At 73.8% G+C, this 57,671-nt stretch carries 45 protein-coding genes and 1 riboswitch (2 of these 46 cut by a window edge); of the genes, 28 read left to right on the top strand and 17 right to left on the bottom strand.

All coding sequences use genetic code 11. The features are described 5' to 3' along the window. Window positions 1-386: the start of an AAA family ATPase gene (locus tag Q0967_RS10780; RefSeq protein WP_298751412.1), read on the bottom strand. 1,681 nt of this gene lie to the left of the window's left edge; the window shows 386 of its 2,067 coding nt (coding positions 1-386); its start codon is at window positions 384-386; its stop codon lies beyond the left edge, outside the window. A gap of 179 nt (window positions 387-565) precedes the next feature. On the opposite strand from Q0967_RS10780, the gene Q0967_RS10775 reads away from it, so the two are divergent. Beyond that, window positions 566-871, top strand: a complete 306-nt coding sequence (locus Q0967_RS10775; protein ID WP_298751414.1) for an MTH1187 family thiamine-binding protein — start codon at window positions 566-568, stop codon at window positions 869-871. 115 nt (window positions 872-986) lie between these two features. Here Q0967_RS10775 and Q0967_RS10770 read toward each other — a convergent pair whose 3' ends face one another. The 3 genes from Q0967_RS10770 to Q0967_RS10760 all read right to left on the bottom strand — a co-directional run bounded on the left by Q0967_RS10770 (window position 987) and on the right by Q0967_RS10760 (window position 4,858). Beyond that, on the bottom strand, window positions 987-2,258 hold the full coding sequence (locus Q0967_RS10770) for an NRAMP family divalent metal transporter (protein ID WP_298751416.1): 1,272 nt from the start codon (window positions 2,256-2,258) through the stop codon (window positions 987-989). Window positions 2,259-2,423: 165 nt separating this feature from the next. Beyond that, window positions 2,424-3,620, bottom strand: a complete 1,197-nt coding sequence (locus Q0967_RS10765) for a glycosyltransferase family 1 protein (protein WP_298751420.1) — start codon at window positions 3,618-3,620, stop codon at window positions 2,424-2,426. Between the two features lie 20 nt (window positions 3,621-3,640). Next, window positions 3,641-4,858, bottom strand: a complete 1,218-nt coding sequence (locus Q0967_RS10760) for an NAD-dependent epimerase/dehydratase family protein (protein ID WP_298751422.1) — start codon at window positions 4,856-4,858, stop codon at window positions 3,641-3,643. A gap of 150 nt (window positions 4,859-5,008) precedes the next feature. Here Q0967_RS10760 and Q0967_RS10755 point away from each other — a divergent pair, with 150 nt between their 5' ends. Then, entirely contained in the window at window positions 5,009-6,712 is a 1,704-nt protein-coding gene (locus Q0967_RS10755) for an ABC-F family ATP-binding cassette domain-containing protein (RefSeq protein ID WP_298751423.1), read from the top strand. A 52-nt stretch (window positions 6,713-6,764) separates the two neighbouring features. Here the strand turns inward: Q0967_RS10755 and Q0967_RS10750 are convergent, their stop codons facing one another. From Q0967_RS10750 to Q0967_RS10735, 4 genes are all read right to left on the bottom strand, one after another. Next, a complete protein-coding gene (locus tag Q0967_RS10750) occupies window positions 6,765-8,132 on the bottom strand; it encodes a S1C family serine protease (protein ID WP_298751425.1) in 1,368 nt (455 codons plus the stop codon). Window positions 8,133-8,177: 45 nt separating this feature from the next. Further along, window positions 8,178-9,668, bottom strand: a complete 1,491-nt coding sequence (locus Q0967_RS10745) for a HAMP domain-containing sensor histidine kinase (protein ID WP_298751427.1) — start codon at window positions 9,666-9,668, stop codon at window positions 8,178-8,180. 17 nt (window positions 9,669-9,685) lie between these two features. Further along, complete coding sequence (locus Q0967_RS10740) at window positions 9,686-10,393, bottom strand: response regulator transcription factor (protein WP_058890526.1); 708 nt, start codon at window positions 10,391-10,393, stop codon at window positions 9,686-9,688. Window positions 10,394-10,792: 399 nt separating this feature from the next. Then, window positions 10,793-12,463, bottom strand: a complete 1,671-nt coding sequence (locus Q0967_RS10735) for a DNA repair helicase XPB (protein ID WP_298751430.1) — start codon at window positions 12,461-12,463, stop codon at window positions 10,793-10,795. A gap of 233 nt (window positions 12,464-12,696) precedes the next feature. Next, window positions 12,697-12,827, top strand: a riboswitch (FMN riboswitch). On the opposite strand from Q0967_RS10735, the gene ribD reads away from it, so the two are divergent. The 5 genes from ribD to Q0967_RS10710 all read left to right on the top strand — a co-directional run bounded on the left by ribD (window position 12,798) and on the right by Q0967_RS10710 (window position 17,460). Continuing rightward, window positions 12,798-14,033, top strand: coding sequence for a bifunctional diaminohydroxyphosphoribosylaminopyrimidine deaminase/5-amino-6-(5-phosphoribosylamino)uracil reductase RibD (ribD, locus tag Q0967_RS10730; RefSeq protein ID WP_367181620.1), 1,236 nt, complete (start codon window positions 12,798-12,800; stop codon window positions 14,031-14,033). (Overlaps the previous riboswitch by 30 nt.) Continuing rightward, window positions 14,033-14,632 (top strand): riboflavin synthase, encoded by a 600-nt coding sequence (locus Q0967_RS10725; protein ID WP_299449952.1) that lies wholly within the window; start codon window positions 14,033-14,035, stop codon window positions 14,630-14,632. The genes ribD and Q0967_RS10725 overlap by 1 nt, the downstream gene beginning before the upstream one ends. Beyond that, complete coding sequence (gene ribB, locus Q0967_RS10720) at window positions 14,629-15,948, top strand: 3,4-dihydroxy-2-butanone-4-phosphate synthase (protein WP_299449951.1); 1,320 nt, start codon at window positions 14,629-14,631, stop codon at window positions 15,946-15,948. Before Q0967_RS10725 ends, ribB begins: the two co-directional genes overlap by 4 nt. After that, window positions 15,945-16,406 (top strand): 6,7-dimethyl-8-ribityllumazine synthase, encoded by a 462-nt coding sequence (gene ribH, locus Q0967_RS10715; RefSeq protein WP_298751439.1) that lies wholly within the window; start codon window positions 15,945-15,947, stop codon window positions 16,404-16,406. The genes ribB and ribH overlap by 4 nt, the downstream gene beginning before the upstream one ends. A 115-nt stretch (window positions 16,407-16,521) precedes the next feature. Next, window positions 16,522-17,460, top strand: coding sequence for a hydroxymethylglutaryl-CoA lyase (locus Q0967_RS10710; protein ID WP_299449950.1), 939 nt, complete (start codon window positions 16,522-16,524; stop codon window positions 17,458-17,460). 55 nt (window positions 17,461-17,515) lie between these two features. Here the strand turns inward: Q0967_RS10710 and Q0967_RS10705 are convergent, their stop codons facing one another. Genes Q0967_RS10705 through Q0967_RS10695 form a run of 3 tightly spaced genes read right to left on the bottom strand, consistent with a single transcriptional unit; the run spans window position 17,516 to window position 19,997 of the window. Continuing rightward, entirely contained in the window at window positions 17,516-18,538 is a 1,023-nt protein-coding gene (locus Q0967_RS10705; RefSeq protein WP_299449949.1) for a hypothetical protein, read from the bottom strand. Then, window positions 18,511-19,110 (bottom strand): hypothetical protein, encoded by a 600-nt coding sequence (locus tag Q0967_RS10700; protein ID WP_299449947.1) that lies wholly within the window; start codon window positions 19,108-19,110, stop codon window positions 18,511-18,513. Before Q0967_RS10700 ends, Q0967_RS10705 begins: the two co-directional genes overlap by 28 nt. Further along, window positions 19,107-19,997: an ABC transporter ATP-binding protein gene (locus Q0967_RS10695; protein ID WP_299449945.1), complete on the bottom strand. Its 891-nt coding sequence runs from the start codon at window positions 19,995-19,997 to the stop codon at window positions 19,107-19,109. The genes Q0967_RS10700 and Q0967_RS10695 overlap by 4 nt, the downstream gene beginning before the upstream one ends. A gap of 93 nt (window positions 19,998-20,090) precedes the next feature. Between Q0967_RS10695 and Q0967_RS10690 the strand changes: the two genes are divergently transcribed. Together Q0967_RS10690 and Q0967_RS10685 are read left to right on the top strand one after the other, a co-directional pair. Beyond that, a complete protein-coding gene (locus tag Q0967_RS10690; RefSeq protein ID WP_298751448.1) occupies window positions 20,091-20,555 on the top strand; it encodes an NUDIX domain-containing protein in 465 nt (154 codons plus the stop codon). A gap of 641 nt (window positions 20,556-21,196) precedes the next feature. Beyond that, window positions 21,197-23,179 carry a M13 family metallopeptidase gene (locus Q0967_RS10685; RefSeq protein WP_298751451.1) on the top strand — a complete coding sequence of 661 codons (1,983 nt, stop codon included), beginning with the start codon at window positions 21,197-21,199 and terminating at the stop codon, window positions 23,177-23,179. Here the strand turns inward: Q0967_RS10685 and Q0967_RS10680 are convergent. Genes Q0967_RS10680 through Q0967_RS10670 form a run of 3 tightly spaced genes read right to left on the bottom strand, consistent with a single transcriptional unit; the run spans window position 23,176 to window position 29,067 of the window. Continuing rightward, entirely contained in the window at window positions 23,176-25,323 is a 2,148-nt protein-coding gene (locus Q0967_RS10680; RefSeq protein WP_299449943.1) for an acyltransferase family protein, read from the bottom strand. The genes Q0967_RS10685 and Q0967_RS10680 overlap by 4 nt on opposite strands. Further along, window positions 25,320-27,575: a helicase-associated domain-containing protein gene (locus Q0967_RS10675; protein ID WP_299449941.1), complete on the bottom strand. Its 2,256-nt coding sequence runs from the start codon at window positions 27,573-27,575 to the stop codon at window positions 25,320-25,322. Before Q0967_RS10675 ends, Q0967_RS10680 begins: the two co-directional genes overlap by 4 nt. Then, window positions 27,568-29,067 (bottom strand): gluconokinase, encoded by a 1,500-nt coding sequence (locus tag Q0967_RS10670; RefSeq protein WP_299449939.1) that lies wholly within the window; start codon window positions 29,065-29,067, stop codon window positions 27,568-27,570. The genes Q0967_RS10675 and Q0967_RS10670 overlap by 8 nt, the downstream gene beginning before the upstream one ends. 77 nt (window positions 29,068-29,144) lie before the next feature. Between Q0967_RS10670 and menD the strand changes: the two genes are divergently transcribed. Continuing rightward, window positions 29,145-30,878: a 2-succinyl-5-enolpyruvyl-6-hydroxy-3-cyclohexene-1-carboxylic-acid synthase gene (gene menD / locus Q0967_RS10665; RefSeq protein ID WP_299449937.1), complete on the top strand. Its 1,734-nt coding sequence runs from the start codon at window positions 29,145-29,147 to the stop codon at window positions 30,876-30,878. Window positions 30,879-30,960: 82 nt separating this feature from the next. On the opposite strand, the gene Q0967_RS10660 is transcribed toward menD, so the two are convergent. Beyond that, a complete protein-coding gene (locus tag Q0967_RS10660; RefSeq protein WP_299449935.1) occupies window positions 30,961-32,274 on the bottom strand; it encodes a GNAT family N-acetyltransferase in 1,314 nt (437 codons plus the stop codon). A 70-nt stretch (window positions 32,275-32,344) separates the two neighbouring features. On the opposite strand from Q0967_RS10660, the gene Q0967_RS10655 reads away from it, so the two are divergent. Both Q0967_RS10655 and Q0967_RS10650 read left to right on the top strand, forming a co-directional pair. Next, a complete protein-coding gene (locus Q0967_RS10655; protein WP_299449933.1) occupies window positions 32,345-33,601 on the top strand; it encodes an MFS transporter in 1,257 nt (418 codons plus the stop codon). Further along, complete coding sequence (locus tag Q0967_RS10650) at window positions 33,601-34,101, top strand: GNAT family N-acetyltransferase (protein WP_299449931.1); 501 nt, start codon at window positions 33,601-33,603, stop codon at window positions 34,099-34,101. The genes Q0967_RS10655 and Q0967_RS10650 overlap by 1 nt, the downstream gene beginning before the upstream one ends. Before the next feature lie 70 nt (window positions 34,102-34,171). Here the strand turns inward: Q0967_RS10650 and Q0967_RS10645 are convergent, their stop codons facing one another. Together Q0967_RS10645 and Q0967_RS10640 are read right to left on the bottom strand one after the other, a co-directional pair. Beyond that, window positions 34,172-35,512, bottom strand: coding sequence for an isochorismate synthase MenF (locus Q0967_RS10645; protein ID WP_299449929.1), 1,341 nt, complete (start codon window positions 35,510-35,512; stop codon window positions 34,172-34,174). 194 nt (window positions 35,513-35,706) lie between these two features. After that, window positions 35,707-39,450 carry a tetratricopeptide repeat protein gene (locus Q0967_RS10640; protein ID WP_299449927.1) on the bottom strand — a complete coding sequence of 1,248 codons (3,744 nt, stop codon included), beginning with the start codon at window positions 39,448-39,450 and terminating at the stop codon, window positions 35,707-35,709. A gap of 115 nt (window positions 39,451-39,565) precedes the next feature. Here Q0967_RS10640 and Q0967_RS10635 point away from each other — a divergent pair, with 115 nt between their 5' ends. The 16 genes from Q0967_RS10635 to nuoL form a co-directional block, all read left to right on the top strand. After that, window positions 39,566-40,294: a demethylmenaquinone methyltransferase gene (locus Q0967_RS10635; RefSeq protein WP_299449925.1), complete on the top strand. Its 729-nt coding sequence runs from the start codon at window positions 39,566-39,568 to the stop codon at window positions 40,292-40,294. Between the two features lie 15 nt (window positions 40,295-40,309). Then, window positions 40,310-42,157, top strand: coding sequence for a DUF294 nucleotidyltransferase-like domain-containing protein (locus Q0967_RS10630; RefSeq protein WP_299449923.1), 1,848 nt, complete (start codon window positions 40,310-40,312; stop codon window positions 42,155-42,157). After that, window positions 42,157-42,876, top strand: coding sequence for an exonuclease domain-containing protein (locus tag Q0967_RS10625; RefSeq protein WP_299449921.1), 720 nt, complete (start codon window positions 42,157-42,159; stop codon window positions 42,874-42,876). Before Q0967_RS10630 ends, Q0967_RS10625 begins: the two co-directional genes overlap by 1 nt. A gap of 133 nt (window positions 42,877-43,009) precedes the next feature. Then, on the top strand, window positions 43,010-44,314 hold the full coding sequence (locus tag Q0967_RS10620; RefSeq protein ID WP_299449919.1) for a geranylgeranyl reductase family protein: 1,305 nt from the start codon (window positions 43,010-43,012) through the stop codon (window positions 44,312-44,314). Between the two features lie 85 nt (window positions 44,315-44,399). After that, window positions 44,400-44,765 carry an NADH-quinone oxidoreductase subunit A gene (locus Q0967_RS10615; protein WP_010146291.1) on the top strand — a complete coding sequence of 122 codons (366 nt, stop codon included), beginning with the start codon at window positions 44,400-44,402 and terminating at the stop codon, window positions 44,763-44,765. A gap of 23 nt (window positions 44,766-44,788) precedes the next feature. Further along, window positions 44,789-45,343: an NADH-quinone oxidoreductase subunit B gene (locus Q0967_RS10610; protein ID WP_058890547.1), complete on the top strand. Its 555-nt coding sequence runs from the start codon at window positions 44,789-44,791 to the stop codon at window positions 45,341-45,343. Then, entirely contained in the window at window positions 45,340-46,170 is an 831-nt protein-coding gene (locus Q0967_RS10605; protein WP_299449916.1) for an NADH-quinone oxidoreductase subunit C, read from the top strand. Before Q0967_RS10610 ends, Q0967_RS10605 begins: the two co-directional genes overlap by 4 nt. Continuing rightward, window positions 46,170-47,588 carry an NADH-quinone oxidoreductase subunit D gene (locus Q0967_RS10600; protein ID WP_298751490.1) on the top strand — a complete coding sequence of 473 codons (1,419 nt, stop codon included), beginning with the start codon at window positions 46,170-46,172 and terminating at the stop codon, window positions 47,586-47,588. Before Q0967_RS10605 ends, Q0967_RS10600 begins: the two co-directional genes overlap by 1 nt. After that, window positions 47,585-48,532, top strand: coding sequence for an NADH-quinone oxidoreductase subunit NuoE (gene nuoE, locus Q0967_RS10595; protein WP_298751492.1), 948 nt, complete (start codon window positions 47,585-47,587; stop codon window positions 48,530-48,532). The genes Q0967_RS10600 and nuoE overlap by 4 nt, the downstream gene beginning before the upstream one ends. After that, window positions 48,529-49,842 (top strand): NADH-quinone oxidoreductase subunit NuoF, encoded by a 1,314-nt coding sequence (gene nuoF, locus Q0967_RS10590; RefSeq protein ID WP_298751494.1) that lies wholly within the window; start codon window positions 48,529-48,531, stop codon window positions 49,840-49,842. The genes nuoE and nuoF overlap by 4 nt, the downstream gene beginning before the upstream one ends. Beyond that, on the top strand, window positions 49,839-52,382 hold the full coding sequence (locus tag Q0967_RS10585; protein WP_299449913.1) for an NADH-quinone oxidoreductase subunit G: 2,544 nt from the start codon (window positions 49,839-49,841) through the stop codon (window positions 52,380-52,382). The genes nuoF and Q0967_RS10585 overlap by 4 nt, the downstream gene beginning before the upstream one ends. Beyond that, window positions 52,379-53,809 carry an NADH-quinone oxidoreductase subunit NuoH gene (gene nuoH / locus Q0967_RS10580; protein WP_299449911.1) on the top strand — a complete coding sequence of 477 codons (1,431 nt, stop codon included), beginning with the start codon at window positions 52,379-52,381 and terminating at the stop codon, window positions 53,807-53,809. The genes Q0967_RS10585 and nuoH overlap by 4 nt, the downstream gene beginning before the upstream one ends. Window positions 53,810-53,912: 103 nt before the next feature. Next, window positions 53,913-54,512, top strand: coding sequence for an NADH-quinone oxidoreductase subunit NuoI (nuoI, locus tag Q0967_RS10575; protein ID WP_298751795.1), 600 nt, complete (start codon window positions 53,913-53,915; stop codon window positions 54,510-54,512). Beyond that, complete coding sequence (locus tag Q0967_RS10570) at window positions 54,509-55,381, top strand: NADH-quinone oxidoreductase subunit J (protein ID WP_298751500.1); 873 nt, start codon at window positions 54,509-54,511, stop codon at window positions 55,379-55,381. Before nuoI ends, Q0967_RS10570 begins: the two co-directional genes overlap by 4 nt. Next, window positions 55,381-55,680, top strand: coding sequence for an NADH-quinone oxidoreductase subunit NuoK (gene nuoK / locus Q0967_RS10565; protein ID WP_058890552.1), 300 nt, complete (start codon window positions 55,381-55,383; stop codon window positions 55,678-55,680). The genes Q0967_RS10570 and nuoK overlap by 1 nt, the downstream gene beginning before the upstream one ends. A 15-nt stretch (window positions 55,681-55,695) precedes the next feature. Then, window positions 55,696-57,671, top strand: partial view of an NADH-quinone oxidoreductase subunit L gene (gene nuoL, locus Q0967_RS10560; protein WP_298751797.1) — the 5' portion only. Its footprint extends 1 nt past the window's final position; 1,976 of the gene's 1,977 nt are visible here — the first part of the coding sequence; the start codon lies at window positions 55,696-55,698; only part of the stop codon is in view: it crosses the right edge, with 2 bases visible at window positions 57,670-57,671.

Below are 57,671 nucleotides of genomic sequence, written 5' to 3'. Positions count from 1 at the left end.
CGGCGCAGCCGCAGGCCCATCGGGTCGTGGGTGCCGGCGCGGTAGAACGGCGTCGACACCCCCGCCCGCCAGTCGATGACGACGGGGTCGCCGTGGCCGTCGGAGACGTGGCGGCGCCCGATGTAGAGCCGCTCCTCCGTGCCGTCGCCGGGCTCGGCGGCGCGGTCGATGCGGCCGAAGAACAGCGTCGTCCCCGGGTCGTCCTGGAGGGCCTTGGCCCGCAACCACAGGGTCTGCGCGAGCGCCTCGCCGGCGATGGCGTCACCGCCGTCGGCGGTCAGCGACAGCGTGTGCTCGCGCATCCGCGCCAGCTCGGTCCGGGCGCGCTCGAGGTGCGCCTGCTCGGCGGCGAGCTCGGCGCGCGGGTCGGTCGGGGGAGCGGGCATCGCGGCATACCTCGCGGAGGGTGGTGAGGAGGGGGGAGCAGCACGATACCCCCACCGGGCGTCGCGAATGGTTGCCCTGACGCCCACCGGGCGTCGCGAATGGTTGCCCTGACGCCCACCGGGCGTCGCGAATGGTTGCCGGTCACGCCGGCCTGCCGTCCGCGGGCTAGCGTGGTGGCATGCTCTTCGCCTTCTCCGTCGCCCCCACCCAGTCCGCCGACGAGTCCGGCTCGGTCAGCGCGGCCGTGGCCGACGCGATCCGGGTGGTCCGCGACTCCGACCTCCCCTACGAGCTCACCTCGATGTTCACCACCATCGAGGGGGAGTGGGACGAGGTGATGCCGGTCATCAAGGCGGCCTGCGACGCCGTGGTGCAGCACTCGCCGCGCGTCTCGCTCGTGGTCAAGGCCGACCTGCGCCCGGGGTATGCCGGTCAGCTCACCGAGAAGGTCGACCGGGTCAACGCCCACCTCTCCGACGACTGAGCCCGCGTCCGGTGGTGCGCGACTGCACCGGATATGTCGCCCGCCGGGGCGCTTCCACGACATACCCGGTGCAGTCGCGCACCCCCCTGGCCGGCGGGGACGGCCACGCTCCTGGTCAGGCCAGCAGCCCGGTCTGGGAGGCGAGGAAGAGCAGCGTGAAGCCGACGAGGAAGACCAGGCCCGCGTAGGACAGGATCCGCATGCTCGTCGACAGCTGACGCTCGCCGCGGATGATGGAGAAGTTCAGCCACGCGAAGACCGGCGCGGTGAGGAAGGCGCTGACCATCGCGAAGCGCAGCATGTCGGCCAGCGAGGCGCTCATCCACACCACGATCGCCAGCGCGATGACCGAGATGCCGGTGATCCACAGGTCCTTGGAGCGGCGGCTCATCGACTCCTGGCCGCGGATGAGCCGCAGCGACTCGGCGGCCGCGCGGCCATACCCGTCGACGACCGAGATGACGGTGCCGAACATGCAGGCGAAGGCGATGAGCGCCATGAGCGGCACCGCCCACTGGCCGATCGCCGCGCCGTACATGCTCATGAGCTGGGGGATGTAGGCGCCGCCGGCCATCTCCATCTCCTGGCCGCTGCCGTACTGCACGAAGACGCCCAGGCCGATGAAGAACACGGCGAGCACGGTGGACACGACGTAGCCGAGGTTGAAGTCGAAGAGGACGTCGCGCACGGCGAGCCGGCGGTCGGCACCCTTGGCCTTGACCCACAGCGAGTTCAGGGCGCTGATCTCGATCGGGGCCGGCATCCAGCCGATGACCGCGACGAGGAAGGGCAGCGTCGCCAGCGTCCACGGCGAGGGGTCCTCGAAGGCCGGCTGGCGCACCGGCCCCTGGGAGGCGGCCATGACCACGGCCACGACGGTGGACAGGGCGAGCAGGACCATGATGATCTTGGTGACGCCGTCCAGGGCCTTGTAGTGGCCGCCGACGAGCAGCATCCAGGTCACCGCGAGCAGCCCCGCCGCGAGCACGGGGACGCCGAGCCCCCACGACGCCGGCAGCAGGTAGGCCAGGATCACCGTGCACAGCAGCGCCACGCCGGCCGTCGAGATGACCGACGACACGGCGGCGAGCACGAAGAACACCCAGAGGTATGCCTTCCCGCGCCGCGCGTAGCCCTCGACGAGGCTGCGGCCGGTCTCGGCGGCGTACTGCGGGCCGAAGCGGAAGAACGGGTACTTGAGCACGTTGGCGAGGACGATGAGCCACACCAGCTGCCAGCCGAAGAGCGCCCCCGCCTGGGTGGAGGAGATGAGGTGCGAGGCCCCGATCGCCGCCGACGCGGCGAGCAGCCCCGGCCCCACCGCCCCCCAGCGGCTGCGCCACGTCGAGCGCTCGCTCGCGGTCCTGGTCTCGCCCTCGATCACCATGGGCGGCACGCTAGCACCGGCATACCCATCGCCGCGGCGGCCACGACGCGCCACCATCAGCGGCGCCCGGTGTGGTGTGGGCAAACCATTCGCGGCGCTCGGTGGGATGTGGGGCAACCATCCGCGGCGCTCGGTGGGTCGGGGGCGGGTCAGGGGGAGGAGGCCCTACTCGGGCGGGGGCAGGTCGCGGTGGGTGCGGGCGCGCAGCGGCTTGGGCACCGGGGGGCGGCCGACGTGCCGCTCGATCGCCAGCTCGTAGGAGCTCACCAGCGACTCGGTCGAGGCCCGCCAGGAGTGGGTCTGCGCATCCGCCCGGGCGGCCTGCCCCATCCGGTCCTTGAGCCCCGGCTCGAGGAGGAGCCGGCGCAGGCGGTCGGCATACCCCGCCGTGTCGCCCGGCTCGACGAGGAAGCCGGTGACGCCGTCCTCGATGACGAAGGGGATGCCCCCGGCCCGGGCGCCGACCACCGGCACCCCGCTGGCCATGGACTCCAGGGCGACCAGCCCGAGCGTCTCGGTGGTGGACGGGAAGGCGAAGGCGTCGGCGCTGGCGTAGGCCGCGGCCAGCTCCTCCCCGGCGAGGTAGCCGGTGAACACGGTCGGGGTGCCGGCGAACAGCTCCTCGAGCTCCCGGCGGGCCGGCCCCGACCCCACGAAGGCCAGCCGCGCCCCCTCACCGGCGAGCTGACGGATCGGGTCGAGCAGCTGGTCGAGGTCCTTCTCCCGGGAGAGCCGCCCCACGTAGAGGACGAGCGGCGCCTCCGGGTGCCCCCCGGTGAGCCGCTCGCGCATCTGCGTGCTGCGTCGGGACGGGTGGTAGCCCTCGGTGTCGACCGCCTTGGGCCACAGGTCGACCTCCCGGATCCCCACCTCGCGCGCCCGCTGCACCATCTGCGCGGACGTGCACAGGTTGACCTCGGCCAGGTTGTGCATCCCGGTGATCCACGCCTCGCTCGGGGCGCGCAGCAGGTGGAGCCCGTTGCCGAGCCGCGTCGTGTAGGACGGCACGTCGGTGTGGAAGCTGGCGAGCAGCGGCAGGTTGCGCCGGCGCGCCGAGATGACGCCGTAGGCCGCGAGCCACACCGGGTTGACGGCGTGCACGATGTCGGGGTGGAAGGCCTGCATGCCCCGCGCGATCCGGGCGGTGGGCAGGCCCACCATGATCTCGGGGTACCACGGCTGGAAGGACACCGACCGGACCTTGACGACCCGGTGCGGGCCGTAGCGGGCCGGCGGCTCCCCGGGCGCGAAGACGAGCGCCTCGTGCCCGAGGTCGGCGAGCTGGTCGAGGGTGCGGGTGACGCGGGTGACGACCCCGTCGACCTTGGGCAGGAAGACCTCGGTGAAGAGGGCGATGCGCATCCGGTATGCCGTCGCCGGGCTCAGGCCGTGCGTTCCACGGTGGCCCCGCGCGAGGCCGGCACGCCCGCCTGCTGCCGGGAGGTCCACACCGAGGTGCAGGGGATCTTGTCGAGGTCCGCGCGGTCGGCGTAGCGCCGGGCGACGTCCTCGACCTCCATGAGCAGGCCCTCCTCGAGCAGCGTCGGCTGCAGGCCGAGGTCGAGGAAGGTCTCGTTGTGCACGTGCAGCTCGTTCTCGGCCGCCTCGTGGCGCGGGTTGGGGACGAGCTCGACCTCGGCGTCGCTGATCCGGGCGACCAGCTCGGCCAGGTCGCGCACCCGGTGGGTCTCGGTCATCTGGTTGAAGATCTTGACGCGGTCGCCCGCGGCGGGCGGGTTCTCCAGCGCGATCTGCACGCACCGCACCATGTCCCGGATGTGGATGAAGGCCCGGGTCTGGCCGCCGGTGCCGTGCACCGTCAGCGGGTAGCCGACGGCGGCCTGCATGAGGAAGCGGTTGAGCACCGTGCCGTAGTCGCCGTCGTAGTCGAAGCGGTTGACGAGGCGCTCGTCGCGCAGCGTCTGCTCGGTGTGGGTGCCCCAGATGATGCCCTGGTGCAGGTCGGTGATACGCAGCGCGTCGTTCTTGGCGTAGTAGGCGAAGAGCTGCTGGTCCAGGCACTTCGTCATGTGGTAGATCGAGCCCGGGTTGGTGGGGTAGAGGATCTCCTGCCCCACCCGCGTGCCGTCCTCGGCGGCGATCTCGACGTCCAGGTAGCCCTCGGGGATCGCCATGCCGGCCGTGCCGTAGCCGTAGACACCCATGGTCCCCAGGTGCACCAGGTGCGCGTCCAGGCCCGTCTCGACCATGGCGCAGAGCAGGTTGTGGGTGGCGTTGGTGTTGTTGTCGACGGTGAAGCGCTTGTGCCTCGCCGACTTCATCGAGTAGGGGGCCGAGCGCTGCTCGGCGAAATGGACGACGGCGTCCGGGCGCCGCTCCTCGAGGAGGGCGACCAGGCCCTCGTAGTCCTGCGCGAGGTCGAGCTCGACGAGCTCCATGGGCCGTCCGCCGACCTGCTCCCACGCGGCCAGCCGCTCCTGCGGGCTCGCGATGGGGGTGAGCGAGGAGGCCCCGAGCTCCTCGTCGATGCGCCGGCGGACGAGGTTGTCGACGATGACGACGTCGTGGCCGAGGTCGGACAGGTGCAGCGCCGCGGGCCAGCCGCAGAAGCCGTCACCGCCGAGGACAGCGATCTTCACGGGTGACTCCTTGACGTCGGGGGCGGGCCACGGGCCGCGCGCGTGCTCGGGTCAAGGTATCAATGCCGCCGGGGAGGCCGGGTGTCGCCGGACCGGGCCGGGCCGGAAAACGGGTGGGGCGGACCGGTCGACGGCGGGCAGGATGGGCCCATGGGACACGTCGACGTCGCCGCTGTCGGCTACACCCTGCCCGACGGCCGCCCGCTGCTGCGCGACATCGGTCTGCGCGTGGGCGACGGCGCGCGGGTCGCCCTGGTCGGGCCGAACGGCAGCGGCAAGACCACCCTGCTGCGCATCGTCGCCGACAAGCTGCGCCCGCACGAGGGCTCGCTGTCCCGCAGCGGCGGGCTCGGCGTCATGCCGCAGCTCATCGGCACGATGGGCCGCGAGGTGGGCGCGGGCGACGAGCCGCCGACGGTCCGCGACCTGCTCGTCTCGGTGGCCCCTGCGGGGATCCGGGCGGCCGCCCGGGCGCTGGACGCCGCCGAGCTGGCGATCATGACCGTCGACGACGAGCCGGCCCAGCTCGCCTACGCTCAGGCGCTGGCCGACTGGGCCGACGTCGGCGGCTACGAGCAGGAGACGCTCTGGGACGTCTGCACGGTCGCGGCCCTCGGCATACCCTTCGAGCAGGCGCAGTGGCGGGGGACCGACACCCTGTCCGGCGGGGAGCAGAAGCGGCTGGCGCTGGAGGCGCTGCTGAGGGGACCCGAAGAGGTGCTGCTCCTGGACGAGCCGGACAACTACCTGGACGTCCCCGGCAAGCGGTGGCTCGAGGAGCAGCTGCGGGCCAGCCCCAAGACCGTCCTGCTCGTCAGCCACGACCGGGAGCTGCTGGCCCGCGCCGCGACCCGGGTGGCCACGCTCGAGCCCGGGGCCGCCGGGAGCACGCTGTGGGTGCACCCGGGCAGCTTCGCCACCTGGCACGAGGCGCGGGCCGAGCGCAACGCGCGGCTCGAGGAGGCCCGGCGGCGGTGGGACGAGGAGCACGCCACGCTGCGCGCGCTCATGCTGCGCTACAAGGCCAAGGCCGCCTACAACGCCGACATGGCCAGCCAGTACCAGTCGGCGCAGACCCGGCTGCGGCGTTTCGAGGAGGCGGGGCCGCCGGAGGTGGTGAGCCAGGAGCAGCGGGTCCGGATGCGGCTGCGCGGCGGGCGGACCGCCAAGCGCGCCGTGGTCTGCGAGGGTCTGGAGCTCACCGGGCTCATGCGCCCCTTCGACCTGGAGGTCTGGTACGGCGACCGGGTCGCCGTCCTCGGCTCCAACGGGTCGGGCAAGTCGCACCTGCTGCGGCTGCTCGCGGCCGGGGGCAGCGACCCCGAGCCCGGGCAGCGCCCGGTGGGCGACATCGTCCCGGCGCCGGTCCGGCACACCGGGGTGGCGCGCCTCGGCGCGCGGGTGCGTCCCGGCTGGTTCGCCCAGACGCACGACCACCCGGCCCTGCGCGGGCGCACCCTGCTGGAGATCCTGCACCGGGGGGACGAGCACCGGCGGGGTATGCCGCGCGACGAGGCCGCGCGGGCGCTCGACCGGTACGAGCTCGCGCGGGCCGGGGAGCAGCGCTTCGAGTCGCTCTCCGGGGGCCAGCAGGCGCGGCTGCAGATCCTGCTGCTGGAGCTGTCCGGGGCGACCCTGCTGCTGCTCGACGAGCCCACCGACAACCTCGACCTGCACTCCGCCGAGGCGCTGCAGGAAGGGCTGGACGCCTTCGACGGGACGGTGCTCGCGGTCACGCACGACCGGTGGTTCGCCGCGTCCTTCGACCGGTTCCTCGTCCTCGCCGCGGACGGCCGCGTGCGCGAGACCGACGGACCGGTCTGGGACGAGGGGCGCGTGGCGCGGGCCCGGTGAGGGCCGGGTGGCGCGGGACCCGTGAGGGGCCCGCGCCGCGGCGGCCGGCCGCTCAGCCCTCGTCCGGACGGGCGGCCAGGGTCACCGTGACCTCGGCCTGCTCGCCGTCGCGGATGTAGGCCACCCGCGCCTCGTCGCCGGCACCGCGCTCACGGACCTGGCCCACGAGGGCGGTCGCGCTGGTGACCGGCTCGTCGTCGATGCCCACGATGAGGTCACCGGACCGCATACCGGCCCCCTCGGCGGGGGAGCCCGGCTCCACCTGGGTGACGGCGGCACCGGTGAGCGTGGCGCCGTCCACCTCGGCCTGGGCGTTGTCGAGGCCGACGCCGAGGAAGGCGTGGGTCGCCGTGCCCGAGTCGATGAGCTGCTCGACGATGAGCTGCACCTTGCCGGAGGGGATGGCGAAGCCGATGCCGATCGAGCCGCTCTGCCCGGTGCCCCCGGTCGGGAGCGAGGCGATGGAGGAGTTGATCCCCACCAGCTCACCGGCCGCGTTGACCAGGGCGCCGCCGGAGTTGCCGGGGTTGATGGCGGCGGAGGTCTGGATGGCGTTCGTGACCACCGCGGCGCCCGGGTCGGCGGGGTCCGAGGAGGAGCCCTGCGTGGTCACCGGGCGGTCCAGGGCGCTGACGATGCCGGTCGTCACGGTCCCCGACAGCCCCAGCGGGTTGCCGACGGCCATCACCGGGTCGCCGACCCCGAGCGCGCCGTCGTCACCGAGGGCGATGGGCTGCAGGTCGTCCGGCACGGTGCCGAGCTGGAGGGTCGCGAGGTCGCTCGAGGGGTCGGTGCCGATGACCTCGGCCGGGTAGGACCGGCCGCCCGGCAGCGTCACCTGCACCTGCTGCGCGCCGGCGACGACGTGGGCGTTGGTGACGATGTGACCCTCGGTGTCCCACACGACACCCGACCCGGAGCCCTCGCCGGCCGCGCCGGCGACCGCGATGGACACCGTGCTGGGGGTGACGGCCTCGGCGATGGAGGCCCAGTCCTGCTCGCCGGAGAGGGAGACCGTCGTGCCGCGGGCGTCGCCGCTGGCCGCGCCGTCGCCGGACGCGGTGCTCTGCGCCGACCTGGGGGAGTCACCGGCCAGCTCGACGGCCGCGAAGGTGCCGCCCGAGGCCAGCAGGGCCGCGAGGACGCTCGCCACCGCGATGTCGCCGTAGCGGCGACGCTGACGGGGCGGGGTCGGGGTGGGCTGCTGCCAGGTGGACGTCGCGGCGCCCTGGTGAGCGTCGGCATACCCCTGGGGCGGGGTGGTGTCCGGGTGCGGGGTGGTCGGCACGGGGGCGGTGGCGTCGCCGGCGTCCTGCCCGTACGCCGGGCCCTGGTGCGCCGTGGTGGGCACGGGGGCGGTGGCGTCGTCGGAGCGCTGCCCGTCGAACGGGCCCTGCGGGTCGTGCTGTGGGGTGGTCATGAGACCCATGAGACCACCCGCAGGTCGGTGCTGCCTGGGTGTCGACTAGGAATCTGCTGGACGTCGGTCCGCGGGCAGCTCGACCCGGAAGGTCGCGCCCCCGCCGGGGGTGGGATGGTGCCGCACCGACCCCTGGTGGCGCGCCACGATGGCGGCCACGATGGCCAGGCCGAGGCCGGTCCCCCCGGAGGCCCGGCTGCGCGACTTGTCGGCGCGGTAGAACCGCTCGAAGACGCGCTCGGCGGTGCCCTCGTCCAGGCCGGTGCCGTGGTCGCGCACCTCGACCGCGACGGTGCCGTCGACCCGCCCGACCGCGACCTCGACCGCCGTGCCCGCCGGCGTGTGCGCGAGGGCGTTGGCCACGAGGTTGGTGAGCACCTGCCGCAGCGCGCCGTCCTCCCCGACGACCACGGGCGGGACGTCCGGCAGGCTGCCGGCCAGGGGCACGAGGCGCACGGTCCGGTCCGGGGCCCGCACCCGGGCGTCCTGCACGACGTCGGAGGCGAGCACGGTCAGGTCCACCCGGGTCGGCGCCATCTGCGGCTGGGAGTCCCAGCGGGTCAGCGTGAGCAGGTCCTCCACGAGCCGGGTCATCCGGGTGGCCTCGTCCTCGATCCGGCGCATCGCCCCGGCGACGTCCTCGGGCTCGGACATCGCCCCGAAGCGGTGCAGCTCGGCATACCCCTTGACCGTCGCCAGCGGCGTCCGGAGCTCGTGCGAGGCGTCGGCGACGAAGTCGCGCATCCGCTGCTCGGACGCCTCGCGGACGGCGAAGGAGTGCTCGATGCGGGCGAGCATGCGGTTGAGCGAGTCCGACAGCGAGCCGACCTCGTCGCGGGCGCCGTGCGGCGGGATGCGCCGGGCGAGGTCGCCCCCCGCGATGGCGGCGGCGGTGTCCTCGATGCGGGTGAGCGGGCGGAAGGCGCGGCGCACCGCGAACCAGCCCAGCACCCCGACCACCACCATGGTGGTGAGGCCGATGACGATGGTGAGGAAGGCGAGCTGCCGGGTGGTGCTGTCGACCTCGTCCAGGGGGAGGGCGACCGCGATCGTCCCGGAGACGCGGCCCTGGTCGTTCTCCAGCGGCAGCGCGAGCACCCGCCAGGTCCCCGCGCCCTTGTCGCTGCCGACGCTGAAGGGCTCCCCGAGGCGGCCGTCGTCGATGGCCACCCGGGAGAGGTCCGGGGTGTCGTCCATGCCGCGGGAGGCGAGTGAGACCGGGGGGGCCGCGTCGTCCAGGGGGGTGAGCAGGATGTAGTAGGAGTTGGGCGGCAGCCACAGCTCGGCGCTGGTGTCCTGCCGGCCGGTGGCGTCCTCGAGCAGCTGGGCCGACACCCGCTCGGCGAGCGGGGTGATGTAGGTCTCCAGGTCCGTGTCCACGCGGTCGACGAGGTAGCCGCGCAGCATGGTGATGGTCACCGACGTCGTGAGGAGGTAGGCGGCGAGGACGAGCAGGACCAGCACCGTCACCAGGCGGCGGGTGAGGGAGAGTCCGTGGAGCTTGGTGTAGGCGGCGCGGCGCAGGTGCTGCAGCACGGGAGCGGTATGCCGCCTCAGCGCGGCTCGCGCAGCACGTAGCCCACGCCGCGCTTGGTGTGGATGAGGGGTTCGCCGACGACGTCGATCTTGCGCCTCAGGTAGGAGATGTAGGACTCGACGATGTTCATCTCGCCGCGGAAGTCGTAGTCCCATACGTGGTCGAGGATCTGGCTCTTGGAGAGCACCCGCCCGGGGTTGAGCATGAGGTAGCGCAGCAGCTTGAACTCGGTGGGGGAGACCTCGATGACCTTGCCGGCGCGACGCACCTCGTGGCTGTCCTCGTCGAGCTCGAGGTCGGCCACCCGCAGCGCGTGGTCGTCGCCCTCGTCGGCCACCCGGGTGCGGCGCAGCACGGCCCGGATGCGCGCCACGACCTCCTCGAGGCTGAACGGCTTGGTGACGTAGTCGTCACCGCCGACGGTCAGGCCCTTGATCTTGTCGTCGAGGGAGTCCTTGGCGGTGAGGAAGACGATGGGCAGGTCCAGCCCGCGCTCGCGCAGCGTGCGGGTGACGGTGAAGCCGTCCATGTCGGGGAGCATGATGTCGAGCACGGCCAGGTCGAAGTCGTGCTCGCCGGAGAGCTGGAGCGCGCTGCGCCCGTCCGGCGCGGCGTGCACGGAGAAGCCGGCGAACCGCAGGCTCGTCGTGAGCAGCTCGCGGATGTTCGTCTCGTCCTCGACGACGAGGAGCGTGGCCTCCGGCTCGGTCTGGCTCGCGGTCATACACCCATGGTGCGCGCGCAGCCTGGAACTTTCCTGGGAATCCCCTGCGCGCCCCGCCCTGCGCCGGACGCGTGCTCAGGCTCCACCGGACGCCTGTTCCGACTCCACAGGACGCGTGCTCAGGCTCCACCGGACGTCTGTTCCGACTCCACCGGACACGCGCTTGGTGAGCTCCGGACTCGCGATGGGTGCGCCAGAGACCCGACCGTGCGCTCGGTGTATGCCGACCACGCGTCCGGTGCGTGCTGACCACGCGTCCGGTGCGTGCTGACCACGCGTCCGGTGTATGCCTACGACGCGTCTGGTGCGTGCTGACGACGCGCTCGGTGTATGCCGACCACGCGTCCGGTGCGTGCTGACGACGCGTCCGGTGCAGGAGGGGGCCGGGGTGAGGCGGGGTCAGGCGGATCCGGGGGTGGCGGCGTCGAGGTCGTCGGCGTCGACGATGCGGTAGGCGTAGCCCTGCTCGGCGAGGAAGCGCTGCCGGTGGGCGGCGAACTCGGCGTCGACCGTGTCGCGGGCGACGAGGGTGTAGAAGTGGGCCGTCCGGCCGTCGCCCTTGGGCCGCAGGACGCGACCCAGCCGCTGGGCCTCCTCCTGGCGGGACCCGAAGGTGCCCGACACCTGGATCGCCACGCTCGCCTCGGGCAGGTCGATGGAGAAGTTCGCGACCTTGCTCACGACGAGCAGGCTGATCTCGCCCTCACGGAACTGCCGGAACAGCTCCTGCCGCTGCGCCACGGTCGTCTCGCCGGTGATGAGCGGCGCGTCGAGGCGGCCGGAGAGCTGCTCGAGCTGGTCGAGGTACTGGCCGATGACCAGCGTCGGCTGCCCCTCGTGGCGGCCGACCAGCTGCTCGACCACCGCATCCTTGGCGGGGGCGCAGGCGGCGAACCGGTACCGCTCGTCCGGCTCGGCCACGGCATACGCCATCCGCATGGAGTCGGACAGGCTCACCCGGACCTCCACGCAGTCGGCGGGAGCGATGTAGCCCTGCGCCTCGATGTCCTTCCAGGGGGCGTCGAAGCGCTTGGGCCCGATGAGCGAGAACACGTCGGACTCGCGCCCGTCCTCACGCACCAGCGTGGCGGTCAGCCCGAGGCGGCGGCGGGCCTGCAGGTCGGCGGTCATCCGGAAGATCGGTGCCGGCAGCAGGTGCACCTCGTCGTAGAGGATGAGGCCCCAGTCGCGCGCGTCGAGCAGGTCGAGGTGCGGGTAGACGCCCTTCCGCTTGAGGGTCAGCACCTGGTAGGTCGCAATCGTCACCGGCCGGATCTCCTTGCGGGACCCGGAGTACTCGCCGATCTCGTCCTCGGTGAGCGTCGTGCGCCGCAGCAGCTCCTCGCGCCACTGCCGGGCGCTGACGGTGTTGGTGACGAGGATGAGCGTGGTCGTCGACGACCGGGCCATGGCCCCGGCGCCGACCAGCGTCTTGCCCGCCCCGCAGGGCAGCACGACGACGCCCGAGCCGCCGTCCCAGAAGCCGTCGACGGCCTGCTGCTGGTAGGGCCGCAGCGACCAGTCCGCCTCGTCGAGCCCGATGGGGTGCGCCTCACCGTCGACGTAGCCCGCCAGGTCCTCGGCGGGCCAGCCCACCTTGAGGAGCTCCTGCTTGAGGTGGCCGCGCTCGGAGGCGTGGACCCGCACCGTGTCGTCGTCGACGCGGTCCCCGACCAGCGGCTGGATCTTCTTGTGCCGCAGCACCTCCGCGAGCACGGCCCGGTCGGTGGTGCGCAGCAGCAGGACGGGCTCGTCCTCGTCGGCGACGACCTCCTTGGTGAGCGTCAGCCGGCCGTACCGCGCCATGGTCTCGGCGACGTCCACCAGCAGCGACTGCGGGACGGGGTAGCGGCTGTGCTCGAGGAGCGCGTGCACGACCTGCTCGGCGTCGTGGCCGGCGGCGCGCGCGTTCCACAGGCCGAGCGGCGTCACCCGGTAGGTGTGCACGTGCTCCGGCGCGCGTTCGAGCTCGGCGAAGGGCGCGATGTCGCGCCGCGCCGCCTCGGCACGGTCGTGGTCGACCTCGAGGAGGAGGGTCTTGTCGGACTGGACGATCAGGGGGCCGTTCATCGTGGGCTCAACGGTATGCCGCCCCTCCCGCATTCCGCGCGGGCGCCGCGGGCCTGTTGCCCGGCGGGGCGGTGGCAACCATGTGGGGCGCCCGGTGGGGGTGGTGGCAACCATTCGCGGCGCCCGGTGGGAGCGGTGGCAACCATTCGCGGCGCCCGGTGGGAGCGGTGGCCACCATTCGCGGCGCTCGGTGGGAGCGGTCCGGACGCGGGTCTACACTGGTGGCGAACGACATACGCGCTCCGGGGTCGGTGCAACTCCGAGCCGGCGGTGACAGTCCGCGACCCGACCGCAGCCAGCGGCCGGTTGACCTGGTGCAACTCCAGGACCGACGGTGAAAGTCCGGAAGGGAGGCAGCGCGGGTCGGCGGGTCCTCCCGTCGCCGTCTCGTCGGGCCGACGGCCCGACCTCGGCGACGACCCGCCCCGACCTCGTCCTCCCCACGCCCCCGGGCATCGACCGGGAAGGACGTGAGGTGACCGCCACCCAGCAGTCGACGATCGCCGACGCCGCCCTGCAGCCAGCCCTGGACCGCGCCGTCGACCTGGCCCGCCGCGGCCCCGCCCGAGACCCCAACCCCCGCGTCGGCTGCGTCCTCCTCGCGCCGGACGGCTCCCTCGTCGCCGAGGGGGCCCACCGCGGCGCCGGCACCCCGCACGCCGAGACCGCCGCCCTGGCCGCCGCCGGTGACGCCGCCCGCGGGGCGACCGCCGTCGTGACCCTCGAGCCCTGCACGCATCACGGTCGCACCCCGCCGTGCGCCACCGCGCTCGTCGAGGCCGGTGTCGCCGCCGTGGTGTATGCCGTGCCCGACGTCACCGCCGCGGGCGGCGGTGCCCAGGTGCTCGCCGCCGGCGGGGTGGACGTGCGGCGGGAGCCGCACCCCGGGGCCGAGGACCTCGTCGCCGACTGGGCCCGCGCCGCCCGCCTGGGCCGCCCGCACGTCACCTGGAAGGTCGCCAGCACCCTGGACGGCCGGGTGGCGGCCGCCGACGGCTCCAGCCGGTGGATCACCTCCCCGCAGGCCCGGGAGGCCGCCCACGCCCTGCGCTCGCGGGTCGGCGCCGTGCTCGTCGGGACCGGCACCGCCCTCGTCGACGACCCGGGCCTCACCGCCCGGGACGGGACCGGTGCGCTGCTGCCCGAGCAGCCGCTGCGCGTGGTCGTCGGGACGCGGGACCTGCATCCCGGCTCCCGGCTCGCGACGGCTGTCGCGGACGGCGCCGGCCGCGAGTCCGTCGACGCGGACGACCCCCGCCCCGGCGAGGTCGTCCACCTGCGCACCCACGACCCGGCCGAGGTCCTCGCCGACCTGCGCGGCCGGGGGGTGCACGGCGTGCTGCTCGAGGGTGGTCCGACGCTCGGCGGCGCCTTCTGGCGGGCCGGGCTCGTGGACGAGCTGCTCGTCCACCTCGCCCCCGCCCTGCTCGGCGCCGGCCCGCACGCCGTCCCCGACCTCGGCATTGGCACCATCGCCGACGCCGCCCGCCTCGAGCTGGTCGAGGTCACGACGCTCGGCCCCGACCTGCAGCTGCGGCTGCGCCCCACCACACCCGCCCAGGAGGACTGATGTTCACCGGCATCGTCGAGGAGCTCGGCACGCTGCTCACCCGGACCGACGGCCCGGACGCCAGCGTCGTCGAGATCCGCGGCCCCCAGGTGGTCGCCGACGCCACGCACGGCGCCTCGATCAGCGTCAACGGGGTCTGCCTGACGGTGACCCGGCACACCGAGGAGGGCTTCGAGGCCGACGTCATGGCCGAGACGCTGGCCGTCACCACCCTCGGTGCCCTCGCCCCGGGCGACCCGGTCAACCTGGAGCGCTCGCTGCCGGTCACCGGGAGGCTCGGTGGCCACATCGTCCAGGGCCACGTCGACGGCACCACGACCGTGCTCTCCCGCACCCCGGGGGAGAGGTGGGAGGTCGTGCGGCTGGCGCTGCCACCGCGCCTGGCCCGCTACGTCGCCCACAAGGGCTCGGTCGCCCTCGACGGGGTGTCCCTCACCGTGTCGGCCGTGGGGCCGGACTGGTTCGAGGTCTCGCTCATCCCCACCACGCTGGAACTCACGACGCTGGGCCGTCGTCAGCCCGGTGACGCGCTCAACGTCGAGGTCGACGTGCTCGCGAAGTATGCCGAGCGGCTGCTCGACCCGGAGCTGGCCCGATGAGCGCCGGGGGAGTGCAGCAGGCGCTGGCCGCGCTGCGTGCGGGACGCCCGGTGCTCGTGCTCGACGACGAGGACCGGGAGAACGAGGGTGACGTCGTGCTCTCGGCGCAGACGCTGACCCCGGCGTGGACGGGGTGGGCGGTCCGGCATACCTCGGGCTTCCTGTGCGCGCCGATGCCGGCCGAGGTCGCCGACCGCCTCGACCTGCCGGTCATGGTGCGCGACAACGAGGACGACCTGCGGACGGCCTACACCGTCACCGTGGACGCGGCGGTCGGCGTCACCACCGGCATCAGCGCCGGGGACCGCTGCCGCACCGCGCGGGTGCTCGCCGACCCGGGCAGCGGCCCCGCCGACCTGCGCCGGCCCGGACACCTCATCCCGCTGCGCGCCCGCGCGGGCGGGGTGCTGACCCGGCCCGGGCACACCGAGGCGACCGTCGACCTGTGCCGGCTCGCCGGGCTCGCGCCGGTCGGGGTCATCGGCGAGCTCGTCGACGACGAGGGGGAGATGCTGCGCGGTCCCCAGGTCCACGCCCTGGCCGCCGAGCACGACCTGCCCGTCATCACCATCGCCGAGCTCGTCACCTACCGGCAGCGCCACGACCGGGTCGAGCGCGTCGCCAGCTCGGTCCTGCCGACCGAGCACGGCGAGCTGGTAGTCCACGGCTACCGCGACCTCGTCACCGGCATCGAGCACCTCGCGCTGCTGGGGCAGCCGGACCCCGGCCCGCGACCGCTGGTGCGCGTGCACTCCGAGTGCCTCACGGGGGAGGCCCTGGGGTCCCGCCGCTGCGACTGCGGCCCGCAGCTGCAGGACGCCCTGGCCCGGGTCGCCCGCGAGGGCGGCGCCGTGGTCTACCTGCGCGGTCACGAGGGTCGTGGCGTCGGCATCATCGACAAGCTGCGCGCCTACGCCGAGCAGGACCACGGCCTCGACACCGTCGCCGCGCAGGAGGCGCTGGGGCTGCCGGTGGACGCCCGCGACCACACCCCCGCCGCCGCGATCCTCGAGGACCTCGGTCTGGCCGGTCGGCCGCTGCGCCTGCTGACGCACAACCCGGACAAGGTGGCGGCGCTCACCGGGCTGGGCCTCACCGTCGCCGAGACCGTGCCCTCCGGGCGGCCCGCGCCGGCCGAGGCGGCGGCATACCTGCGCACCAAGGTGGAGCGGCTGGGGCACCTGCCCCACCTGTCCGTCGAGGCGCATCCCCCGACCGTGCCTTCTGGACATCGGTTCCTGGGCGAGGGGTCCCAGGAACCGATGTCCAGAACCGACGACCCCCGCCAGACCCACGAGAGCAGGAGCACAGCATGAGCGGCCACGGAGCCCCCACCATCAGCGTCGACGGACGCGGCCTGCGGGTTGCCGTGGTCGCGGCGTCCTGGCACACCACGGTCATGGACGGCCTGCTGGACGGGTCGCGTCGAGGGCTGCAGGAGGCCGGGGTCGAGGACGTGCGCGAGGTGCGGGTGCCGGGCAGCTTCGAGCTGCCGGTGGCCGCCGCGCGCCTGGCCCGGGAGGGGTATGACGCGGTCGTCGCCCTCGGCGTCGTCATCCGCGGGGGCACGCCGCACTTCGACTACGTGTGCCAGGCGGCGACCTCCGGGCTCACCCAGGTGAGCGTCGAGACCGGCGTGCCCGTGGGGTTCGGCGTCCTGACCTGCGACGACGAGGCCCAGGCGCTGGACCGGGCGGGCCTGCCGGAGTCGCAGGAGGACAAGGGGCACGAGGCGGCCAGCGCGGCCGTCGCCACCGCCCTCGCCCTGCGCTGAGCCCGACAGCCGACGACACGCCCATACCCCTCGGTCCACCTGGACACCCGCACACCTGCCGGACGTCCTCGGTCGCCGGCGTCCCTGCCCCGACGGCATCTGACAGGCTGGCGCCATGACGCGCACGCTGCCGATGACCGAGCCGACGCCAGGGATGCCGGACCGGGTGACCATTTACGAGGTCGGGCCGCGCGACGGCCTGCAGAACGAGAAGTCGGTCGTGTCCACGCAGGTCAAGGCCGAGTTCGTGCGTCGCCTGCTGGCCGCCGGGCTGACCACGGTCGAGCTCACCAGCTTCGTCCCGCAGACGTGGGTCCCGCAGCTGGGGGACGCCGAGGAGCTGCTCGACCTGCTGGGAGAGGACGGTCTGGGGCAGCAGCGCCCGGTGCTCGTGCCCAACGAGCGCGGCCTCGACCGGGCGCTGGAGAAGGGCGTCAGCTCGGTCGCGATCTTCGGCAGCGCCACCGAGACCTTCGCGCAGAGGAACCTCAACCGCTCGGTGGCCGCGTCGGTCGAGATGTTCGCGCCCGTCGTGAAGCGCTCCCTCGACGCCGGGGCCTGGGTGCGCGCCTACGTCTCCATGTGCTTCGGCGACCCCTGGGAGGGGCCGGCTCCGGTCGAGCAGGTGGTCGACGCCTGCTCACGGCTCATGGACCTCGGCTGCGACCAGCTGTCCCTCGGCGACACGATCGGTGTCGGGACGAGCGGTCACGTCCTGCGGCTGCTCGACGCCCTGGACGACGCCGGGATCGGTATGGAGCAGGTCGCCGTCCACTTCCACGACACCTACGGCCAGGCGCTCGCCAACACCATGGCCGCCATCCGTCGGGGGGTGCGGGTCGTCGACGCCTCGACCGGCGGGCTCGGCGGGTGCCCCTACGCGAGGTCGGCCACGGGCAACCTGGCCACCGAGGACCTGGTGTGGGCGCTGGACGGGCTCGGCATCGAGCACGGCGCCGACCTGGACGCCCTCGTGGCCACCAGCACCTGGATGGCCGAGCAGCTCGGCCGCCCTGCCCCCTCCCGCGTGGTCAAGGCGCTCGCCGGCGGCTGAGGGGCGCCGGGCGACCCGGGGCGGCAACCACACGCGGCGCTCGGTGGGTCGTGCGTCAGGTGCCGGTGATGTCGCGGCGTCGGTAGCCCACGGCCCCGAGGCCGAGCAGCAGCGCGGCCAGGCCGGTCATCCCCAGGACGACGGGCCAGTCCATGTCCTCCACCGGCAGCTGCGGCAGCGGCGACCAGGGAGTCAGCTCGGTCAGCCACTCCGGCAGGTCCAGCGCCGGTCCGACCCAGACCATGACGAGGCTCCAGGCCACGACCACCCAGGTGATCCATGCCAGCCTCGGCGCCCAGCCGTGCAGCAGCACGGCGATGCCGAGCACCAGCAGACCGCCCGGCGCGAGCGCAGCCCCGGCGCCGGCCACCTCCGCCACGATGCCCCAGTCGCCGGTGGCGCGGGCCTGGTTGAGCGCCATGACCGCGCCGACCGCGACCAGCATCAGCGCCGGGGCGAGCGCGGCGACGAGCAGGTATGCCCCGAGCAGCCGCCCCCGGGTGGCCCCGGTCGAGAGCACCAGCTCGGCGTGGCCACGCTCCTCCTCGGCCGCGAGACGGGAGAAGAGCTGGACCGCGACGACGGCGATGAGCACGGCGATGATCGCCAGCAGGGCCACGAAGAACGCGTCGACGAGCTGTTCGGCACCGCCGCCCATCCGCTGGAAGATGAGGCGCAGCTGGGGCACCTGCTCGAGCATGTCGTCGAAGGCCGTCGACAGCGACCCCATCGCCAGGGCGAAGAGCAGCAGCCCGATCGTCCAGCCGATCACCTGCCCCCGCTGGAGCCGTCGCACCAGCGCCCCGGGGGTGGCCAGGGACGCCACCGCCTCGGCCCGGCCCCGCCGCGCGGCCCACAACCCGGACCCGTGGTCCCGTCGCCTCTCCAACCCCACCGCCAGCGCCAGCAGCGCCAGCGCCGTCACCGCGGGGAGCACGAGCACCCACCAGCGCTCGTCGGCATACGGCCGGGCCAGCGCCATCCACTGCACCGGCGACGCCCACGCGAGCTCGCGCACCGTCTCGTCGGTCGAGCCGTCGGCCACCGCCCTCAGGGTGTATGCCGCGGCGAGGTCCACAGGCCGAGCGCCTTGGCGGTGCGCGCCGAGGCGGTGAGCTGGGCGGCGACCGCCCCGACGCCGGCGAAGGTCGCCCCGACCAGCGCCAGCCCCGCGCCGAAGGCCACCGAGCCGGCGACCGGCTCGCCGACGGCGGTCATCGAGGCCGCCACCGCCACCCCGAGCGCCGCGCAGGCGAGGAGCGTGACGAGCACCCCGGCCACCAGCGGGGCGTGCCGACCGGTCGCTCCGGAGCGCAGCAGCTCGGTGCGCCCGTCCTCCTCCTCCGCGCGGGTGGAGCGCACCACCCCGAGGACCGCCATGATCCCGGACATCGCGGCGACGAAGGTGCCCACGCGCCATACCGTGAACCCGCCCGCGCTGGTGAGGTCGACCGGCGGCCCGAGCATCGCCCGCATGGTCGGGTTGTTGGTCATCGTCGCGATGAGCAGGTCGGCGTTGCCCGGGTCGACGATCTGCTCGTAGGCCGCCGCCGTGAGCGGCACCACCGAGGTGAGGGCGAGCACCCAGGCGAGGTAGAACCACCGGCTGCGCCGCAGCGCGAGCCGCACCAGGGAGCCCAGCCCGGTCATCGCCCGGACTCGTCGTAGTGCCGCAGGAAGAGCTCCTCCAGCGTCGGGGGCGTCGACGTGATCGACCGGATCCCGAGCGCCGAGAGCCGAGACATGACCTGGCCGAGCTCGGTGTCGTCCACCTGGCAGGTGATGCGGTGGCCGTCGAGCTCGGCGTCGTGGACGCCGGGCGCCGTGGCCAGGCCCTCCGGGACGGGGGCGGCCAGCTCGGCGACGACGAGCGTGCGGGTGAGGTGGCGCAGCTCGGCGAGGGTGCCGGACTCGACGACCTGGCCGGAGCGGATGATCGAGACCCGGTCGCACAGGTGCTCCACCTCGGAGAGGATGTGGCTGGAGAGCAGCACGGTGCGCCCCCGCCCGCGCTCCTCGGAGATGACCGCGCGGAACTGCGCCTCCATGAGCGGGTCGAGCCCGCTGGTGGGCTCGTCGAGGAGCAGCAGCTCGACGTCCGAGGCCAGGGCGGCCACGAGCCCGACCTTCTGGCGGTTGCCCTTGGAGTAGGTCGTGCCCTTCTTGGTGGGGTCGAGGTCGAAGCGCTCCAGCAGCGCCGCCCGGCGGGCCGGGTCGGTGCCCCCGCGCAACCGCCCCAGGAGGTCGATGACCTCGCCCCCGGTGAGGTTGGGCCACAGGGCCACGTCGCCGGGGACGTAGGCCAGCCGGCGGTGCAGCGCGGGGGCGTCCGACCACGGGTCGCCGCCCAGCAGCCGGGCGGTGCCGGAGTCGGCCCGCAGCAGCCCCAGCAGCACCCGGATCGTCGTCGACTTGCCGGAGCCGTTCGGGCCGAGGAAGCCGTGCACCTCACCGGTCGCCACCTGCATCGACAGCCCGTCGAGGGCGGTGGTGCGCCCGAACCGCTTGGTCACCTCCTGGAGCTCGATGGCGTTCATGTGGCGGACGCTACTCCTGTGGCGCGGCCCGGGGGGAGGTCCTGGCCCGTCGGTCGCACGCGCCGGGGCGGTGCCTGGCCCTACAGTGGCCCGGTGGACATCGTGACCGAGGACGGGCCGAGCGCGAGCCAGTACCTCCCGCCGACGTACATCCGGGTGCTCGCCCTCGCGCTCATCCGGCACCCGTCCTCCGGCGCCCTCTTCGTCACCGAGTACCTCGACCCCGCCCGCGGCGAGAGCCTGCACCGGCCGGCCGGCGGCGGCATCGAGTTCGGGGAGACCGCCGAGCAGGCGCTGCGCCGCGAGTTCCGCGAGGAGTTCGACACCGAGATCGAGGTGGGCGAGCGGGTCGCCGTGCTGGAGAACATCTTCGTCTTCAACGGCCGCCCGGGCCACGAGTGGGTGGTCCTGCACGAGGCCCGCTTCCTCGACGAGGCGATGCACGGGCCCGGGCCGCACCCGGTGCTCGACGCGCCCACCGACCTGGGGGTCTGGCGCCCGGCCACCGGCACCGACCTGCCCCGCCTCGTCCCGGACGCGCTCACCGACCTGCTCTGAGGGCATACCTGCGAGGTATGCCGCGACGCGCCCGGGGCGGACCGGCTCAGCCGCGCACGTGAGCGCCTGAGCCGGTGGCGACGGGCGAGTCGCCCGGCCCCAGCGTGCACGTGAACGCTGGGACCGACGCGGAGGCGGACAGGGAGCCGACCGGCATACTGGTCGGTATGGCGGTGGGCGAGGACGGCCGGTGGCGCCCAGGATCGGCTGAGGACCTACGCAGGGAGTCGGCGGCGAGGCCGACGTTCGTCGCACCACGCCTCATCCGCTGGTCATCGCCCATCTTCGCCCTGCTCGCGTGGGTCACCGTCCTCATCGGATGGTCACATGGACGGGCGTGGGGTGGGGGCCTTCTCGGCGGCTACCTCGTCATGGCGTGCCTCTGGACGGTCGCGGCGGTCGCGGTGTGGAGGCCGTCGGTCCCGCGACGCGCCCGGGGCGGACCGGCTCAGCCGCGCACGTGAACGCCTGAGCCGGTGGCGACGGGCGTGTCGCCGGCCCCAGCGTGCACGTGAACGCCTGGGCCGGTGGCGAGGGGCCGTGGCCGGCCGCAGCGTGGACGGGCGCCCGCACCTCGTTCCTTGACGCAGCGGAAGGCCGGTGGGTGCGCCGTCGGCGGGCGCACCGCATACCGTGAACCCATGAAGTCAGGCATCGACCGTGCAGGGATGAACACCGACGTGCGGCCCCAGGACGATCTGTTCGGCCACGTCAACGGGGGGTGGCTCGCATCGGCGACGATCCCGGAGGACCGCTCACGCTACGGCGCGTTCGACCTCCTGCGGGAGAGCGCGGAGAGCTCGGTCCGCGAGCTCATCGAGCAGGCGGCGAAGGCGCAGCCCGAGCTGGGCACGCCGGCGGGCAAGGTGGGGGCGCTCTACGCGAGCTTCATGGACACCGACCAGGTCGAGCGGGTCGGGCTGAGCCCGCTGACCGACCCGCTGCACCGGATCGCCCAGGTCGAGGACGTCAGCGCCTTCGTCCGGCTGTCCGCCCAGCTGCAGCGCGAGGGCGTCGACGGGCTCACCCACCTCTGGGTCACCGCCGACGCCGGCGACCCGGAGAGCTACATCGTCTACCTGCACCAGGGCGGCATCGGCCTGCCCGACGAGGCCTACTACACCGCCGAGGAGCACGCGGCGGTGCGCGAGGCCTACCGCACCTACCTCGGCCGGCTCCTCGACCTCGCCTCTCCGGCGCTCGCCGGGTCGGGCCTCGACGCGGTCCTCGGCGAGGACGCCGTCGACCGCGTCTACGCCCTCGAGGAGCGGCTCGCCGCCGCCCACTGGGACCGGGTCGCCGCCCGCGACGCGGTGAGGAGCTACACCCGGCTCACCCGCGCCGAGCTCGCCGGGCTCACCCCCGGGATGGACTGGGACGCCTTCTCCGACGGCCTCGGCGCGCCCGAGGGTGCGCTGGACGCCGTCGTCGCCCGCCAGCCCGACGTGCTGGCCGCGCTGGGGGAGGCGCTGACCCAGGTGCCGCTCGCCGACTGGCAGGCCTGGCTCGCCGTCCGCCTGCTCGACTCGCTCGCGCCCTACCTCACGGAGGACCTCGTGGCGGCGCACTTCGACTTCCACGGCCGCGCGCTGTCGGGCACCCCCGCCAACAAGGAGCGGTGGAAGCGCGGCGTCGGCATCGTGGAGGCGCTGCTGGGCGAGGCCGCGGGCCAGCTCTACGTCGAGGCGCACTTCCCCCCGGCCGCCCGGGAACGGATGACCGAGCTCGTCGCCAACGTCACCGAGGCCTTCCGCCGCCGCATCGGCGAGCTGGAGTGGATGAGCCCGCAGACCCGCGAGCGCGCCGCGGAGAAGCTGGCGCTCTTCCGCCCCAAGATCGGTCACCCGGTCACCTTCCGCGACTACACGGCCTACGAGCTGGACCCCGGCGACCTCGTCGGCAACGTCCGCCGCGGCGCCGCGTTCGAGACCGACCGCGAGCTGGCCAAGGTCGGCGGGCCGATCGACCACGACGAGTGGCTCATGACCCCGCAGACCGTCAACGCCTACTACCACCCGATGCTCAACGAGATCGTCTTCCCCGCCGCCATCCTGCAGCCGCCGTTCTTCGACGTCGACGCCGACGACGCCACCAACTACGGCGGCATCGGGGCGGTCATCGCGCACGAGATCGGCCACGGCTTCGACGACCAGGGCAGCAGGTATGCCGGGGACGGCTCGCTCACCGACTGGTGGACCGAGGCCGACCGGGAGGCCTTCGACGCCCGCAGCCGGCGGCTCGTCGAGCAGTTCGACGCCCTCTCGCCGCGCGACATCCCGGGCGGGACCGCCACGGTCAACGGCGGTCTCACGGTCGGCGAGAACATCGGCGACCTGTGCGGGCTCGAGCTGGCGCACCTCGCCTACTCCATCGCCACGGAGGGTTCGACCCCGCAGCTGGACGGCTGGACCGGCGACCAGCGCTTCTTCCTCGGGTGGGCCTCGGTATGGCGCACCGTCGCCCGGGAGGAGGAGGCCCGGCGGCTGCTCTCGATCGACCCGCACTCCCCGGCCGACCTGCGGGCCAACACGGTCCGCAACGTCGACGCCTTCCACGAGGCCTTCGGGACCCGGGAGGGCGACGCGCTCTGGCTCGACCCCGAGGACCGCGTGCGGATCTTCTAGCGGTAGAGCTGGGGCGCCGCCTCGCGCAGCCGCGCGTCCAGGGCCGGCGCAAGGGTGCGCATGTAGGTCGCGGTGACGTGGCTGTGGTCGCTGTAGACCACGACGTCGCCCGCGACCGCCGGGCAGGTCCGGTCCGTGCAGATCTGGTCGACGACGTCGACGAAGGAGACGTTGGCCGGCAGGTCGTCGCGGCCCAGGTAGGGCGCGGAGGCGCGGTACGCCGGGTCGCGCGGCATCGCGCAGGCCTGCGGCTCCTCCGGGTGCTCGGCCAGGCAGTCGGGCACGTCCTGGGGCATCCGCGCGGTGTCGCGCAGGCCGATGACGTCGATCCCGCGCCGCTCGAGCTCGCGCCACACCTCGACGAAGCCGCGCGACACCTGCTCGGACCCGGGCTGGGTGGTGGACCCCAGGGTCACCACGGCGTCCGGGTCCAGCTCCTCGACGGTCTCCAGGAAGCCGGCGTTCCAGGCGACGCAGCTGTCGGTCGGGGCGGCGTCGGTCCGCTCGGGGTAGGCGCCGGTGTTGGTCGTGAGGTGGCAGCCGGAGCGGCTGGCCACGACGAGGTTCCACCCCTGCTGGTCGGCCACGACCTCCAGCGCGGGCAGGAACTGGACGACGTGCGAGCCGCCGGTCACCACCAGGGTGTGCTCGGCGCCCGGGTCGGTGCCGGGGCACACGAGCACCTCCGACGCCGCCTGCGTGTCCTCGTGGCCCTGGATGCACCCCTGCCGGTAGACGTCGGCGTTGTCCTGCGGCGCCGCGGCCAGGGCCGGGACCGGGGTGGCGCCGGTGGTGCCGAAGCCGGGCTCGTCCAGGGCGGCCGCCCCCGGGTGGTCGGGGGAGTCCAGCGCCGCCCGCTCCAGGGCCGCCTCGCGCTCGCGCACCAGGGCGGCCGTCCAGGCACCGACCAGACCCGCCCCGAGGGCGACGACGAGGGCGCCGACGCCGACGACCCGCCACGGCCGGCGCATCGGCGAGGCGGTCACCCGACGCTCGAGGAGGGTGTGCGTGAGGTGGGCCAGGAGCACCGACGCCGCGATGACGAGGGCGCCCGCGGCCAGGCCGAGCCGTTCCTGCCCGGTCACCACGAGGGTGTAGACGACGACGGGCCAGTGCCACAGGAACAGCGGGTAGGCGATGTCACCCACCCAGCCGAGCAACCGGCCGGACAGCCAGTGGTCGGCCGCCCACCTGCTGCCCGTCGACCCGGCGACCATGACGAGCGCGAAGCCGCCGACGGGCCACAGGGCCCACGGGCCCGGGAAGAGCGCCCCGCCGTCGAGCACCAGCCCGGAGCTGGCCACCAGGCCGACCCCGGCCCACCCCAGCGTGAGCCGCAGGGCCCGCGGCAGGCGTGCGTCGAGCGCGACCAGTGCCACCAGGCCGCCGAGCGCCGGCTCCCAGAGGCGCGCCCCGGTGTGCAGGTAGGCCACCTGCTGGTCCGCCTGGTGCAGCCAGGCGGCATACCCGAACGACCCGGCGCACACCCCGGCGACGACGCCCAGCAGCACCGGCCGCGGCCGGACCCGCAGGCCCCGCGCGAGGAGCACGCACAGCACCACCACCACCGGCCACAGCAGGTAGAACTGCCCCTGCACCGACATGGACCAGAAGTGCTGCAGCGGGCTGGTCGAGGCACCCGCCGCGCCGTAGCCCAGCTGGGAGGCGATGAGCTCCCAGTTCTCGACGTAGGTCAGGCTCGCGCGGACCTCGCGTCCCAGCTGCACCCAGCGGGTCTCCGGCAGCAGCAGCCGGCCGGCCAGCCAGGTCGCCGCCAGCACGAGCACGGCCGTGGGCAGCAGGCGGCGCACGATGCGGCCCAGGTAGCGCCCGAGGACGACCCGGCCACCCGTGCGCACCGCCTCCCGGGCGAGCATGCCGGTGAAGAGGAAGCCGGAGATCGCGAGGAAGACGTCGATGCCCCCGGACACGCGGCCGTCGCCGAAGACGTGGAAGACGACGACCAGGGCGATCGCCAGACCGCGCAGGCCGTGCAGCTCGGGGCGGTAGCGGGCCGTCAGCGACGGGTGGAGGACGGGGCCGGGACCGGCGCCGTCGCCGGGAGGAGACGCGTCCCGGGGAGAGCTCGTGGGACCGGCCTCCTCACGACGGTCCGTGCGGATGTCGGTGCGGCTCGGGCTCACTGCGCCGGGCTCACCCTCGTGATCCGGTGCAGCAGGAAGGTGCGGGTGACGTCGGCGTCACCCATGCTCGCCCGCAGCCGGCCGCCCTCGACCGCCAGCGGTCGCACCAGGTGGGTGGCGACCCCGCCGGCGTCGTCGGCATACCCGATCCACAGGGCCTGCCCGTCGACCGCGGCCTCGCGCACCGTGGCGCTCACCACGACCGGGTCGGTGCTGGCGTCGGCCCCACCGTCACCACCGCCGGCCGCGGCCGATGCGTCGCCCCGGCGCATCACGCCGACGACCTGCCGGGCGACCGTCTCGTCGACCCCGCTGACCCGCACGGCCGGCGTGGTGGTGCGCGGCGCGCGGTGACGCTGCACCGCGAGGGCGAGGCTGCCGTCGGCGCCGTCCGCGACCGGGCCGTACTGCTCCTCGCGCAGCAGGTCCATGACCGTGGGTGCGGCGACCGGCGAGACGAGCACGGTCGGGGCGACCCGGCGCCACTGCAGCATCCCGAGGGCGCGGTCGTGCTCGATGCGGTCCAGCAGGGCGGCGTCGTCGCAGCGCAGGTAGGCCGCGCACGCCCCGACCCGGGCCACCCCGTGGCGGCGGGCGACGTCGCGCACCAGGTAGTCCAGCGGCTGCGGCACCCCGGTCCGCGACACGGCGGCCAGCTCCTCGAGCACCCGGTCGGCCGTCCAGCCGAGGTCGAGGGCGCGGCGCACGCTCTGCTCGCCGAACCGGTGCACGGTCGCGCCGCCCCGGGACTCGACATCGCTCACCAGGCGCAGGAGGGTGCGGGCCGGGCCGTCGAGGCGCCCCGGCGCGATGGCGGTGAGGTCGGCCTGCAGCAGGACGTGGTCCACCGCGGGCGGCACGAGGGGCTCCATGAGGTCGGCCGCGGGGTCACCGGCCACGACCGCGCGCCCCGGGGTCGACAGGGCGCCGCGGCCGGTCAGCCCCGCCCACTCGGCCTCGCGCAGCGCCGTGTCCGGGCCGACGCCGTGGTCGCCGGTGGACCGCGCCGAGCGCAGCGGGTGCCGCCAGCGCAGCAGCTCGCCGAGCGGCTCCGGAGCGACGACCGCGCCCGGCGGCAGGCTGGCCAGCGCCCGCAGCGTGTCGTGTCGGCGCTGCCGCGCCAGGGGGTATGACGTCGCGGTCGACAGCACGTTGACCCGCCCGCCGTCGGTGGTCCCGACGAGGCCGGGCGCCGCCGAGGTGGTCCACCACGCCTGGGCGAGGGCGGCCCAGCGCGCTCCGGCGGGCCCGTCGAGCCACTCGTCGGCCAGCGTGGTCGGCGCCCAGACGGGGGCGCCCTCCCCGGCGGTCTGCCGCCGGCCGTCGTCCACCGCGACGAGCCCGGCCGCGTGGGCCGTCTCCAGCAGCCAGGCGACCTCCTCGGTGCCGGTCTCCAGGTGCGCTGACAGCCGGGTGAGGTCGCGCACCGCCAGACCGCCTGAGCGCAGCACCCGCGGCGGGCGGGCGCCCCATTCCTCGACGACCTCCGTGACGAGGACGACCAGCTCGGCGGCGCGACCGCCCGCCGCGGCGTCCACGATCTCCGGGTCCAGCGTGGTGTGCTCCACGGCCGGGGTCTCGACGGCCGGGTGACGGTGCAGCCGGCCGCCCCGCAGGGCGAGCGCCACCGGGCGCGGGAGCACGACGTGGCCCTCGTCCTCGCGCTGCAGCAGGCCCGCCTCGACCAGCTCCTGCGCGGCCAGCGACACCGGCGAGGCCCCACCCCCCTCGGGCACCGCGGCCACGGCACCGCGGGCCGGGCCCCAGGTGAGGGCCTCGAGCAGGCTGCGGTGGCGCGGCTGCAGCCCGGCGAGCGCCGTCTCCAGCTGCTCGCCCGTCGGCCCCCCGGCCGCCGCCGGCCCCAGCCCACCGGGGACGCCGACGACGTCCGCGACGGCCCGGGCGGGCCGCATACCCTCCGGCGAGCGCCAGCACAGGGCCAGCGCGTGCAGGTCCTCGACGAGCTCCGCCGCCCGAGCCTCGTCGTCCTCGGTGCCCAGCAGCGCGGCGACGTCGGCGGTCGAGGCGGGCGAGGCGACGATCATCGCCTCCAGCGCCTGCAGGTGCGCGAGGTCCAGGCCCTCCAGGGCCCGCTGCACGCTGGCCCGGGTGGTGGCGCGCCCGGTGAGGGCGGTCACGTCGGCCGGGGCGGGACGCGCCAGGTCGGGCCGGGTCTGCAGCAGCCGGGTGAGCTCGTCGTCGGTCCGGCCCCGCAGGTCGTCGGCGAGCGAACGGACGGGCGGCTCAGTCAAAGAGGGCCTCGTAGACCTGCTGGAAGCGGCGGAACCGGTCGGTGTAGTAGGGCCGGCGCTGGTAGTCGGGGGAGAGGGTCGCGCCGCGCACCGGACGGGCCCGCCGCACGTCCGGGGCCAGGCTCTCCAGGGCGAGCAGCGCGGTGCCGTGCAGCGTGGACCGCTTGATCGTCACCGGGGTCACCGGGGTGCGCATTGCGTCGGCCATGATCTGCATGAGCTCGGGGCGGTCGGAGGCGACCGAGCCGCCGGCGTAGAGCTTCTCCGGCTGGGGGGCGACCTCCCGCAGCTGGCTGGCGATCCGGGCGTAGGACAGGGCGATCCCCTCCACCACCCCGCGGTAGACCTCCGCCGGGGCGGAGGCCGCCGTCACCCCGGCCAGGACGGCGCGGGCGTCCGAGGCCCACCCCGTGCTGCGCTCGCCGGTGAAGAAGGGCAGGACGATGGGGGTCGTGGGGTGCGGCTCAGCGGTGAGCGCCGAGGAGAGCGCCTCCGGCCCCACCTGGTCCACGGCCAGCGTGACGTCCGCCCAGGCCAGCGCGCGGCCGACGTCGTTGAGCGCACCGCCGAGCAGGGCCCGGTCGTGCGAGACGCGGTAGCACCACAGCCCCGGGGGCAGCGTCTCCGGCATCTCGCGCACCAGCACCCGCAGGGCGCCCGAGGTGGCGCAGGAGGCGGCGATGGCCGTCTCGTCGTGCGCCCCGAGGCCGACGTTGGCGGCGAGGCCGTCCGTGATGGGGGCGTACCAGCGGGCATGCACCAGCCCGGGCCAGTCGGCGGCGATCCGGTCGACGTGGGAGTCGGCCACCTCCACCGGCTCGTCGAGGTGGTGGATGGGCGGCAGCCGGTCGGCGTCGATGCCGCAGATCTCGACCAGCTCGGGATACCACTGCGCGGTGTGCCGGTCGACCAGCCCGGTCCACGACGCCGTCGAGGTGCCGGTGGCGACGGTGCCGGTCAGGGCCAGCAGGAGGTAGTCGCCCAGGGAGAGGAAGGTGGCCGCCTTCTTCATCACCTTGGGCCGCTCGGCGGCGAGCCAGCGCAGCCGGGCGGGCCAGTAGCTGGAGTGCACCCGGGTGCCGGTGCGCTGCTGGAGGTTCTCCTCCGAGAGCTCCTCGCGCAGCTCGCGCACCTGCTCCGCGCACCGCCCGTCGGCGTAGGTGAAGCACGGGGTGAGCGGCGTCCCGTCGGCGTCGACGACGACCAGCGAGGAGGCGAAGGTGTCGAGGGCGACACCGGCCACCTCGTGCCCGTCGAGCGCGCCGAGCAGCTCGTCGATGATGGTGCGGACCTCGCCCACGAGCTGGTCGGGGTCGATCTCCGAGGTGCCGTCCGCGGCGGTGGTGAAGGCGTGCGAGACCTTGGCCCGCTTGCCGACCGGACGCCCGTGCGCGTCGTAGACCATCCCCCTGCTGGCGGTGGAGCCGACGTCGATCGCCAGGACCAGTGGCGCGACGGCGTCCTTCAGCTCGATGTCGAAGTTCGAGGCCATGAGCGCCCACTCTAGGCGGAACGACGCGGATCGCGGGCATCGGTCGACCCGCCCCGCCTCCGTGCGACCATCGGGGCGTGCACCCCTCGACCGCCCTGGCCACCGTCCTCGTCGACGAGCTGGTGCGCGGAGGGGTGCGGGAGGCGGTGCTGGCCCCCGGGTCGCGCTCGGCGCCGCTGGCCTACGCCCTGGAGGAGGCGGACCGCGCGGGGCGGCTGCGGCTGCACGTCCGGATCGACGAGCGCAGCGCGGGCTTCCTCGCGCTCGGGCTGTCGCGCGGCAGCGGTGCGCCCGTCCCGGTCGTCACCACCTCCGGGACCGCCGTCGCCAACCTCCACCCGGCGGTGCTCGAGGCCTCGCACAGCGGCATACCCCTCGTCGTGCTCTCCGCCGACCGTCCCTCCGAGCTGCGGGGCACCGGTGCCAACCAGACGACGGCGCAGCCGGGCATCTTCGCCGGCGCGGTGCGCTGGGAGGTCGACCTGCCGGCGCCGGAGACGGTGACCCTGGGCGCGGGCGCGCACTGGCGCTCGACGGTATGCCGCGCGCTGGCCGCCGCGCGCGACGCCGGGCCGGTCGCCGCTGCCGCCGGGCCGGTGCATCTCAACGTGTCCTTCCGCGACCCCCTCGCGCCCGAGCCTGCGGCCGACGCCGACGCCGATGCCGTGCCCGCCGGGCGGCCCGGCGGGGAGCCCTGGGTCGCGGTGGCGCCGGCCCCGGCGACCCGGCCTGCCCCGCTCGAGCCGGGCCACCGGACGCTGGTGCTGCTCGGCGACCTGCCCGCCCCGTCGCTGGCCGACCAGGCCCTGTCCTGGGCCGGGGAGGCGGGCTGGCCGGTCCTGGCCGAGCCCTTCGGCCGGCTCCCGGGCGGGCCCGGCGTGGTGCCGCACGGCCCGCTGGTCGCCGGCGCCGTCGCCCGCGGCGACCTCGAGGAGCTGGTCCCGGACCGGGTGGTCGTCGTGGGCCGGCTCACCCTCTTCCGCGAGCTGGGCGCGCTGCTCCGGCTGCCCGGGGTGGTCGTGGAGCACGTCTCGGCGCACGAGCGATGGACCGACCCCTCCCACGTGGTGACCCGCGTGCACGGCCCCGGCGCCCTGGTGGCGGCGCCGCAGCGGCAGACCGGGTCCTCGGCGTGGGTCCACGCCTGGGTCGCGGCGGGCGAGGCGCTGGCGGGTCGGGTCGCCGCGGCGGCCGGTGCGGAGCCGACCGGCGTCGGCGTCGCGCGGGTCGTGGCCGGTGCCCTGGGGGACGGCGACGTGCTCGTGCTCGGCTCCTCGACCGTGCCGCGCGACCTGGCGGTGTCGCTGGACGGCACCGCCGCCCGGGCGCGGGTGGTCGCGAACCGGGGTCTGGCCGGCATCGACGGCACGGTCGCCACCGCCGTGGGCGTGGCGCTCGCCGCGCAGGCCGGGGGGCCACCGGCCGGGCGGCCCCGCGTCCTCGCCCTCATGGGCGACCTGACCTTCCTGCACGACGCCGGTGGCCTGGTGATCGGGCCCGGCGAGCCGCGCCCCGACCTCACCGTCGTCGTCGTCAACGACGACGGGGGCGGGATCTTCTCGACGCTGGAGTACGGCGACCCCGACCGCCTCGCCGGCCCCACGGGAGCGGCTGCGGCGGAGCGGGTGTTCGGCACCCCGCACGGCACCGACCTGGGCGCCCTCTGCTCCGCCCACGGCGTCCCGCACGCGCGCCTGGACTCGCTGGCCGAGCTGGAGGCACGGCTGGCGGAGCGGGTCGAGGGCCTGCGGGTGCTGGAGGTGCCGGTCGACCGGGCCACCCACCGACGCGTGCGCGACGCCCTGCGCTGAACCCCGGTGCCGGAACGGTGCTGCATACCGGTCGTCCTGGCGACCAGGGTGCAGCACCGTTCCTGCACCACCGTGGTGCGGGCTAGAACCCGATCGCCGGCACCGGCTCGCGGTCGGCCCGCATCGCCCGGGACAGGGCGGCCACGGCACCCGGGGTGCGCTCCTGCACGCCGAGGGTGGGCACCTGCGCGAGCAGCGTCCGACCCCCGAGGTATGCCGCGCCCAGCGCCGCCACGGGCGTCACCAGGTCCGGCTCGGCGTCGGTGGGGCCCGCCTGGGCGGATCCGTCGCCGTCGACCTGCAGCCGCCACCGCCCGGCGTTCCACGGGCACACCTCGTCCTCGACCTGCACGACGAGGTCCAGCGGCGCCCCCGCGGCGTACCCCCGCTCGGACAGGGCCCGCGGGACGTCGACCAGCCGCAGCCAGAGGGCGTCGAAGACCCGCATGCCGGCCGGGCGCGGCCCGCCGGCCCACCAGGCGAGGGGGTCGTCGGTCGGCCGTGACCAGAAGACGGTGCGCCCGGTGAGGTCCATGTCGACCAGGCGACGGGCCAGCGCCAGCAGCGAGGCGTGGTCGGCGGCCGCCAGCTCGGCGACGCTCACCTCGCCCGCGGGCTGGCCGTCGTCCCACCTGCTCTCCCGGCGGAAGACGGCATACCCGGTGAGCTCCTCGCCCCGACGGGCGAACATCACCCGGTTCGGCTCCTTGCCGGCACGGGCCTTCGGGTGGTCGCGGAAGGCGAACCACGACTGCTCCGTGGACCCTGGGCGGGTGACGGTGCCGAGGGTCACGTCGGCGCAGGCCAGGTGGGTCCGGTGGACCGCCGCGAGCGCCGCCTCGGTGTCGAGGTCGGTGACGTGGGTGCGGATCTCGTCGGCCCGGGCCGTGAGCGCCTCGGGTGCGGCGAGCGTGGTCCCGCGCCCGATCGTCAGCTTGGCCTCGGCGCTCGCGTGGCCGTAGCCGAAGCGCCCGTAGATCGCCGGCTCGGAGGCGTGCAGCCCGGCCAGGGCGGCCTCCCCGCGCTCGTGCACCCGGTGCAGGTGGTCGGTCATCATCCGGCGCAGGACGCCCTTCCGGCGCGCGTCCGGGTGCACGCTCACCATCGTCAGCCCGTCCATCGGCACCCGGATGAGCCCGCCGCCGGCGGCGGGGACGCTGAGCCCGAGGTCGAAGGTGCTGTAGAGCCCGAGCAGCGGCGCGGCGGTGGCGGGTTCACCGGGCAGCGGGCCGTCGGGTCGCGGGATGCCGCGGGCGTGCCGCAGGTCGATCTCCTCGTCGAGGTGCTGCAGGGTCTTGCCGGGGACGACGGAGAACCAGACGGTCTCCAGGAGGTCCCGGATGCGGGGGAGGTCCTCGGGGGTGAGGTCGACGGGGGCGGGCAGCGAGATGGTCACCGGTCCAGTCTGGACCAACTACGCTGGTGCGCCGGGGGATTTCCGAGGGCGTCGAGGACAAGGAGTGCCCGTGGGGCGCGACGTGCGCGGCTCGGTGCTGGCGGTGCTGGTGGTCTTCGCCAGCTCCGGTTTCGTCATGGGCCAGGCCCTCGCGCGGGTGCCCGCCGTGCGCGACCACCTGGGCGCCGACACCGGCGCGCTGGGTCTGGCGCTCATGGGTATGGGGCTCGGCTCGCTCCTGGCGATGCCGTTCACCGGGTGGCTGGTGGACCGCTTCGGCAGCCGGCGCGTGGTCATCGGCGCGGTGCTCCTCGGGTGCCTGGGGTGGGCGGCCGTGGCAGCCGTGCCCTCGGTGCCGGTGCTCCTGGCCGTGCTCGTCCTCACCGGCACCAACGTCGGGCTCTGGGACGTCGCCATGAACATCCAGGGCACGCACGTCGAGCAGGCCCGCTCCCGCTCGCTCATGCCCTTCTTCCACGCGGCCTTCTCCGGCGGTGCGGTGCTGGGGGCCGGCTCCGGCGCGCTCGCGGCCTGGCTCGGCATCGGGCTGGTCCAGCTGCCCGTGCTGGCCGCGGTGGGCGCTGTGGCCGGGGTGTGGGGGGCCCACCACTTCGTGCGCGAGGCGGTCCCGGACGACGTGGAGGACGCCCGTCACGCCGACGCCGACGCCGGGGCGGTGACCGAGCCGACCCCGGGGGCGGCCGAGGCGACGGTGGCCACCGCACGGGCGCGACCGGCCCGGCGCGGCGTCACCCCGGTAGAGCTCCTCATCGGGCTCATCTGCCTGGCGGGGGCGCTGGCCGAGGGCTCGGCCAACGACTGGCTCGCGCTGCTGCTCGTCGACGTGCACGGCGCGCCGGCGGCCTTCGGCGCGCTCACGCTCACGGCCTTCAACCTCACCATGATGATCGGACGGCTGCTGGGCGGCCCGGCGATCGAGCGCTTCGGCCGGGCCGCGGTGGTGCGCACCGGCGGTGCGCTGGCCGCGGTCGCCATCCTCGTGGTGACCCTCAGCTCCTCGCTCGCGCTCGCGCTGGCCGGTGGTCTGCTCTGGGGCCTGGGCGTCGCGACGATCTTCCCCGCGGCGATCTCGGCGGCGGGGGAGGTGCCCGGTCGCGGCAACCGGGCGATCACCGTGGTGTCGACCATCGCCTACGGCGCCTTCCTCTTCGGGGCGCCGACGATCGGGCTGCTGGCGGAGGAGATCGGTCTGGACCGGGCGCTCTTCCTCGTTGTCGGCTTCCTCGCCCTCCTGCTCGTGCTGTCCCCGGTGATGCGGGAGAAAAGCGCTGGCCGGGACCGCGCCGGGGCGGCCATCGTGGGGTGATGCTCACCCTGCGCCGGCCCACGGCCCTCGACGAGGCGCCGCTGCGCCGGATGCACGACCAGCTGGCCGCCGAGGACTTCTCCTTCCTCCTCGCCGAGGGCACGTGGAGCGAGATCCTCGCGCAGGTGCACCGTGAGGCGGACGGGCGGGACCTGCCCGGGGGGCGGGTCCGGGCCGACTTCCTCGTGGCCGAGGCCGACGGCATACCGGTGGGGCGGGTGTCGATCCGGCACGGGCTGACCCCCTTCCTGCTCCAGGTCGGCGGCCACGTGGGGTATGCCGTGGCCCCGCAGTTCCGTGGCCGCGGCCACGCCACCGAGATCCTCCGGCTGTCGGTGGAGCGGCTGCGCGGCCAGGGAGTCGAGCGGGTGCTGGTCACCTGTGACGACACCAACGCGGCCTCGGCCGCCGTCATCGAGCGCTGCGGGGGCGTGCTGGAGGACGTCCGGGTCCCGCCCGGCGGGGGCGTGCCCAAGCGCCGCTACTGGATCGACGCCTGACGCCCCGGCCCTCAGGTCCGACCTCCGGCCACCAGCGCCGACCCGGGTCCGCCGGGTCGACCTCCAGCCGTCAGGTCCCGCCGAGCCCCAGGGCGTGGCGCATGGCGGTGAGCTTGACCTCGGTCTCGGCCAGCTCGGCCTGCGGGTCGGACGCGGCGACGATCCCGCCGCCGGCGAAGAGCCGCATCGAGTGCCGGTCCTCGGCGAGCTCGCCGCAGCGCAGCGCGATGCCCCAGTCCCCGTCGCCCGAGGCGTCCATCCACCCGACCGGCCCGGCGTAGCGCCCCCGGTCCATGCCCTCCAGCTCGGCGATGAGCCGCGCGGCGGGGTCGGTGGGGGTCCCGCAGACCGCGGCCGACGGGTGCAGCGCCGCGGCCAGCCGCAGCGAGGTGGCCCCGCTGCGCATCGTCCCGGTGAGGTCGCTCGCGAGGTGGTAGACGTCCGGCAGCTCGAGCACGTAGGGCGCCTCCGGCACCACGAGGTCCGCGCAGTGCGGGGCCAGCGCCTCGGCCACCGAGCGCACCGCGAAGGCGTGCTCGTCGAGGTCCTTCTCGCTGCTCACCAGCCGCAGCCGCGGGTCCACCGGGTGCTCGGGGTCGGGCGCGGCGGCCAGGGCGTCCCCGACCCGGCGCACGGGTATGCCGTTGGGCCGGCGGATCGTGCCCGCCAGCACCCGGGAGCGCGCCCGGCCGCCCTGCAGCCGCACGAGCATCTCCGGGGTGGCCCCCACCAGCCCCTCGACGGCGAAGGTCCAGGTCGCGGCGTACCGCTTCTCCAGCCGCTCGAGCACCGGGGCCAGCCGCACCACGTGCCCGTCGCGGTGCCGCACCTGCACGTCGCGGGCCAGCACCACCTTCGCGACCTCGCCGCGCCCGATCCGCCCGACGGCATGGTCCACGACCTCCGGCCACCGGTCGGCGGCCACGGCGCCCGGGGCCTCCACGAGGGGGTCGAGGACCTCGATGTCGGCGTTGGTGCGCCCGAGCAGCTCGGCCGGGTGCGCGGTCGGCCACGGCTCGTCGTCCACCACCACCTGGGTCACCCAGGCCAGGCCGTCCCGCCGGCCGATGACGACCCGGGGGATGGTGAGCACGCTGGCGTCGGCCGAGTCCGGGGAGAAGGTGAAGGACCCGAAGGTCACCAGCCCGGTGCCCGGCAGCCGCACACCGTCCTCGACCTGCGCGTGCTCCTGCACCGCGGTCCACCACCGCTCGGCCTCGACGAACCGGTCCGCGCCGTTCGAGCGCACGCCGGCGACCCGTCCCCAGCCCACGAGGCCGTCGCCCTCGCGCAGCCAGGCCACGACCTCGCTGGGGTCGATCTCGTCCGGGATACGGGTGAGCAGGTCGCCGGGCGCGTCCACCGCGAGGGTGCGGGCGCGCAGACGGGGCACGGGACGGGTCACAGCCACAGCCGACCATCGTAGGACGTGGTGGGAGAGTGCCCGTCATGAGCCCGGCGCGAGCCGACCTGGACCACCTCTGGCCGCGCGGTCGTCCGGGTGGCCGGCTGGCGCCAGGTTCGGTGACGCGACCTCACCGGCGGGTGCTCGCCATCCACCATGCCGTGGCTGGGGGGCGGTGACCAGGACGGACCTCAGCGGCGTCAGCCCGGCCCGTACACGCCGCGGGCGATCTCGATGAGTTTTCGGCACGATTCGAGCTCGGTGGTGTCTCCGTCTGGCGCGTGTTCGAGTCCGGGTACGGCGACAGCGAAGTCCTCGCAGCACCGGGGATCGCCGGTAAAGAAACGCGCGTACCCGAGCCGAAGGTGGGCATACCCCAGGTCGTAGGGACGCGAGGACGGGTCTGCCTGGATCAGCGAGACGTACTCCTCCAAATAGGGCACCACCGGGGTGAGGAGAGCTGCAGCGGTCTCGACCTCGTCCTCGCGCTCGACCGCGGCGACTGTGCCGTTGGCCAGCGCGGTGAGGACGGACTCATAGAGAGGGCTGCGAGGCCCGTAGGCGGCGCGCACGGGTCCGACCAGGCGCATCCCGAGGGCGAAGGACTCTGGGCCGGTCCCTGGTGCGCGCTGCATCGCCCACATGAGCCGGATTCCGGCGCGAAGTGTGGACTGGTGTGCGGCGCCGAGCGCGACGTCAGCGGTGGCGTAGGTCTGCTGCAGCAGTTCTACCGCCTCGGCCGTGCGCCCTGACTCGCTCAACACATCGCCGAGTGAGGTCTTCAGCCAGAGAACCTGGGGGTCTGTGTCGCTACGTGCCTCGTCGAGGTCGTGGAGCGCGTCGAGGAAAACCGTGATCGCTTCTTCGCTCCGTCTGGCGAGGTGCAGCGTCAGGGCGTGTTCGCTACGCAGCTGGACGACGGGCGCCGAGACAGGTCCGAGAACGCTCGTGAGCCGACTGATCTCGTCCTCGACGAGGGTCAGCGCCACCTCATGGCGCCTAGCTGAGCGATGGGCGTAGGCGAGATCGGCCACTGTCGCTGCCACGCCTGCAGGGTCGGCCGTCCCGGTCACCCGCTGGTCGTCGAGCAGTTGTTGCAGGATCTCGACGGCGGCATCCGGTCCCTCAGCGGCTGCGACGCTGACGGCGGCCTCCCGCGTCGCGGAGACCGTGAGCCAGTGTCCTCGGCCCAGGGCCACGGTGGCCTCCTCGGCAAGCCGCCGCTGCTCAGGAACGGCCGCGTGCGGACCCTCGATGTCGGCAACAAGCTGCGCGGCCGCCCTGCGGGCACCCAGGGTGAGGGCGTCGAGGGGGCCCAGCACGCGTTCCATGTCGTCGACGAGCTGGTCGTACTCGGTCCCGGCCTTATCGAACCGGCCCTGGGTGGCCAGGAGCCCGGCCCTGTCACGCCGCGCTTGCAGGGCTGCCACCCCATGCCGCCCAGAGCCCAGCTCGCTCCGCCGGACGAGCTCGTCGCGGATATGGAGCGCCTCGTCGACTCCGCCGATGTGGGTGAGCAGGTCGGCATATCCATCGAGTGCCCAGAGCGCCTCGGGGTGGAACGGGCCGACCCCGTCGTCCACCTCGCGGCACAGCGCCTGGTACTGCTCGGCGGCTTCGGCGAAGCGGCCGTCCGAGACCGCGTACGAGAGGACGTGTCGCCGACTCCACAGGGTGTCCGGATGGAGAGGGCCCAGCACGTCAGCCCGTCTGCTGCGGACGTGCTCGGAGAGTTCTCGTGCCTCGTCGCGGGCTCCGGCATCCCGGAGGTCGTAGCCGAGATTCGCGAGGAGCAACAACGTCGTCTCGTCGCTGCTGCCGAGGGCCGCTTCCGCCCGCCGCACCAGGTCGCGCCGGGTGTGAACGGCATCGTCGACGCGACCCAGCTCGCTCAGGGCGATCGCTGCGACATTGGCCGCTCGCAGGGTTCGCCGGTCACCTTCGCCGAACACCGCCGCGGTGTCGCGTTCGAGCTCTTCCAGCTCGCGGTGGCGTGGGCCCAGGAGCCCGCTGCCCAGGTTGGCGACATACTGGTAACGGACGTCGAGCAGGTCTGGGTCGTGGGCAGCACGGTCCCGTTCCAGGTCTGTGAGGAGCGAGAGGAGAGTGCGCTCGGCGTCGGCCTGGCGCCCGAGCAGGCGCTGCGCCTGGCCGAGGTCGCGGCGCAACGAGACGCCGGCACCCGACACGGGGTCGAGGCGAGTGAGCGCGTGCTCCGCGACGCGGATCCGCTCACGCAGCTCCCTCGGGTCGTCCCGCAACAGGTCCAGCAGTGCCAAGGTCGCCGAGGCGACAAGGCCGGGGTCGTCGACGAAGCCCTCGGCCTCCAGGGCCAGCAACAGCCGGGCCGCGTGCTCGCGTTGCTCCAGGTCGGGCTCCCGCGAGACCCGGCCGGCGAGCCGCACCGCCAAGAGGTTCTTCACGACCCGGATCTCATCCTCGAAGAGGTAAGAACGGTGGTCCTCGACGGCGACCTGAAGCTGGTCGGGCTCGGCGAACCGGCGCAGAGTGTCGGTGACGGCGCGCGCCCACGCGTACGACGTCGAGGCGGTCTCCAGGGAGTCGGCGACCTCGGCGACGTCCGGCAGCTCCAGAGCCCGCAGGGCCTCGACCATGAGGTCTTGGTTCCACAGGGGTGAGCGGCCGGTGGTGGGTTCGAGGACGACGGGTATGCCGAGGGTCGCGACCGCGAGCGCGTGGCGCACCGTCTCGGGGAGCTCGATCCAGTGCTGGCGGTACAGCCCTCGCACCGTGGCGGGCAGGTGGTCGATGTCGGCGGCCGTGAGGCGCAGCTCCCGGTCGCCGAAGCGGCGGCGGACCCGGTCGATCTGGCAGAACAGCTCAAGGGCGAGGGGGTTGGCGTAGCGCTCACGGACGAGCCGCTCGGTCTCGCCGTCCACCTGGGGGTAGTAATGCCGCAGGATGGTGGACAGGTCCTGCTCGTCCAGCGGGGCGAGGCTCGCGTCCGGCGGGAAGGGTGAGGGCAGCGGTGTGCAGTCCTCGCTCGAGACCCGCACCAGGTGCTCGCCCAGGCGGTCCCACGCGGCGGCGACCTCCGGGCTCTCGGTGAGGTGGCCGGGCCAGCCTGTCGAGATGACGAGCACCGCGCGGTCGGAGGCGACGAGTCGACCCAGCACGTCGACGAGCAGAGGGTCGGCGTCGTGGAGGTCCTCGACCACGAGCACGGCGGGCAGCTCCGGTCGCGCGAGCCGGGTGAGCATCGACACCACCTGGTCACCGATGTCGTCGTGCTGGGGGGCGACCGCCTCTGCGCTCTCGAGCCGGGTGCGACGCTCGCTACGGTCACGCCCCTTGTTCCACGCCCACTCGCCCACCCAGCGCACGAGCCCCAACCCGGGCACGGCGGCACCGAGCGCCTCCTGCACCACGGTGTCGGCCAGGTGCATCGCCCCCTCGTCGGCTGCGGCGAGCGCGAACGCGCGGGCGTCGTCGGCGCCCCTGCCGGTGCGCGGTAGCCGCCGCCAGGCGTCGTCGAGGTAGGGGCCGTGCGCCTCGAGAACGCCGATGTCCTGGGCGAGGGCGATGGAGGCAACCCCGTGCCGCGACGAACAGCTGATTCCCCACCAGAGGTAGCCGGGCAGGCTCCCGGGCTCATGGGCGACGGCGGGGTTGACTTTCTTGCGTCTGGCCGAGACCTCGGCGGCGTTCAGCGCGCTGTCGGCGGTGATGTGCGGCGGCCAGTACGCCGGTGACTGCTGCCGTGCCGCGAGCGAGGCATACAGCTCACGTGCGATGCGAGTCTTGCCCCATCCCGACGGTGCTTCCAGCGACACCCAGCGTGACGATCCGCCGGCACGGAGCTCATCCACGACGGCGGTGAGCCCGGCGACCAGCCCATGCCGCGAGACCCCGACGAATCCGGGTTCCGAGCCGCGCGCCTCCGGCCCGCCCGAGTCGGGCCCACCGTGCATGTCGCGGTCCACGAGAGTCAGTCTAGGAGGCCCGCCACGCCGGGCTCCTGCACCGCGCGCAGACGGGGCACGGGACGGGTCACAGCCACAGCCGACCATCGTAGGAGGTGGTGGGAGAATGCCCGCCATGAGCCCGACGCGAGCCGACCTGGACAAGCAACCGCACGAGGTGGCCCGGATGTTCGACGCGGTGGCTCGGCGCTACGACCTCACCAACACCGTGCTCACCGGGGGCATCGACCACCTCTGGCGGCGCGCGGTGACCCGCGCGGTCGACGCCGCCCCCGGGGAGCGGGTGCTCGACATCGCCGCGGGCACGGGGACCTCCAGCGAGCCGTACGCCGACCGGGGGGTCCAGGTGGTCCCGGCCGACTTCTCCCACGGCATGCTCGCCGAGGGCTACCGGCGCCGCCCCGACCTGCCCTTCACCGCCGCGGACGCGATGCGGCTGCCCTTCGCCGACGACGCCTTCGACGTGGTGACGGTGAGCTTCGGCCTGCGCAACGTCGCCGACGTGGGCGTGGCCCTGCGCGAGTTCGGGCGGGTCACCCGTCCGGGCGGGCGCCTGGTGGTGTGCGAGTTCAGCCGCCCGGTGGTGCCCGTCTTCTCGACCGTCTACCGCAACTACCTCATGCGGGCCCTGCCCCAGGTCGCCCGCCGGGTGAGCTCCAACCCCGAGTCCTACGTCTACCTCGCCGAGTCCATCCGCGCCTGGCCGGCGCAGCGCGAGCTGGCCGAGCAGGTCCGGGCCGCGGGGTGGGGACAGGTGCGGTGGCGCAACCTCACCGGCGGTGTCGTCGCCCTGCACCACGCCGTCGCCCCGGGCGACGCCGCCACCCCGGACGCCGCGGCGTAGGAGGACGGCGGGGCCATGGACGTCGAGCTCGCCGAGATCCGGGACTTCCTGGCCGAGCACGCGCCCTTCGACACGCTGCCCGCCGACGTCCTCGACCGCCTCCCCTCGCGGTGCACCGTGAGCTACGCCCGGCGCGGCACCGTGGTGCTGCGCCCCGGCGACCGCGGCGACCGCCTCTACCTCGTGCGGTCCGGTGCCGTGGACATCACCGACGACGGCCACCTCGTCGACCGGGTGGGTGCCGGTAGCGGGTTCGGCATGTCCGCCCTCGTCGAGCACGCCCCGACCCGGTATGCCGCGACCGCCCGGGAGGACACGCTGCTGCTCGAGCTGCCGCAGCCGGACTTCGACGCGCTGGTGGCCGAGCACCCGGCCGTGGCCGTCCACTTCGCCACCACCCACCACGGCCGCATCACCGCGGCGATCACCCAGCTGCAGACCCCGGCCCGCGGCTCGGCGGTCCTCAAGACCGCGGTGCGCGACCTGCTGCGCGTGGACCCCGTCTCGGTCGCACCCTCGGCCACGGTCGCGGAGGGGGCCCGGGCGATGACCGAGGCCGGGGTCTCCTCCCTGCTGGTCATGGACGAGGGTGGGCTGATCGGCATCGTCACCGACCGCGACCTGCGCCGCCGGGTGCTCGCCGCGGGGGTCTCGCCGGACCGGCCGGTCGCAGAGGTCATGACGCCGGACCCGGTCACCCTGCCCGCCCGGGCCCTGGCGCTCGAGGCCCTGCTGGAGATGACCGGCCGCAACATCCACCACCTGCCCGTCGTGGAGGACGGACGGGTGCTCGGGCTGGTCACCACCACCGACCTCGTGCGGCTCGAGCGCTCCAACCCGGTCTACGTCGTCGCCGACGTCCAGCGGCAGGCCGACGTCGCGGGCGTGGTCGAGCAGGCGGCCCGGATCCCCGCCGTCGTGGGCCAGCTGGTCCGGGAGGACGCCAGCGCCGCGGACGTGGGCCGCGTCGTGGCGGCCCTCACCGACGCGCTGACCCGACGTCTTGTCGTCCTGGCCGAGTCCGCGCTCGGCCCCGCCCCGGGGCGCTACGCCTGGGTGGCCCTGGGGTCGGCCGCCCGCGAGGAGCAGGGGCTGGGGGGCGACCAGGACCACGCCCTCGTGCTCGCCGACGACGCCGACCCCTCCGACCCCTGGTGGGCCGCGCTGGCCGAGCGGGTGACCGAGGGGCTGGAGGCCTGCGGGCTGCCCCGGTGCGACGGCGACGTCATGGCGACCAACCCGCGGTGGCGGCTGCGGGTGGGCGGGTGGCGCGCGCAGTTCGGCCGGTGGAGCGACGAGCCCGCCCCGGACGCCGTGCTGCAGGCGGCCATCTTCTACGACATGCGGGCGGTGCACGGCGAGGCCGAGCTCGTCGAGGGCCTGCGCGCCGAGGTCGTGCCGCTGGGCGGGCGCTCGGACCTCCTGCTGGCCCACCTCACCGCGCAGGCGGCCCGGATGCGTCCGCCCATCGGCTTCTTCCGCGGTTTCGTGCTGGAGGACGCCGGCGAGCACCGGGACACCCTCGACCTCAAGCGGGGCATCGCCGCGATCGTGCAGCTCGCCCGGGTCCACGCCCTGCGCGCACGGTCCACGGCGCTCGGGACCGGCGCGCGCCTGCTGGCGGCGCGCGACGCGGGCGTCATCGCGGCGGAGACCGCGACGGACCTCACGGACGCCCTGGAGCTGCTGTCCTACCTCCGGCTGCGCCACCAGGCCGCCCAGGTGGCCGCGGGGGAGGCGCCGGACAACCACCTCGACCCGCGCCGGCTGGGCAGCCTGGACCGGCGGCACCTGCGGGACGCCTTCGCCATCGTGCGGGCGGCGCAGCAGGGCCTGTCGTCCCGCTCGCCGCAGGTGGGCTGATGGGCCTGCGCGAGCTGCTCCCCGGTCGTCGTGCTCGTCCCACGCCCGGCACCGCCCTGGCCGACCTGGCCGCCGCGTCCGCCGTGGACCCCCGGACCCCGCTGGCGCAGGTGCAGCTGCTGGCGCTGGACCTGGAGACGACCGGGCTCGACCCGCGCCGCCACGAGGTCCTCTCCGTCGGGCACGTGCCCGTGGTGCACGGCAGGATCGTCCTGGCGCGGGCCCGGCACGAGCTGGTCCGGCCGCAGGGACCCGTGGGGGAGTCCGCGGTCCACCACGGCCTGACCGACGACCGGCTCGCGCACCGCCCCGACCTCGCCCTGGTGCTGCCGGGGGTGCTGGAGGCGCTGCGGACCGGGGACGTCGAGGGGGCCGAGGATGCGCGGCCCGTGCGCCGGGTGCTGCTCGCGCACTTCGCCCAGATCGAGACGGCGTTCCTCTCCGCGGCCTGTCGCCGCCTCTACGGCACCGACGTCCCGCTCCAGGTGGTCGACACCCTGACCCTGGCGCAGCGGATGCTGCGGGTCCCGACGCCGGAGCTGGCCTCCGGACGGCTGCGGCTGGACGCCTGCCGGAGGCACTACCGGCTGCCCCGCTACCGAGCCCACTCGGCGCTCACCGACGCGCTGGCCTGCGCCGAGCTCTTCCTCGCCCAGTCCGCGGAGCTGGCCGAGCAGCATGGGCGCGCGCTGCGCCTCGCCGACGTCCTGGCGCGGTGAGGTGGCGCCCGCCCGGGATTTGGAGCGGGTCGTATGACGTATTCGCTCTCAGGCCCCCCTGGGCCGATCTGCGTGAGGGCCGGGCCTAGACTCGGCAGCGTTCGTGAAGGTTGTCACAAGCGAGGCGTACAGCGTGAGTGAGCAGGTCGAGACCGCCGACGTCATCGTCGTGGGAGCCGGGCCGGGAGGGGCCAGCGCTGCGGCATACCTGTCCGCCCACGGGCTCGACGTCCTCCTCCTGGAGAAGTCCACCTTCCCCCGCGACAAGATCTGCGGCGACGGCCTCACCCCGCGCGCCGTGCGCGAGCTCATCAGCCTCGGCGTGCCCATCAACGAGGCCGACGGCTGGCATCGCACCCGCGGACTGCGCATCCTCGGCGGGGGCATGCGGCTGGAGCTGGACTGGCCGGCGAACGAGACCTTCCCGGGCTTCGGTCTGGTCCGGACGCGGCACGACCTGGACGAGATCCTCGCCGGGCACGCCGTGACCCGCGGCGCCCGCCTGCTCGAGGGCGTCAACGTGCAGGAGCCGGTGCTGGACGCGCGCGGCCACATCTGCGGCGTGCGCGCGAAGGTCATGGGCCCGGAGGGCCGCCCCACCGGCGAGCGCCGCGAGTTCCGCTCCCGGGTGGTCGTCGCCGCCGACGGCAACTCCAGCCGGCTCTCGCTGGCCATGGACCGCCCCAAGCGCGACGACCGGCCGATGGGGGTCGCGGTGCGCGCCTACTTCGAGACCCCCCGGCACGCCGACCCCTACCTCGAGTCCTGGCTCGAGCTCTGGGCGCGCGGGGACGACGCCGAGAAGGGTCGTGGGGATGTCCTCATGCCCGGCTACGGCTGGATCTTCCCCGTCGGCGACGGGACGGCCAACGTCGGGCTGGGCATCCTGGACACCGCCGAGGAGTTCGGGACCTTCGACTACCGCGACGTCATGCGTCGGTGGATCGCGACGATGCCGGAGGACTGGACGTTCTCGGAGGAGACGCAGCAGGGGCCGATCCGGGGAGCGGCGCTGCCGATGTGCTTCAACCGCCAGCCGCTCTACGACCGCGGTCTGCTGCTCGTCGGCGACGCCGGGGGCATGGTCAACCCGTTCAACGGCGAGGGCATCGCCGAGGCGATGGAGTCCGGCCGGCACGCCGCCGAGGTCATCGCCTCGGCGCTGGTGCGGCCCACCCCGGGGGAGACCGAGGCGGTGCTGCACTCCTACACCGCGGCGATGAAGGCCTCGCTCGGCGGCTACTACACCCTGGGCCGCCACTTCGCCACGCTCATCGGCAAGCCGGAGGTCATGCGCCTGGCGGTGCGGTACGGTCTGCCGCGGCGCTCCCTCATGCGCCTGCTCCTCAAGATCATGGCCAACCTGCCGCAGGAGCGCGGCGGCGGGATGGACGACCGGGTGATCAACGCGCTGAGCCGGATGACCCCTGCGGCATGACGGCCACGTCCACCCCTAGGATTGGAACGCGCGCGACCCTGGCGAGCCCGACGCCGGGCATCTCTCGAAAGGAGTGCTGGCTCTGATGGACTACCACCCGTACCTGCCGGTCGTCTTCTTCCTGCTGTTCGGCCTCCTGTTCGCCTTCGGGTCGGTCTTCGGGGGTGCCCTGCTGGGGCGGACGACCTACAACCGCGCCAAGGCCGAGGCCTACGAGTGCGGGATCCAGCCGACGCCGCAGGCCCACGAGGGTGGCCGTGTGCCGGTGAAGTACTACCTGACCGCGATGCTCTTCATCGTCTTCGACGTCGAGGTGCTCTTCCTCTACCCCTTCGCGGTGGCGTTCGACCAGGTGGGGCTCTTCTCCGTCCTGGCCATGCTGCTCTTCCTGGTGGTGGTGTCGGTGCCCTTCGTCTACGAGTGGAGCAGGGGCGGCCTCGAATGGGACTGAGCACGAGGGAAGTGAGCTGAACGATGGGACTCGAGGACAAGATCCCCGGCGGGATCATGCTGACCACGGTCGAGGGGCTGGCCGGTCACCTCCGCCAGTACTCCGTGTGGCCCGCCACCTTCGGGCTCGCCTGCTGCGCCATCGAGATGATGGCCGTGGGCACGCCCGACTACGACATCGCCCGCTTCGGCATGGAGCGCTTCGCCGCCACCCCGCGGCAGGCCGACCTCATGATCGTCGCCGGCCGGGTGTCCCAGAAGATGGCCCCCGTCGTGCGGCAGGTCTACGACCAGATGCCCAACCCCAAGTGGGTCATCTCCATGGGCGTCTGCGCCAGCTCCGGCGGCATGTTCAACAACTACGCCATCGTCCAGGGGGTCGACCACATCGTCCCCGTCGACGTCTACCTTCCCGGCTGCCCGCCGCGGCCCGAGATGCTGCTCAACGCGGTCCTCGAGCTGCACAAGCAGATCCGGGAGTTCAAGTTCTCGGTCAACCGCGAGGAGGCCGCCCGCGCGGCCGAGTCGGCCGCCATGAAGGCGATGCCGACCAGCGAGATGAAGGGGCTGCTGGCGTGAGCGGGCGGAGCAGCGGTCCGGAGACCCCGGACAAGCAGCCGGTGGTGCACGAGACCACGCAGGACCCGGTCAACGCACCGGAGCGCACCGAGGACCAGAAGGTCAGCCCCACCCACGCGCAGGAGAGCGGTGGCGGCTCGGTCCCGGCCGAGCGCCGTGCCGAGGACCGCGAGCCGGTCCAGGTCGCCCGCAAGAAGGGGATGTTCGGCGGGTCCCTGGGCAACGACACCTCGGGCTACGGCGGGCTGGACGTGCCCGTCCTCATGCCGGGGGCCGCGCAGCGTCCCTACGGCTCCTACTTCGACGAGGTGGTCGACGCCCTCGAGGCCGCGGCGCCCGAGGCCTTCGCCGCCGGTCTGGAGCGGGTGGTGGTGGACCGCGGCGAGCTGACGCTGCACGTGCACCGCGACCACCTGCAGGCGCTGGTGCGCCCGCTGCGCGACGACCCGCGGCTGCGCTTCGAGGTGTGCACCGGGGTCTCGGGCGTGCACTGGCCGCAGCAGACCGGTGCCGAGCTGCACGCGGTCTACCACTTCCAGTCGATCACCCACGGCGTGCGCCGGGTCCGCCTGGAGGTCACCTGCCCCGACGACGACCCGCGCATCCCCTCGATCGTCGCCACCTACCCGACCAACGACTGGCACGAGCGCGAGACCTGGGACATGTTCGGGATCGTCTTCGAGGGCCACCCCGGCCTGACCCGGATCCTCATGCCGGACGACTGGCCCGGCCACCCGCAGCGCAAGGACTACCCGCTGGGCGGCATCCCCGTCGAGTACAAGGGTGCCACCATCCCGGCCCCCGACCAGCGCAGGAGCTACACCTGATGGCGACGACGAACAGCACCGACGAGCAGGTGGCCGGCAGCCCGGCCGACGAGGGCGCGGCATACCTCGAATCGACCCCCACCGACCTGTATGCCGAGGGCGGCCCGACCAGCGACCCGGACGGCGACGCCGTGTTCACCGCCGCCGGCGGGGACTGGGACGACATCGCCCGGGACGTGGCGGCGCTGGGTGCCGAGCGGATCGTCGTCAACATGGGCCCGCAGCACCCGTCCACGCACGGCGTGCTGCGGCTCATCCTGGAGCTGGACGGCGAGACTGTGCAGGAGGCGCGGGCCGGCATCGGCTACCTGCACACCGGCATCGAGAAGAACATGGAGGTCCGTACCTGGACGCAGGGCACCACGTTCTGCACCCGGATGGACTACCTCACCCCCATCTTCAACGAGGCGGCGTACTGCCTGGCCGTCGAGAAGCTGCTGGGCATCACCGACCAGATCCCGCAGCGCGCCAACGACATCCGGGTGCTCATGATGGAGCTCAACCGGATCGGCTCCCACCTCATCGCGGTGGCCACCGGCGGGATGGAGCTGGGCGCCACCACCGTCATGACCATCGGCTTCCGCGAGCGGGAGCGGCTGCTGCGCTTCTTCGAGGCGGTCTCGGGGCTGCGGATGAACCACGCCTACGTCCGCCCCGGCGGCGTGGCGCAGGACGTCCTGCCCGAGCACCTCGACCAGTTCGAGGAGGAGATCCCGCTGCTGCGCCGGGGGATCGGCGAGCTGGAGAAGCTGCTGCTGGAGAGCCCGGTGCTCAAGGGGCGCCTGGTCGACGTCGGCTACCTGTCGCTGGCCAGCTGCATGGCGCTCGGCATCACCGGGCCCATCCTGCGCTCGACCGGCCTGCCGCACGACCTGCGCAAGGACGAGCCCTACTGCGGCTACGAGACCTACGACTTCGAGGTCGTCACCCGCCGCGACATGGACGCCTACAGCCGCCTGTGCATCCGGCTGGAGGAGATGTGGCAGTCCCTGCACATCGCCGAGCAGGCGATCGCGCGGCTGCGGGCCAGCGAGGGCGAGCCGGTCATGGTGGCCGACAAGAAGATCGCCTGGCCGGCCCAGCTGTCGGTGGGCGCGGACGGCCAGGGCAACAGCCTGGACCACATCCGGGAGATCATGGGCGAGTCCATGGAAGCCCTCATCCACCACTTCAAGCTGGTGACCGAGGGCTTCCGGGTGCCGCCCGGGCAGGCCTACGCCGCGGTCGAGTCGCCCAAGGGCGAGCTCGGGGTGCATGCCGTCTCCGACGGCGGCACCCGCCCCTACCGCGTGCACTTCCGGGACCCCAGCTTCACCAACCTGCAGGCGGCCTCCGCGCTGTCCGAGGGCGGACTCGTCGCCGACGTGATCGTCGCGGTCGCCTCGATCGACCCCGTGATGGGAGGCGTGGACCGATGAGTGGGACGCACGAGCGCGAGGACATGCGCAGCCAGCTGGACGAGGCGAGCGAGCGTCGGGTGCACCACAGCGTGCCCGGCCACTCCGACGACGGACCCCTGCACCACCACACCCCGCTGCACGCCTCGGAGGAGCCCTACCCCGAGGACGTGCTGGCCCAGCTCGTCGCCGACGGCGAGCAGGTCATCGCCCGCTACCCGCAGAAGCGCTCGGCCCTGCTGCCGCTGCTGCACCTCGTGCAGTCGGTGGACGGCTACGTCACCGGCCGGGGGGTGCGGCTGTGCGCCGAGCTGCTCGACCTCACCACCGCCGAGGTGAGCGGGGTCGCGACGTTCTACACCCAGTACAAGCGGCACCCCAACGGGGAGTACACCGTCGGGGTGTGCACCAACACCCTGTGCGCCGTCATGGGCGGCGACCAGATCTTCGACGAGGTGAGCGAGCACCTCGGGATCGGTCACGACGAGACCACCGAGGACGGTCGGATCACCCTGGAGCGGGTCGAGTGCAACGCGGCCTGCGACTACGCCCCCGTGGTCATGGTCAACTGGGAGTTCTTCGACGACCAGACCCCGGAGAGCACCAAGGAGCTCACCGACCGGCTGCGCGCCGGCGAGCCGGTGACCCCGACCCGCGGGCCGTCCCGCGTGTGCACCTTCAAGCAGGTCAGCCGGGTGCTGGCCGGCTTCCCCGACGGCCTGGCCGACGAGGGACCCGGCGCGGGGACGGCCTCGCTGCGGGGCACCCTGCTCGCCAAGGAGAAGGGCTGGACCGCACCACGTCCCGACTCCGGGACCGACACCGAGGCCACCCCGGAGGGACAGGCCGGCGGCAGGGCGCAGGGCCAGTACGGCTCGGTCGACGCCGATGCCAACGAGCCCGACGAGGTGCCCACCTCCGAGGGCGTCAAGGACGTCGACGAGACGAAGGGAGACGAGCGGTGAGCACGCAGCTGACCCCGATCCTGTCCGAGTTCTGGGACGCCGAGCGGTCCTGGACCCTGGAGACCTACGAGCAGCACGACGGCTACCGCGCGCTGCGCACCGCCCTCGCCGGTGACGCGGCCGACCTCGTCGCCGCCGCCAAGGAGTCCGGCCTGCGCGGACGTGGTGGCGCCGGCTTCCCCACCGGCATGAAGTGGGGCTTCCTGCCCCCGCCGGACGGCGGCCCCCGCTACCTCGTCGTCAACGCCGACGAGTCCGAGCCGGGCACCTGCAAGGACACCCCGCTCATGATGGCGGCCCCGCAGTTCCTCATCGAGGGGATGATCATCACCTCGTTCGCGATCGACTGCCACCACGCCTTCATCTACGTCCGCGGCGAGATCGTCCACGTCTACCGCCGCCTCATGCGGGCGGTGGAGGAGGCGTATGCCGCGGGCTACCTCGGCAAGGACATCCTCGGGTCCGGGTTCGACCTCGACATCACCGTCCACGCCGGGGCCGGGGCCTACATCTGCGGCGAGGAGACGGCGCTGCTCGACTCGCTCGAGGGACGCCGCGGCCAGCCCCGCCTCAAGCCGCCCTTCCCCGCGGTCGCCGGCCTCTACGCCCGACCGACCGTGGTCAACAACGTCGAGTCCATCGCCTCGGTGCCCTCGATCGTCATGCACGGCGCCGACTGGTTCGCCGGGATGGGGACCGAGAAGTCCCAGGGCTACGGGCTGTTCAGCCTCTCGGGCCACGTGGAGCGCCCCGGCCAGTACGAGGCCCCGCTCGGCATCACCCTGCGCGAGCTCCTGGAGATGGCCGGCGGCATGCGCGGGGGCAAGAAGCTGAAGTTCTGGACCCCCGGCGGGTCCTCGACCCCGATCTTCACCGACGCCCACCTCGACGTGCCCCTGGACTTCGAGTCGGTGGCCGCCGAGGGCTCGATGCTGGGCACCCGCGCGCTGCAGATCTTCGACGAGACGGTCTCCGTGGTGCGGGCGGTCTCGCGCTGGACCGACTTCTACGCGCACGAGTCGTGCGGCAAGTGCACGCCGTGCCGGGAGGGCACCTTCTGGCTCAAGCAGATCCTGGAGCGGCTCGAGGCCGGTCGGGGTCGCCCGGGCGACATCGAGAAGCTGGACGACATCTGCGACAACATCCTCGGCCGCAGCTTCTGCGCCCTCGGGGACGGCGCCACCAGCCCCATCACCTCGGCCATCCAGTACTTCCGGGAGGAGTTCGAGGAGGCCATGCACACGCCCTGGCAGGAGACCTTCCCGGCGGGGCGCAACACCCTCTTCGCGAAGGAGAGCCAGCCCGCATGAGCGTGGAGATCAGTGACCCGACCATCCCCGACGAGGTGGCCGAGGAGGACGTGCCCAAGGTGGAGGTGACCATCGACGGCGTGGAGCTCGCGGTCCCGGAGGGCACCCTGGTCATCCGGGCCGCCGAGGAGGTCGGGATCCACATCCCGCGCTTCTGCGACCACCCGCTGCTCGAGCCGGTCGGGGCCTGCCGCCAGTGCCTGGTGGACGTGTCCACCCCGGACCGCGAGGGCAACCTCAAGCCCATGCCCAAGCCCCAGGCGTCGTGCACCATCGCGGTGTCGCCCGGCATGGTGGTGCGCACGCAGCACACTTCCGAGGTCGCCGACAAGGCGCAGACCGGCGTCATGGAGCTGCTGCTCGTCAACCACCCCCTCGACTGCCCCGTCTGCGACAAGGGCGGCGAGTGCCCGCTGCAGAACCAGGCGATGTCCGACGGCCGTCCCACCTCGCGCTTCGAGGACGTCAAGCGGACCTTCCCTAAGCCGGTCAACATCTCCAGCCAGGTGCTGCTGGACCGTGAGCGGTGCGTCCTGTGCGCCCGATGCACGCGGTTCTCCGAGCAGATCGCCGGTGACCCGTTCATCGCGCTCATCGAGCGCGGGGCCCTGCAGCAGGTCGGCATCTACGAGGAGCAGCCCTTCGAGAGCTACTTCTCCGGCAACACCGTCCAGATCTGCCCGGTGGGGGCGCTGACCGGCGCGGCCTACCGGTTCCGGTCCCGCCCCTTCGACCTCGTCTCCACCCCGAGCGTGTGCGAGCACTGCGCCTCCGGCTGCTCCCTGCGCACCGACCACCGCCGCGGTCAGGTCCTGCGCCGCATGGCCCTCGACGACCCCCAGGTCAACGAGGAGTGGAACTGCGACAAGGGCCGGTGGGCCTTCGCCTACGCCACCCTGCCGGACCGTCTGCACGACCCGGTCGTGCGCGGCAGCGACGGCGAGTACGCCGTCGCCTCCTGGCGCGACGCGTATGCCGCCGCGGCGGCCGGGCTGGCCCGCTCGCGGGCGGCCGGCGGCGTCGGCGTGCTGCCCGGCGGCCGGGTGAGCGTCGAGGACGCCTACGCCTACGCCAAGCTGGCGCGGGTCGCGCTCGGCACCAACGACATCGACCACCGCTCCCGCCCGCACAGCACGGAGGAGGCCGACTTCCTGGCCGCCGCCGTCGCCGGGCAGCGCGAGGTCAGCTACGCCGACCTCGAGGCCGCGCCCTCGGTCCTGCTCGTCGGGCTGGAGCCGGAGGAGGAGAGCCCCATCGTCTTCCTGCGGCTGCGCAAGGGGCTGCGCAAGCACGCCACCCAGGTCTTCGCGGTCGCGCCGTTCGCGACCCGTGGGCTGGAGAAGCTGGACGGCATGCTGCTGTCCTCCGCACCGGGCACCGAGGCGGAGGTCCTGCACGCGCTGGCCCGACGTCGCAGCGACGGCCCCGGCACGGCCGACGACGGCCCGGTCGAGGCGCTGGACGTCAACCCCGTGCACGCCGCCTCCGACGCCCTGGCCGCCGGCTCGGTCATCCTCGTGGGGGAGCGGCTCGCCGCGACCCCGGGGGCGCTGTCGGCCGCCGTGGCCCTCGCGCACACCACCGGCGCCTCCCTGGCGTGGGTGCCCCGCCGCGCCGGCGAGCGGGGTGCCGTCGACGTCGGCGCCCTCCCCGGGCTGCTGCCGGGCGGGCGCCCGGTCGGCGACGCGGGCGCGGTGGCCGAGGTCGCCGACCGGTGGGGCGTGGACGCCCTGCCCGGCACCGTCGGACGGGACGCGACCGGGATCCTCCAGGCCGCCGCGGACGGCGAGCTGGCCGCCCTGGTGGTCGGCGGCGTCGAGATCGACGACCTGCCCGACCCGGCCCTGGCCCGGCGTGCGCTCGAGCGCGCCTTCGTGGTCTCCCTGGAGGTCCGCGAGAGCGAGGTGCACGCCTACGCCGACGTCATCCTCCCGGTGGCGCCGCAGCAGGAGAAGGCCGGTGCGTACGTCACCTGGGAGGGCCGGCTGCGGCCCTTCGAGCGGGCCATCGACAGCGGTGCCAGCTCCGACCACGTCATCCTGGACCGGCTCGCCGACGCCCTCGGCGTCCGCCTCGGCACCGGCACGGTCACCGAGGTGCGCCACGAGCTCACCGGGCTGGACCGGTGGGCGGGCACCCGGCCGAGCGCCCCGACGGTCGCCGCGGCCGGTCCGGCCAGCCCCGCCGACGGCGAGGCCGTCCTCGCCACCTGGCACCACCTGCTGGACGCCGGTCGCCTCCAGGACGGGGAGCCCTTCCTGGCCGGCACCGCGCCCACGGCGGTGGCCCGGCTGTCCGCGGCCACGGCCGCCGACGCCGGTGTCGGCCCCGGCGGGACGGTGCGGGTCTCCACGACCACCGGCTCGCTGGAGCTGCCGGTCGAGGTGACCGCCATGCAGGACGGCGTCGTGTGGCTGCCGACCAACTCCCCGGGCTGCACGGTCCGGGCCACCCTCGGGGTGGACGCCGGGGCCGTGGTCTCGCTGTCCGCCGGCAGCACCGCCGGACCCGAACGACCGACCGCGCGAGGTGAGGCATGAGCCTGCTCACGGCATACCCCGAGGTGTTGACGAGCGTCCCGCTCGTCACGCAGGACCTCCCGGCCGCCGACTTCAGCGACACCCCGTGGTGGCTCTCGCTCTTCAAGGCCTTCCTGCTGTTCGTCTACGTCATGATCTCCGTGGTCATCGTCATCTGGTTCGAGCGGCGCGTCATCGGGCGGATGCAGCAGCGTCCCGGGCCCAACCGGCTCGGCCCGCTCGGGATCCTGCAGACCACCGCCGACGGCATCAAGCTGTTCCTCAAGGAGGACGTCACGCCCAAGGGCGCGGACCGGCTGATGTTCTACGCCGCGCCGCTCATCGTCGCGTCGCTGGCGTTCGTCTCCTTCGCCATCATCCCGCTGGGCGGGGACGTGCAGATGTTCGGGCACACCACCCCGCTGCAGCTGACCGACACCCCGGTCGCGGTGCTGCTCGTCCTCGCGGTGGCCGGCGTGTCCGCCTACGGCTTCGTGCTGGCGGGCTGGTCCTCGGGCTCGACCTACCCGCTGCTCGGCGGGCTGCGGTCCACCGCCCAGGTCATCTCCTACGAGATCGCCATGGGCCTGTCCCTGGTCGCCGTGTTCCTCTACGCCGGTTCGATGTCGACCAGCCAGATCGTCGAGGCGCAGCAGCAGAGCACCGTGCTGGGCATCCCGCTGTGGTACATCGTGCCGCTCTTCTTCAGCTTCGTCGTCTACGTCATCACGATGATCGGCGAGACCAACCGGCTGCCCTTCGACCTCGCCGAGGGCGAGGGCGAGCTCGGCGGCGGGTTCCACACCGAGTACTCCTCGATGAAGTTCGGCATGTTCTTCCTCGGCGAGTACATCAACATGTTCACCGTCTCCGCGCTGGCCACCACGCTCTTCCTCGGCGGGTGGCACGCCCCGTGGCCGCTCAACGTGCTCTTCGACGGGGCCCTGGACTCCGGCTGGTGGGGTCTGCTGTGGTTCACCGCCAAGATGTGGGGCTTCATCTTCTTCTACGTCTGGGTCCGCGGCTCGCTGCCCCGGGTGCGCTACGACCAGTTCATGGCACTGGGCTGGAAGATCCTCATCCCGCTCTCGCTGGTGTGGGTCGTCGCCGTCATGCTCATCCGGTCCGCCCAGGAGGGCTACTTCGGCGAGGGCCGCTGGGTGACCGTGCTCACCCTGGGCGGCATCGGCGTCTTCGTCCTCATCGGTATCCTCCTCTGGGACCGCTACGCGCAGCGTCGTGCCGCGGCACGCGAGGAGGCGCAGGAGGTCCCCGAGGAGATCGACCCGTTCGCCGACGGGTACCCCGTCCCACCCATGCCCGGCCAACGGCTCGTCGAGCCGCGGCCGGCCGTCGAGCAGGCCCGACCGGTGACCGTCGCCGCCGGCCACCGCGACGGCGACGACCCTGGCACCGACCGCACCACCGAGGAGGAGCGCCGTGGCTGACCCGACCGAGCCTCATACCGACGAGCCCGCCCGCACCCACGCCGACAGCACCCCCGCCCGTCGCGGCGAGACCGCACCGGAGGGCGGCACGAAGGAGCCGGGACTGCTCGGCCAGCTCTTCGCCCCGGTAGCGGGCTTCGGCGTCACCTTCGGCACCATGTTCCGCAAGGTGCCGACGCAGGAGTACCCCGAGGTCAAGCGCCCGACGGCACCCCGCTTCCACGGTCGCCACCAGCTCAACCGGCACCCGGACGGCCTGGAGAAGTGCGTGGGCTGCGAGCTGTGCGCCTGGGCCTGCCCGGCCGACGCCATCTACGTCGAGGGCGCGGACAACACCGACGAGGCCCGGTTCAGCCCCGGCGAGCGCTACGGCCGCGTCTACCAGATCAACTACCTGCGCTGCATCTTCTGCGGCCTGTGCATCGAGGCGTGCCCCACCCGGGCGCTCACCATGACCAACGAGTACGAGCTGGCCGACTCCGAGCGGGCGCCGCTGATCTACGAGAAGCACCAGCTGCTCGCCCCGCTGCGCCCGGACATGCTCACCCCGCCCTTCCCCATGGCCGAGGGCATGGAGGAGCGTGACTACTACCAGGGCAAGGTGACCGGGTCCACGCGCGGCCAGCAGGACTACGTCGAGCAGCGGGACGCGGGGCGCGACGACGCCGAGGCCGACGCGGCGCAGGTGGAGGCGCGTTCATGACCCCCGACCGGATCGACGGGATGGAGGTCGGTCTCTTCTGGGTGCTGGCCGTCGTCGCCGTCGCGGGCGCCCTCGGACTCCTCTTCGCCCGCAAGGCGGTGCACGCCGCCATGGCGATGGCCATGACCATGATCAGCCTCGGTGTCATCTACATCGTCCAGCAGGCGGAGTTCGTCGGGATCATCCAGATCTTCGTCTACTCCGGCGCCGTGATGATGCTCTTCCTCTTCGTCGTCATGCTCGTCGGCGTCGACGCCTCCGACTCCACCGTCGAGACGCTGCCCCTGCAGCGGGTGCTCGCCTACGGCCTGGGCGCGCTCTTCGTCGCCGCGTCCGTCTACGCCCTGACCCGCGTCACCTGGCCGGCGGCGGTCGGACTCGACACCGTGCAGGCCGAGGGCACCGTCACCGCCCTGGCCCGCGAGATCTTCGAGCGGCAGGTGCTCACGTTCGAGACGCTGGGGGCGCTGCTCGTCATCGCCGTCATGGGCGCGATGGTCCTGGCGCACCGCGAGCGGCTCACCCCGAAGCGGACCCAGCGTCAGCTCTCCCAGGAGCGGCTGCGGGCCGGCGAGTGGCTGGCCGGCAAGCCCAACCCCGGTGTGTATGCCCGGCACAACGCCGCGGACACCCCCGCCCTGGCGCCGGACGGCAGCCCGGTCGAGGAGTCCGTCCCGCGGGTGCTGGTCGCCCGGGGCCAGGTCACCAACCCGGGGGACTACCGTCTGCCCGCGGGCAGCGGCCGCTCCGACGGGCAGCCCCCGGCCGAGCAGTCCCGCGAGGACCTGCCGACGGGGACCAACGCCGCCACCGACAACGAGATGACCAAGCGGGACGGCAGCGACCGGTCGGACGGGGAGGAGCGCTGATGGGACTCGAGGCCTACATCTACCTGTCGGTGGTGCTCTTCTCCCTGGGTGCCATCACCGTCCTGACCCGGCGGAACACCATCATCGTCTTCATGGGCATCGAGCTCATGCTCAACGCCTGCAACCTGGCGCTGGTCACCTTCGCCCGCATCCACGGCACCCTCGACGGGCAGGTCTACGCCCTGTTCGTCATGGTGGTCGCCGCGGCCGAGGTGGTCGTCGGGCTGGCGATCATCATGTCCATCTTCCGTGCGCGTCGCTCGGCCTCGGTCGACGACGCCAACCTGCTCAAGCTGTAAGGAGCGCTCGTGTCTGTGCACGACCTGAGCCACGGGCTGGCCACCCTCAGCCTCGCGGCGGCCGAACACGAAGGCGGAGCGAGCGCCGTCCACGCCACCCAGGCCGACGGCCTCGCGGCCTTCGGCTGGCTGCTCGTCGCCCTGCCGCTCGTCGGCGCGGCCGTCCTCCTGCTCGGTGGCCGGACGACCGACCGGTGGGGGCCGGCCCTGGCGACCGCGCTGTCCTGGGGCAGCTTCGCCGTCGGAGTCCTCGTCATCGTCCAGCTCACCGGGCTGGCGCCGGAGGAGCGCTCGCTCTCGGTGCCGCTGTGGGACTGGGTGAGCGTGGGCGAGCTGTCGCTCTCGGCCGGCCTGCTGCTGGACCCGCTGTCCCTGGCCTTCGTCATGCTCATCACCTTCGTGGGCAGCCTCATCCACGTCTACTCCCTCGGCTACATGGCGGACGACCCGGACCGGCGCCGGTTCTTCGCCTACCTCAACCTCTTCGTCGCGGCGATGCTCATCCTCGTGCTCGCCGACTCCTACCTGCTGCTCTTCGTCGGCTGGGAGGGCGTCGGCCTGGCGTCCTACCTGCTCATCGGCTTCTGGAACTGGAACCCCGACTACGCCGCGGCCGCCAACAAGGCGTTCGTCGTCAACCGGGTCGGTGACGTCGGGCTCATCACCGCCATGGCGATCATGCTCGCGACCTTCGGGGCGCTGGACTTCGCGACCGTCCACGGCAGCGCCGGCGGGGCGAGCGACCTCACGCTCACCCTCATCGGCCTCGCGCTGCTGCTGGGGGCCTGCGGCAAGTCGGCGCAGTTCCCGCTGCAGAGCTGGCTCGGGGACGCGATGGCCGGCCCGACCCCGGTGTCGGCGCTCATCCACGCGGCGACGATGGTCACCGCCGGCGTCTACCTCATCGCCCGCAGCCAGGCGATCTACGACCTCACCCCGGACGCCCGGCTGGTCGTGGCGATCGTCGGGGCGGTCACCCTGCTCTACGGAGCGTTCGTCGGCTGCGCCAAGGACGACATCAAGAAGGCCCTCGCGGCCTCCACGATGAGCCAGATCGGCTACATGATGCTGGCGGTCGGGCTGGGCCCGGTCGGCTACCTCTACGCGATCTTCCACCTCGTGACGCACGGCTTCTTCAAGGCCAACATGTTCCTCGGGGCCGGGTCGGTCATGCACGCGATGGGCAACCGGGTGGACATGCGCCGCTTCGGTGCCCTGCGGGCGGACATCAAGATCACCTGGCTCACCTTCATGGCCGGGTGGCTCGCCATCATCGGCTTCCCCTTCACCGCGGGCTGGTACTCGAAGGACTACATCATCGAGACCGCCTTCGCCGAGCCGGGCTGGCGGGCCTGGGTGTTCGGCGGGGTCGCGCTCCTGGGTGCCGGGATCACGGCGTTCTACATGTCCCGGTTGTTCTTCATGACCTTCTTCGGCACGGCCCGCTGGCACGAGGACGCCCACCCGCACGAGTCGCCGCTCGTCATGACCGTCCCGATGATGGTCCTGGCCCTCGGGTCGCTGGTCCTGGGCGTCGTGCTCTACCCGACCGGGGTCATCACCGGGTGGCTGGAGCCGGTCTTCGGCCACGCCGAGCACGGCGAGCCGCTCATCCCGGTCCTGGCGATCCAGATCCTCGCCTTCGTCCTCATGCTGGTCGGGGCCGGGCTGGCCTGGGTGATGTACGGCCGGCGCGAGGTCCCGCAGACCGCGCCGGAGGCCGGGCCGCTGACCCGCGCCGCCCGACGTGACTTCTACCAGGACGGCGTCAACGACGCGCTGTTCACCGGCCCCACCATGACCCTGGCGCGGACCTCCGTGGAGGTCGACAGCGTGCTGGTCGAGGGGACGGTGACCGGTGGCACGACCGGCGGGCTCAACGGCCTGTCCCGAGTCCTGCGCCGCGCGCAGAACGGCTTCGTCCGCTCCTATGCCCTGACGATGCTCCTGGGCGTCGTCGTGATCCTCGGTGCCGTCTGGGTGATGCAGTG

Origin of the sequence: uncultured Serinicoccus sp. (genome assembly GCF_947500995.1) — a bacterium.
Taxonomy (GTDB): domain Bacteria; phylum Actinomycetota; class Actinomycetes; order Actinomycetales; family Dermatophilaceae; genus Ornithinicoccus.
The sequence above is the reverse complement of the archived record's forward strand: the minus strand, read 5'-3'. Positions and strand labels throughout refer to the sequence as shown.

What these genes read in the sequence shown, in the direction of transcription:
- Q0967_RS10775 (WP_298751414.1), top strand. Translation starts at nt 566, where the DNA reads ATGCTCTTCGCCTTCTCCGTCGCCCCCACCCAGTCCGCCGACGAGTCC.
- Q0967_RS10770 (WP_298751416.1), bottom strand. Translation starts at nt 2,258, where the DNA reads ATGGTGATCGAGGGCGAGACCAGGACCGCGAGCGAGCGCTCGACGTGG.
- Q0967_RS10765 (WP_298751420.1), bottom strand. Translation starts at nt 3,620, where the DNA reads ATGCGCATCGCCCTCTTCACCGAGGTCTTCCTGCCCAAGGTCGACGGG.
- Q0967_RS10755 (WP_298751423.1), top strand. Translation starts at nt 5,009, where the DNA reads ATGGGACACGTCGACGTCGCCGCTGTCGGCTACACCCTGCCCGACGGC.
- Q0967_RS10750 (WP_298751425.1), bottom strand. Translation starts at nt 8,132, where the DNA reads ATGACCACCCCACAGCACGACCCGCAGGGCCCGTTCGACGGGCAGCGC.
- Q0967_RS10740 (WP_058890526.1), bottom strand. Translation starts at nt 10,393, where the DNA reads ATGACCGCGAGCCAGACCGAGCCGGAGGCCACGCTCCTCGTCGTCGAG.
- Q0967_RS10735 (WP_298751430.1), bottom strand. Translation starts at nt 12,463, where the DNA reads ATGAACGGCCCCCTGATCGTCCAGTCCGACAAGACCCTCCTCCTCGAG.
- Q0967_RS10725 (WP_299449952.1), top strand. Translation starts at nt 14,033, where the DNA reads ATGTTCACCGGCATCGTCGAGGAGCTCGGCACGCTGCTCACCCGGACC.
- ribB (WP_299449951.1), top strand. Translation starts at nt 14,629, where the DNA reads ATGAGCGCCGGGGGAGTGCAGCAGGCGCTGGCCGCGCTGCGTGCGGGA.
- ribH (WP_298751439.1), top strand. Translation starts at nt 15,945, where the DNA reads ATGAGCGGCCACGGAGCCCCCACCATCAGCGTCGACGGACGCGGCCTG.
- Q0967_RS10710 (WP_299449950.1), top strand. Translation starts at nt 16,522, where the DNA reads ATGACGCGCACGCTGCCGATGACCGAGCCGACGCCAGGGATGCCGGAC.
- Q0967_RS10700 (WP_299449947.1), bottom strand. Translation starts at nt 19,110, where the DNA reads ATGACCGGGCTGGGCTCCCTGGTGCGGCTCGCGCTGCGGCGCAGCCGG.
- Q0967_RS10695 (WP_299449945.1), bottom strand. Translation starts at nt 19,997, where the DNA reads ATGAACGCCATCGAGCTCCAGGAGGTGACCAAGCGGTTCGGGCGCACC.
- Q0967_RS10685 (WP_298751451.1), top strand. Translation starts at nt 21,197, where the DNA reads ATGAAGTCAGGCATCGACCGTGCAGGGATGAACACCGACGTGCGGCCC.
- Q0967_RS10670 (WP_299449939.1), bottom strand. Translation starts at nt 29,067, where the DNA reads ATGGCCTCGAACTTCGACATCGAGCTGAAGGACGCCGTCGCGCCACTG.
- Q0967_RS10650 (WP_299449931.1), top strand. Translation starts at nt 33,601, where the DNA reads ATGCTCACCCTGCGCCGGCCCACGGCCCTCGACGAGGCGCCGCTGCGC.
- Q0967_RS10635 (WP_299449925.1), top strand. Translation starts at nt 39,566, where the DNA reads ATGAGCCCGACGCGAGCCGACCTGGACAAGCAACCGCACGAGGTGGCC.
- Q0967_RS10630 (WP_299449923.1), top strand. Translation starts at nt 40,310, where the DNA reads ATGGACGTCGAGCTCGCCGAGATCCGGGACTTCCTGGCCGAGCACGCG.
- Q0967_RS10625 (WP_299449921.1), top strand. Translation starts at nt 42,157, where the DNA reads ATGGGCCTGCGCGAGCTGCTCCCCGGTCGTCGTGCTCGTCCCACGCCC.
- Q0967_RS10615 (WP_010146291.1), top strand. Translation starts at nt 44,400, where the DNA reads ATGGACTACCACCCGTACCTGCCGGTCGTCTTCTTCCTGCTGTTCGGC.
- Q0967_RS10610 (WP_058890547.1), top strand. Translation starts at nt 44,789, where the DNA reads ATGGGACTCGAGGACAAGATCCCCGGCGGGATCATGCTGACCACGGTC.
- Q0967_RS10600 (WP_298751490.1), top strand. Translation starts at nt 46,170, where the DNA reads ATGGCGACGACGAACAGCACCGACGAGCAGGTGGCCGGCAGCCCGGCC.
- nuoE (WP_298751492.1), top strand. Translation starts at nt 47,585, where the DNA reads ATGAGTGGGACGCACGAGCGCGAGGACATGCGCAGCCAGCTGGACGAG.
- Q0967_RS10585 (WP_299449913.1), top strand. Translation starts at nt 49,839, where the DNA reads ATGAGCGTGGAGATCAGTGACCCGACCATCCCCGACGAGGTGGCCGAG.
- nuoH (WP_299449911.1), top strand. Translation starts at nt 52,379, where the DNA reads ATGAGCCTGCTCACGGCATACCCCGAGGTGTTGACGAGCGTCCCGCTC.
- Q0967_RS10570 (WP_298751500.1), top strand. Translation starts at nt 54,509, where the DNA reads ATGACCCCCGACCGGATCGACGGGATGGAGGTCGGTCTCTTCTGGGTG.
- nuoK (WP_058890552.1), top strand. Translation starts at nt 55,381, where the DNA reads ATGGGACTCGAGGCCTACATCTACCTGTCGGTGGTGCTCTTCTCCCTG.